The following is a 55,740-nucleotide window of genomic DNA, read 5'->3' on the forward strand; positions in this document are numbered from 1 at the left end:
CCCGGTGGAAAGATAAAACAGTGTGCTCATGACTTACCTCGGGCGTTATAAATACACTGATATAAAATGGTTGGCAATTAACGAGTCCTGAACCTAGGGCGCAGCTGGTAAGAAAGCCTTACAGGCGCATATGAAGAACCCCCGGCTATGCCGGGGGGTTCCTTTTATCCGTGAGCAAAAAATACAAGAACAGCTTGAGCGCCTGCCCAAGGATTGCGGAGAGCCTCGTTCCGGCGTAGAGATAACGTATCTTGCCGGAGGTCCTCTATGGCTGTTGTCCATTGCGACGCGGGGCATTTGCCCGCACCTGAAAAGCTGGAATGCATCCCCGCGCTGATGAGCGCCTATTACACCGAATTTCCCAATCCCAAGATCCCGGCTCAGCGCGTGTCGTTCGGCACTTCCGGGCATCGTGGCTCATCGGTGCTGCATACCTTCAACGAAGAGCATATTTACGCCATCACCCAGGCCGTCTGCGACTACCGCAAAGCCAAGGGCATTGACGGCCCGCTGTTTCTGGGCGGAGATACGCACGCCCTGTCCGAAGCGGCCTTCCGCTCGGCCCTGGAAGTGCTGGTGGCCAACGGCGTGAGTGTGCGCATCGCCGGAAACGGCGAGTTTACCGCAACCCCCGCCGTCTCGCATGCCATCTTGCGCTGGAACGCCGGGCGGAGCAGCGGTCTGGCCGACGGCATTATTATCACCCCGTCCCACAATCCGCCGCGCGACGGCGGCTTCAAGTACAATCCTCCGCACGGCGGCCCGGCCGAAACCGAGGTCACGGCCTGGATTGAAAAAAGCGCCAACGCCTATCTGGACAGCGGCAACCGCAACGTCCAACTCGTGCATTTGCGCGCGGCGCAGAGATCCTCCCTGGTGGAGGAGTACGACTTCACCCGCGCCTATGTGGAAGATCTGCCCAAGGTGCTGGACATGGAGGCCATTGCCGCTTCCGGCCTTAAGCTGGGCGTTGATCCTCTGGGCGGGGCCAGCCTGCCGCTTTGGGAACCTATTGCCGAAACCTATGGCCTGGACCTGACCGTGGTCAACAAGGAGGTGGACCCCACCTTCCGTTTTGTGCCCTGCGACAAAGACGGCCTGATCCGCATGGATTGTTCCTCGCCTTATGCCATGAGTCGTCTGCTGGAGATGCGCGACGACTTTGACCTTGCCTTTGCCTGCGATCCGGATTCCGACCGCCACGGCATTGTGACCCGCCAGGAACTGATGAACCCCAATCACTATTTGACTGTGGCGGCTTGGCATCTTTTCCGTACCCGTACGGGCTGGCCAAAGGATTGCGGCATCGGCAAAACCCTGGTGACCAGCGCCATGCTGGACAGAGTGGGGAAGGAGCTGGGGCGGCCGGTGGTGGAAGTGCCCGTGGGCTTCAAGTGGTTTGTGCCCTATCTGCTCAGCGGGCGGTGCGGCTTGGGCTGCGAGGAGAGCGCCGGAGCTTCCTTCCTCTGTTTTGACGGCTCACCCTGGAGCACGGACAAGGACGGTCCCTTGATGTGTCTGCTGGCCGCTGAGATCATGGCCAAGGAACAGGCATCTCCCAGTGAAATCTACCAAAAGCTGACCGAAAAGCTCGGCGCCCCGGTCTATCAGCGTCTGGACGCGCCCGCCGACGACCGCACCCGTACGCTGCTCAAAGCTTTGACGCCGGAAAGCGTGCATCTGAAAACCTTGGGGGGCTCGCCGGTGACCCGTGTGCTGACCCGCGCGCCCGGCAATGACGCGCCCATCGGCGGTGTCAAAGTCAGCAGCGAAGACGGCTGGTTTGCCGTGCGCCCTTCTGGTACGGAAGCCATCTGCAAGGTTTATACTGAAAGTTTCAAAGGCGAAGCCCAGCTCTGCGCCCTGCAAAAGGACGCCATCGACTTTTTGGAACGCCTGCTGAAAAAGGAAGGGTAGGGCATGGTGAAAAACGGGGGCGGGCGGGTCTGCCACAGCAACTTGCGTATCGGGATGTTTCCGCGCGTTTTGTGGGCCGCTGTCTGCGCCTTTTTCTGCATCATGGGCCTGAATCCGGAATGCATTCCACGATCCGCAATACCAGTGGCTGTTCGGCAGTGAGGCTGTCAGCGGCCTGCCGTGGTATCATTCGCGTGCGGCCTATGTGAGCTGCATGGCCGGAGAGGTTCTCTGGTATCTCGTGGGGATGGGACTGAGCTTCAGTGCCAAGAGGCCGCGCCTTTTCCATATCCATCTGGTCCTCTCGGCGCTTTGGGTCATCGGCATTGCGCAATGCGTCCGACAATAGGGCAATTGACGCATTGCATGCGCGAACTGCCCTGCAAGGATTTACTACAGAAAATCCTTGCCGCGCGAAATGCGGGCAGGCGGCCTTTGCCCGCCGTAAACGAGCATTTCAAGTATTAAATTGCCCTGGAGCAGGGCGTTGGACGTGGGACGGCAAGCCGACGCTTTGCCTGAGACCGGCCACTTCTCCGGGGGTCAATGCCCTGGCAGCGCCCGGTTTAAGGCCGCCCAAAGCCAACGGCCCTTGGGCCACGCGGCGCAGGCGCAGAATAGTCAGGCCCAGATCCCGGCACATGCGCCGTATCTGTCGGTTGACGCCCTGGCGCAATACCATGCGCAACAGGGCATTGCCGTTCTCAGCTGTTTTTGCTTCCACATCCACCGGCAGCAAAGCTTGGCCTTCGTCCAGGCGCATGCCCCGGCGCATGACCGCCAAAGCCGTTTCCGGCACAGATCCGCGAATCAGCACTTCATAGGTCTTGGGCTGGTGATGCCGGGGATGAGTAAGCCGCTGGGCCAGTTCGCCGTCATTGGTCAACAGCAGCAGACCTTCTGAAAAATAATCCAGGCGGCCCACGGGATAGAGCCGCAGATGCCGCGCCTCGGGCGGCAGATATGCCATGACCGTGGGCCGTCCCTCGGGATCATTAACCGTGCAGACGGTCTGTACGGGCTTGTGCAGCAACAGATAGTAATATTCCTGAGCGGCGGAGAGCTCCCGGCCGTTGACCGCGATGCGATCACCGGGCAGCACATGCCGGGCCGGATTTTCCTCCAGAGCCCCGTTGACCTGTACCTGACCCGCAAGAATAAGCTCGTCGGCCTTACGCCGCGAGCACAGACCGGCGGCGGCAATGGCCTTGTTCAGGCGCACGCCGTTTGTCGCGTTGTCCTGGACTGGACTTTCCGGCGGCGTGTTTGCGGCACGGCAAACATCAGCAGCCTTGTCGGCTGCATGCGTGCGCTGCGCCTGTGACGGGCGCCGTGTGGATGCGACGGTGTGAGGCCTTGATTTTCCGGGCATGAAGAGCTCCTGCGGGCTGTGTGCGGGCATCGTGCTGGAAGAGAGGGGCCGCGTCAAGCGGGTTCCCTGATTCGCCGCTTGGGAATCAAAAGTTTACATAATTATCATTATGGGACATTTATCTCCATCCATGCCGCTCCCGGGAAGGGCTCTCTCGTCTCCGCTTCATTTGAAGGTGCAGATCGCTTGCATCCGCACCGCCGGGATATTCGGACCGGGACTTGCCGACAAGGCGGCTCTGACGTACAATACAAACCGGTCTTGCGTTCCAATCCCAAGGAGTTTTCATGGGCTTTGCCAACAGCACCTGCAGTTTTACCCGGTTCCGTATTCTGGACCCCGTGTCCTCCGAGCTCTGGCAACAGATCCCGGACAAGCTCAAGCAATTCGCCTTTCGCGACATTGACGACATCCCCGAAATGCAGGCTCAGGGCTGGGTCAGTTTTGAGGATATGCTGGATTCGGAATGGGCCGCCGCACCGCCCCAGAAAGGAGCCTATATCGTCTTTTCCCTGCGCCTGGACACGCGGCGCATCCCGGCGGGCGTGGTGAAAAAGCATCTGGCCCTGGCCCTGCGCCAGGAGAAAGAGCGTATGCGCGAACAGAACAAGACCTTTATCTCCCGTGAGCGCAAAAAAGAGCTTAAAGAACAGGTCATGCTGCGCCTGCGTCAGCGTTTTCTGCCGGTGCCGGGTGAATTTAACGTGCTCTGGGCCACGGACAAAAATGAAGTCTGGTTCGCCTCAACCCAGAACAAGATGATCGACCTCTTCATGGAGGAATTCCTGAAAACCTTTGAGTTGCATCTGGAACAACTGACGCCGTATAACCTGGCGGCCGCCATGCTGGACGAGGAAAACCTCATCCGTCTGGATCAGCTTGAAGCAACCCAATTCGCGCCGCTTGCCTAGCAGGGAGACCTCTATAATGAATATGCCCATTTCCGGCGAATCCACCGACAGCATTCTGGGGCAGGAATTTCTGACCTGGCTCTGGTACCAGAGCGACACCGCGCCCGGCGCCTTCACGGACAGCGAAGGCGCGCCTTTTGCTGTTTCCATGGAGCAGCGCATCGTAGTCCAGGGTGGTGAAGGCGAAGCCAAGGAAACCGCCTCGGTTTCCGGTTCGCTTTCGCCCCTGCGCGAGGCGCGCTTTGGTTTGGGCACGGGCAAGAAGGTCAGCCGGGCGCTGATCCGTCTGGAAAAAGAAGAACTGGCTTTTCAGCTCACACTCAAGGCCGAGGATTTCGGCCTGGGCAGCCTCAAGACGCCCAAACTGGACAAGGGCGACAGCGATGACGACCCCGACGCGCTGCTGCTGGAAAAATTTTATCTGATGGAGGTCTGCGTCGGCCTGCTGGACTCCCTGTATGCCCGCTTTCTCAAGCTGCGCCTTTCGCCGGAGTAGCACAAGGAAGTGGCGGATATGCGCCAGTGGCTGACGCGGACGGAGTAAGCCCCCTTTCCCTCCCATGAGTCAGTCCCCCTCCCCTGCCCGCAGCCGTCGGGACCGCATCGCGGCCATTGCCCTGAGAGCCGCCAGAAAAACCCTCTGGATGTTGCTGGTGCTCTGGGGCATCACCCTGATCTCCTTCTGGGTCATCCATCTGGCTCCCGGATCGCCGACGGACATGGAAACCACCTTGAACCCCCTGGCGGGCGAAGCGGCGCGCCAACGGCTGGAAGCGCTCTACGGCCTGGATCGCCCCCTCTATGTGCAGTACGGGGACTGGTTGCTGCGTCTGCTGCATTTTGATTTCGGCAATTCCATGTCCGCGGACGCGCGGCCCGTGCTGGACAAAATTCTGGAGCGCTTGCCCCTGACCGTGTCCATGAATGTGATTTCCCTGGTGCTGACCCTGATCATCGCCATTCCCGTGGGCATCCTCTCGGCCTGCAAGCGTAACTCCTTGCTGGACCGCAGCGTGACCGTGCTGGTCTTTCTGGGTTTCGCCATGCCCTCCTTCTGGCTGGCCCTGCTGCTGATGATGTTCTTCGGCATAGATCTTCAGTGGCTGCCCATTTCCGGCCTGACGTCGATGGATTACGCCGGACTGAGCCCATGGGGGAAGCTCTGTGATCTGGCCCGGCATCTGGCGCTGCCCATTCTGGTCTACACCATCGGCGGCCTGGCCGGCATGTCGCGCTATATGCGCGCCTGCATGCTGGAAGTGCTGCGCCAGGATTACATCCTCACGGCCAAGGCCAAAGGTTTGCCGCTGAGCCTGATTATCCGGCGGCACGCCCTGCGCAACGCCCTGCTGCCGGTCATCACCCTGCTGGGCCTTTCCGTGCCGGGGCTCATCGGCGGCAGTGTGATCATTGAATCCATTTTCGCCCTGCCCGGCCTGGGACAGCTCTTTTACTCGGCGGTCATGGCCCGCGACTATACCATGATCATGGGCAATCTGGTGCTGGGCGCAGTGCTCACCCTGGCCGGCAATCTGCTGGCCGACGTCTGTTACAGCCTGGCCGACCCGCGAATCCGCGCCTCCGGGGAGCAGAACTGATGCTGCCCGCCGCCGTAAAGCGCTTGCTCGGGCGCAACCTCATGCTTACCCTGGGCCTGGGCATTGTGCTGTTCATGTCTCTGGCGGCCCTCTGCGCCCCGCTGATCGCGCCCTATCCGCCCACGGCCCAGCATCTGGACAACATTCTGGAACCGCCCTCCTCCCGTTTCTGGCTGGGCACCGACCGTCTGGGGCGGGATGTCTTTTCCCGTTTGCTCTACGGGGGGCGCGTGTCCCTCTGGGTGGGCTTTGTGGCCGTGGGCATCTCCATCAGCATCGGTACGGTACTGGGTCTGATCAGCGGCTATTTCCGGCGTTGGGTGGATGAAGCCATCATGCGCCTGGTGGACATCATGCTCTGCTTCCCCTCCTTTTTCCTGATCCTGGCGGTCATTGCCTTTCTGGAGCCCGACCTTACCAATATCATGGTGGTCATCGGCCTGACCTCCTGGATGGGCGTAACCCGCCTGGTGCGCGCTGAAGCCCTCAGTCTGCGCGAGCGCGAATTCGTGGCCGCCGCCCGCCTTGCGGGCAGCCCCACCCGGCGGATTTTATTCCGCCATATCCTGCCCAACGCCCTCGCGCCGGTGCTGATCACCGCTACTCTGGGCGTGGCCGGGGCCATTCTGGTGGAGTCGAGCCTGAGTTTTCTGGGATTGGGCGTACAGCCGCCCACGGCCAGCTGGGGCAATATGCTCATGGAAGGCAAAACCGTCATTGAAAACGCGCCCTGGCTCTCGGTCTATCCGGGCCTGGCCATTCTGATCACAGTACTCGGTTATAATCTTCTGGGTGAAAGCCTGCGCGACCTGCTGGACCCGCGTCTCAAGCAATAGCTCTTTTGCCTTGGACAGCCTGTTTTGTTAGTATGAATGCGGCGGCATAGGTCTGTGCGGCCTGAAGAGCGGCATATCTTTAATCTATCGCTTGAAGTTGTAAGCAACTATGCTGGAATATCTGCGCATCCGCAATCTGGCCCTGATCGAAGATATGGAGCTGGACTTTTCACCGGGCATGAACGTGCTTACCGGCGAAACCGGCGCGGGTAAAAGTTTTATCCTCAAGGCTCTGGGCTTTCTGCTGGGCGACAGGCTGAGCGCCGAAATGGTGCGCCCCGGCGCGCAACGGGCCCAGGTGGAGGCCCTGTTCACCCTTGGCGATCAGGATCTGGTATTGCGGCGTGAACTGCTGGCCGAGAGCGGCCGCAGCCGCTTATACATCAACGACGCCCTGAGTTCGCAGGAAAGCCTGCGTGATCTGCGCGCGCGTCTGGTGGCGCACACCAGCCAGCACGGCCAGCAGCAACTTTTGCAGCCCGCTTTTCAGGCCAAACTGATGGAGAGCGCCTTTCCCCGGCCTGAACTCCTGGAGGAGCGTGACGCCCTGCTCCGCCAGTTGCAGGAGGTTTCAGCCCGGCGCAATGTCCTGTCGGCAAAACAGGCCAGCCTGGCCGACAGACGTGACTTGCTGGAAATGCAGCAACAGGAGATAGATAAAGTATCGCCTGAAGAAGGCGAGGAAGAACATCTTGAAGAGCTGCGTGCTCAAGTCCGCGCGCAGGAGCATTTGCGGGAGAATTATGAAAACGCCCTGACTCTGCTGCACGGGGAGGACGGGCCGGGCCTGCTGGATATGCTCGGGCGCTTTGAACGCCTCATCCATACCATGAGCCGGGACGACGCGGTTCTGGCGCCGGAGGCCGAGGCTGTTGCCGCTCTGCGTCAGCAATTGGTGCACCTGGGCAATCATTTGCGCCGCCCTCCCCTGCCCGATGAGGAAATGGACATGGACAAGGTGGAGGAACGCCTCTTTGCTTTGGCCCAGCTTAAGCGCAAGCTGCGGCGCAGCCTGCCGGAAATCCTTGCCCTGCGCGGAGAAATCGAAGAGAACCTCTCTTTTCTGGACGTCTGTGCGCTGGACCTCTCGCGCCTTGCCAAGGAAGAAGCCGCGCTGGCGGAAAAACTGGCGGCCGTGGTGGAACGTATCCGGCCTGTACGCCGGGAAGCCGCAAGCTCTTTTGCCCATAACCTGGAAGACCAGTTGCGCGATCTGGGCTTTTCCGAACAGGTGCGGGTGATTCCCGATTTTGTGCCGCAGGAACTCTGGCCGGGCGTCGCGGATGAACGGGTACGCATTCTCTGGGCCCCCAATCCGGGCCAGCCTCCACAGCCCTTGGACCGCATCGCTTCGGGCGGCGAACTGTCACGCTTTTTGCTGGCCCTCACCAGCGTGCGCCGGGACGCGGAAAGCGCCACATATATCTTTGATGAGGTGGACGCCGGTGTGGGCGGCCTGACCTTGAACAAGCTGGCGGAAAAGCTCAATGCCCTGGCCGAACAGCGCCAGATGTTGCTGATCACCCACTGGCCCCAACTGGCCGCGCGGGCGCGCAAACATTTTCAGATCAGTAAAGTGGTCCGCGAGGATGCCACCTTTACGCTTTGCTCGCCGCTTGACGGCCCGGCCCGGCATGAGGAATTGGCCCGGATGGCGGGCGGCGGCCCTCAGGGTGAAGCCCTGGCGCGCAGTTTGGAAGCCTGATTCCGCTGTTCCACTGCTTTTCTTTTTCGCTCCCTTCCCCACACACAGCCACTGGCAAATTTTGCCGCACTGCCGGTCTTCCGTCGCTCTCGGACTGAAATCTCCCGTGGAAAAGTCGTCAAAAACGCGCCGTCGGAACCGGGAACGCATACGGCATAGCCCTGCTTTTCCCATAGGCTGGGCCGCCTCTCTTAAATTTCTCTAGACTTTTAAGGGCGATGGAAAGCTCAAGCCGTGCTGGCACCTATTTTGCTTAAGTGCGGGGTAAGCAGACGCAAGGGAAAAAATAGCCGTGGATGTTCGTGCAAACAGCCGGGGACATCCAAGAGCATTGTATGCCGGAGAAATCACTCCACTGGAGGAGTTCGTGAATACCGACAGTCAGAACCACCTCACCAGCATGGTCCATATGCAGTCCGGCGTTTCCGCCTCGGTTGCGGCGGCTGTGGAGTCCGATTCCGGCGATGTTGCGCCGCTGTCGCTGGGGGGCAGAGCATCCCACGCCCTGCAAAGCCTGAGCCGGGATGGCCGTGAACTTTCGCAAGCCCTGGAGGCGCATTTGGACAGCCTGCAGGAATCATTCATGGCCCTGTTGCACGGGCAACTGGACGCCGGGAAGCTGGAGCTGGAAGAACGCCTGCATCTTTACCTCTCGCCGGAGGGCCGCCTGGTGGTTGAAGGCAGCGACAACGATGCGGAAAAAGTCTGTGAACTCATTTCCCGCAAGCCCGCCTTGCAACGCCGCTTTCAGGAACTGGCCCGGCTGGCCCTGCTCTCGCATGGCGTGGAAGTGGCCTGTCAGGCCCACACCGCCTTGCGGGAACCGGAACAGGAGGCCGACAACCCCTTGTTCAGCCGCTATCATATGTGTCTCAAGGGCCCGCTTTCGCATTTTTATGTCCGCTGAGCTTGCCAAGCGAGCGCAAGCGGCTTATTCTATTTACCTACCCGAATATGGGGGCGCACTGGTTTCGACGTGGATGTGGAAGCCGGAGCGGCAGGCCGAGGCGCCGCTGGCCTCGTAAAAAAGCGGCAACACAGTAATTGCCAACAACGATTACGACTACGCTTACGCTGCCTAGTCAGCGAGGCAACTGACCGCATAGCCGGTCGCGCTGCTCGGGACCACGCCTGATAATCCCGAGCGGCGACATTTATCAGGCTGGCGGAAACCGGCGCTCGCCGGGGTTTTCCGTGAGACTGTCACCGGCGGGCTTGCCGCGTTGCGCTTGGTCAGGGGCCACCAGCGCGGCGAGATTTAATCCTGGCCTAAGCCTGTAGATGCTTCGCGTGGAGTATTCGCGGACGGGGGTTCGATTCCCCCCGCCTCCACCATTATAAACTTTTTTTACTGTCCAAGTCAGTCCAAAGAAGGCCGTAAATCCTAATAACACAAAGGATTTATGGCCTTTTTGGTGTCCTTGGAAGTCCGTGAACATCCGTTGTCATCAAACACGAATGGGGGTAAAAATGGGGGTAAATTGAAAGCGCGAGAAAGTTTTACCCCCAACTTCGGAGGCCATTATGCCCTTGTCAGACGCCAAAATCCGGGCTTTACCCCCAACAGATAAAAATCTGAAACTTTTTGACGGCGGCGGATTGTATCTTGCCGTCTCCCCTGCTGGCGGGAAAACATGGAGGCTCAAGTACCGCTTTGGGGGTAAAGAACAAACACTGACCATAGGACGTTACCCCCAGATTGGCTTGAAAGAGGCGCGGGAGAAAGCGCAGAAGGCGAAAGCATCCCTTGAGCAAGGGATTGACCCCGGCCAGATGAAGAAAGCCGTGGCGGCAGCCCAGACAGGCGGCGGGGATTCTTTCGAGGCCATTGCCCGTGAATGGTTCGAGCGCAATAAAAGCAAGTGGACGCCCAAGCACGGGGAACGAGTGCTGTTACGCCTTGAGCAGAATATGTTCCCATATATCGGTAAAATTCATATCGGCATTCTGACCGCGCCTCAAATCCTGTTGCCGCTCCGCAAAATTGAGGAGCGCGGCGCGATTGAAACGGCGCATCGCGTTCTTCAGGAGTGCGGTTGCGTATGCCGGTACGCCGTGGCCACCGGACGGGCCGAGCGAGACGCCACGGCCGACCTCAAAGGCGCGTTGGCCCCGGCCATATCAAAAAACATGCCCGCCATCGTCACCCCCTCCGAAGTCGGGGGGCTCCTCCGCTCTCTGGAAGGCTATACGGGTTCCGAAGTCGTCAAAGCCGCCCTTCGTCTTGCCCCTCTCGTATTTGTGCGGCCCGGAGAACTCAGGCAAGCGGAATGGACGGAGTTTGACCTTGCCGGGAAGATTTGGATAATCCCCCCCGAAAAAATGAAAATGCGGCGGGAACATCGTGTTCCCCTTGCCAGCCAGAGTATGAGCATTCTTGAAGCCTTGTTTCCTCTCACTGGACGCGGCCGCTTCCTCTTTCCGAGCATGAGAAGCGCGGCCCGTCCCATGTCGGACAACACGGTCAACGCCGCTCTCCGCCGTTTGGGCTATGCTCAGGGCGAAATGTGCGGACACGGTTTTCGGGCTATGGCCTCGACGCTTCTCAATGAACGCGGGTGGGCTCCTGATGTTATAGAAGCCCAATTGGCTCATGTGGATGGAAACAGCGTTCGCCGCGCGTATAATCGCGCACTGTATTGGGAAGAGCGTGTGAAAATGATGCAGGAATGGGCGGATTATCTGGATGAATTGCGGGAAAACACTGGGGCACAGGACAGTAACAGATAAAAATCGTCATATAGACTATAAAAAAATGTTTTTTGCTGAAAACAGGAAGTAATTTCCTCACGTTTCGCAAAAAGACCGTGCTACACCTCCGTAAACACTATTTTACGGAGGTGTTTTTATGTCTACAGTAATCCCTCATACTGGATTTATGCGGCTCTGGCAGGTGCTTGAAGTGGTTCCCATCAGTAAAAGCGCATGGTGGGAAGGCTGCAAGACTGGCCGCTTTCCAAAACCCGTAAAACTTGGCCCCCGCACAACCGCATGGAAGGCCGAGGACATTGCCGCTCTGGTGAAGAAGTTGAGCGATCCCGAATACGCCGCCGAGGATAGATAGGCCCCGCCGTGCGTTGGATTAAACATCCAAGCACTTTTTCGCGCCACGCCGCCATGCTGGAACTGAGGGACATACTCGGTCCGGCAGGGTACGGCGCGGCGTGGCTTTTGCTGGAACGCATAGCGGAAGCGTGGGACGGCAACGGGGAGCCGGAATTATGCCTTTCCTTGCAGGAATGGAAATATGTATGCGGTGTTTCAAGTCAGAAATTTCAAAAACTGATCGAAATTCTACAACAGCACACAATTATTCAGACAGAAAATGTGCGGTTCCGGCTACTGGTAAAAGCATCTATCCTTTTGCAATTACAAGATGAATGGACAAGGAGAGTGCGCCAAAACTCCAAAGTGACTCCTGAGCTGGTCGGGAGTCACTTTGGAGCACAGACAGAGACAGATAACAGAAGAAAAAAAGACAAAAATACACCGCCGGGAGCGAGTCTGTCCTACCAAGTGGCGGGCGTGTTTCGTCGGCATGGGATCATGCCGGGGTCAGACAGGGCGCGGCATATTGTAAGCCACCTGGAGGACAGACAGCCGCAGAATCCGGGCGGTTATCTGGAAAGTATTCTGCAACGGAAACCGGATTTTGATCCCATGCCCCAAGCCTATGAAGACGGCACAATAAACAACAGACAACAAGGGCCGACAGCTACCGGGGATATTTTGCGCCGCATGGGAATGGTCCAGCCGCCGAGGACTGACAGCGGCGACCATGAAGACGGGTGATTTCATTTCCCGGCCGCTTTTTCTGTTTTCACAGAATAATATTCCATGATGATGCAAAGTACATCATTTGAACTCTTACTATAGTTATCATCACTCTCTAATATGCCGAATGAAACTGTCATATCGCATAATAAAAGAAGGGAAATTGCGCCGTTCCATATCTCACGGCATCTTTCCTTGTGCTATGCTGTATCCGCTTTGGAGGGCAGGACAAGGGAAGTAGGCCCACCTTGCGGCGGTTCTCTTCCCGTCCTGCCCTGCGGGGCTGTGCTTATTCGCCTTCGGCTCAACACAAAACAAGGCAGAACTTCAATGAAAAAAGGCATGGCGCTTTGCGCCGGGATTCTCCGTTTGCTTCTGGCGGTTTCTCCGGCCAGCGGCGCGGATGCGGCTTTGCCCCCGGATGAGGGCACCCATATCCCCGCCCGTCTGGTGGAATCCGTGGCCCGTCAGGAATCAAGCCTGAATCCGTGGGCTGTGAACGTGGCGGGACGTGATTTTTATCCGGTCAGTCGGGAGGAGGCAGAGCACATCATAACGGCGGCAGAACGGGCGGGCGCTTCCTATGACGTGGGGCTGATGCAGATCAACCGTTGGTGGATACGCCGCTACGGTATTTCTCCCGCGTCATTGTTGAACCCGGACATAAACAAGAAGTGGGGAACCTGGATACTGGCCCAGGAGATTGCCCGCCACGGCTACAATTGGCGGGCCGTGGGCAAATACCATTCACCGGACGCCGAACGCGGCAGGCGCTATGCGTGGCGCGTGTACCGTTATTATGCGTCCCGGTCGGAACCTGGTTCACCCACGGGCAAGGAGCGTTTTCATGCCGAGCAAAAAACTGGCGCTCAAAACCTATCTGACGCCGGAGGAATACGACGTTGTTCTGGCCAGCGCCCGCAAGGCCGGATTGTCTCTTTCGACGTTCAGCAAACGGGTATGCCTTGGCTTTTCCGTGCCAAGTCTGGAACACCAGGAAGCCCGGCTGGAACTCCGGCGCTTGAAAGGTGAGCTGGCGCGGCTTGGCGGCCTGATTAAACAGGCGTTGGCCAGCGGCGCGGACAGGAGCACGGTTCACCGGCTTTTACATGAACTTGACGCCCGGCAGCGGGAACTGCAAGCGGCTATCGCCAGGATTGAAAGATGATCAGCCGACGCATCCCCATAAACCCGACGCATGATCGCTATCCCCGTCTTGCCGCGTACATTGCCGACGCTGGGCATGGTGGGGAAAAATGTCTTATGGCGTGGTGCGCGGGCTGTCTTGGCGGTGAAGATTACGCGGAAGGCGTCGCGGAAGTGGCGGATGTTCAAGATTGCAACACCCGCGCCCAGGGCGCGAAGACCTATCACTTGCTTGTGAGCTTCCGGCCCGAAGACGAGACTCGACTTGCGCCCGAAGTCTTTCAGGACATAGAGCGGCGTTTTGCCGCCGCCTTGGGGTATGCCGAGCACCAACGGCATTGCGGCGTACATCGGGATACCGCCAATATCCATATGCACGTCGCCTACAATATGATCCATCCGGGCACGTACACCGTACACAAAGAGTTCCGCGATTACTGGATACGGGACAAGCTATGCCGGGAACTGGAACGTGAATACGGCCTGCATATTGACAACGGCCGGGAGCAACTCGGAAAGGACCGGATCAATGACAAAGCCGCCGCGATGGAAGCGCACAGCGGCCAGCAATCTTTCGTGTCCTATGCCAAGAGCCATGCGGAGGACCTGCAAGCGGCCCTTGCCGGAGCCGGAACATGGGAGGAAGTCCATGCCGCTTTTGCCCGTTACGGACTGGAAATCCGGCCCCGCGCCAATGGCCTGATTGTTCGGGACCGTCACAGCAAAAACGCTAACAGAGCGGCCAAGGCCAGCGACGTGGCCAAGGGGTTTTCCCTGAAAAAATTGCAAAGCCGGTTCGGGCCGTTCGTTCCGCCCCTGGCACCGGAACGCTTCACCGGGCAGGACCGCTATGAAGCCGCAACACTCTGCCGGGGACCGCACCGGGGAGAATTGTTCCAAGAGTACAAGCGGGGAATTGAAAACCGCATAGCCTGTCTGCAAACGCTGAAAGAAAAGGAGGATGCGACTCTGGACGCCATCCGTCGCAAATGGGAAGTAAAGCGGAATGAGCTTGACCGGCTGAACATCGCCAAGCGCAACCGGCGCAATCTGATCGCCATTGCCCGCAAACGCGAAGCCGAGGAAAAGGCGAACGCCCGGCTGTCGTTTCAGGAGCCCCGGCAGGAGGTTCGTCGGGAGATTCCCTATGCGTCATGGACCGCTTTTTTACAATGGAAGACGGAACAGGGCAACGAAACGGCTCTGTCCATGTTGCGTTCACACGCAGGAGGGGCCGAGCCGGAAAGAGAACAGCGGCCCCCGGATGTTGCCTCCCTACGGGCGCAGTTTGCAACCAGGGAAAGGAACGCGCAAGAAGCGCCGGGCGTGAGCGGCAAAGGCAAGACGCGCCTGTTGGCCGCGCTGCGTATGGAACGGCTTGTAGCGGAGGAGCGCCAGCGGCATGGAGAAAACACCCCCTGCATGTTCGACGGAATCACATGCCGGGTAGATGGAAAAGGCGTGGTGATTTTCACCATTCCCACCGGGGGCACCGTGCGCGATACGGGTAAGACGGTGCTGTTTTCCGCAGGGGACGCGACGGCGCGGGAAGCGGCAAAACGCTACGCTCAAAGCAAATGGGGGCTACGCATTGTCATGGAGGAAAACGGTTTTTCTCTCGGAAAAGAAAGAGCGCGGGAACGTGGCGGACGGTAAGAAAACATCCGCCGAGTTCCCGCATAGAAAAGTCTCTCAGACTATGAATGGAGAGACGGCGAAATACAGACCGATGCCGATCACCAGCAGTCCGGCCAGCTTTCTCCCCCATTGAGTCGCAAGACGCATTCCTTTGGCTTCCACAAGCCGCTGACTCAGCGCCACGGAACTTCCCGCCAGAACAATGGGCAGGCAATGCCCCAAAGCGAAAAACAGGATCAAGGCTATCCCTTCGACAACTCTCTGTTGTACGGTGATAATGGCCAGAATGGGCGCGATGAAGCCGAATGTGCATGCCCCGGATAAAATGCCGTAGGAACCACCCAGGATAAAGGCCCCCCGATACCCCCGCATGGTGAATCCGCTCAGGGTCTTGCCCGGCAGGCGGCACTTGGCAACGCCCATGAGGTCTAGGCCGAGCCAGACCAGCAAGACCCCCACCGGCACCCCCCATAAGGGGGAAATATCCCCCAACATGCGGCCGAGCAACGAACAGATCACGCCCACCACGGCGATGGAGAGGAATAACCCCAGGCTGAACACGCCAGCATATCCCGCCGCTTCTCTCCCTTGAATCTCGTGCCCCTGGCCAGCCACGTAGCCCACCATGAGCGGGATGGAGGCCAGATGACACGGACTGAACAATACGCTGACCATACCCCATAGAAAGCAACCGAGAACCGCTAGCGCAAAGGTATCAGTCATCCACATATTGATGGTCAGTAAAAACTGGTTAAACACGTATTTGCCCCAGGTAAAGCGTGAGAGAATAAATATGGGAAAAGCAACTTGCGTAGCTTTTCCCTGTGTGCCTGCCTAAACAGTTTATTCTGCAAGCAGAGCATCAATTTTTGTTTTTATACTCGCCTCATCTAAGAAACCTGTATGGCGTTCCCGCTCATTTCCTTTTTTGTCATAGAAAATTTGTGTCGGTATGGCTTGTATCCCGTATTCAGATTTCATGTTTGTATTTTCCCAAACATCAACAAACAATATGGAGGCTTTGCCTTCATAGTATTTGCCGACTTTTTCCAGAACAGGAGCCATCATTTTGCATGGAACACAGCTTTTTGCCCCTAAATCAAGCATTGTCACCGTATTGGGAACAGGAATTTGTTCCGGCGCGGCATAGGCGGCGGAAAAAGACAACATGAGGACAAAAGTGGAAAACAACAGCGAACGCTTGAACATGGTTGCTCCTGATAAAGTGCTAGAGTGTTTTAAAAAGTTAGGGCAGAACAAAACCGGCTAGGCTTGTTCTGAAAATAATTCAGGGTGGGCTTGGGGAAGGTTGCCCACAAAGTCGGCTATCTCATCACGTACTCGTCGGTAGTATGTCAAAGCCTCTTCCTCGGTTTTGGCGTTTTTCGCCAGTCTTGGCGGATCGTCAAATCCGTGATGCTCAATTTTTGCTCCACCGGGAAAATAAGGGCAATTTTCCGCCGCGTCTCCGCAGAGCGTAACGACCAGATCAAAATCGACGGGCGGCAAATCCAGGAGACTTTTGGGGAGGTACGTGGAAATCATTATCCCCTTTTCCGCCATAGCCTGTACGGCCAAGTAGTCCACTTCACGGGCCGGAGCAGACCCCGCCGAGTGAACTTGCAATTGTGGCCACAGCTTCCGCGTCCAGCCTTCGGCCATTTGACTGCGACAGGAATTACCCGTGCAGAGGAAAAGAATTGTCTTCATGATGACTCCGTAGATAAAGTCTATTATTTGTTATTTGGCAATATAGCAATATATATGCCACTATAACATGCTTAAAATATTATATTTATGTTTCACCCTTCTGTATCATTTTTAACCATCTCTGTGTCGGTTGGATGAAAATGATACAGAAGAGCATCGTGCAACTTCAAACAGGCTATGGTTTTTGCGCGGAAACGATGGCGCTGGTCATAACATCGTGGAGCGTCTTTTCCGGGGGAAGCGATTGACGGATTTTCGCGTACAGAGGATCGTCGCCCGATTCCATAGCTTCGATGTAGCCGGACTTCTTATCCAAAGAGATATGAATAAAGCCGCATTCCTTAAGAATGTTTTTCGTTTCTTCCAAGAGAATGGCCCCGGATATGCAACCGACCAGGGCCGCAACGGAATCCATCACGTTTTCCGAGAGTTCTTCCAGCAGCACAATATCAGATACGGAAACCTTGCCGCCGGACCGCAACACACGGAAAATTTCCTTCCAGACTTGCGGCTTGTCGGGGGAAAGGTTGATTACGCAATTTGACAGAACCACATCCACGGAGTTGTCGGCCACCGGCAAATGTTCGATTTCACCCAAGCGAAACTCGACGTTATCAAGACCGGAATGTTCCCGATACCATACGCAGGCGTTCCGCGCCTTGTGAAGCATTTCCGCCGTCATATCCACGCCGATGACCCGGCCGGATTTCCCGACTCGCGGGCCTGCCTGAAACACATCGAAGCCGCCGCCCGATCCCAGGTCCAGAACCACGTCCCCTTCTTTCAGAGAGGCCAGGGCCAAGGGATTGCCGCAGGAAAGGCCCATATTGACGCCTTCCGGCAAGTCGTTAATGTCGTCTTCCGAATATCCCAGACTTGCGGCCAAGGTTCCCGCATTGGCGCTTGAGCAACAGCCTTGCCCACTTCCACAACATGATTGCGTGGAACCCAAAGCGATACCGGCATAACCTTGGCGGACTTTCGCCCGCATTTCTTCTTTTTGGGTACTATCCATCGTCATTGCTTCCTATGACGCATACCAGCGTCTTTTGATCCATAAGGACACATTGACCAGCCCGATCAGCACCGGCACTTCCACCAGCGGGCCGATAACGGCCACAAACGCCTGCCCGGAGTTCAAGCCGAACACCGCGATAGCCACGGCAATGGCAAGCTCGAAATTGTTGGAAGCCGCTGTAAAAGAGAGTGTTGCCGACTGTTCGTAATTGGCTCCGGCCTTCCAGGAAAGATAAAAGGATAACAGAAACATGAAAATGAAATACACGAGCAACGGAATGGCCACCCGGAGCACGTCAAACGGCAGTTGCACAATGTAATCCCCTTTGAGGGAGAACATCACCAGAATGGTGAACAGCAACGCGCGTAACGCCCACGGGCTGACGCGGGGGATAAAAATATTTTCGTACCAGTCCAGTCCCTTGACCTTAAGTCCATAAAGCCGGGAAAGAATCCCGCCCAGGAACGGAATGCCGAGATAAATAAAAACGCTCTCGGCTATCTGCCCCATGCTTATATCCACTACAGCGCCTGACATGCCGAGCCATCCGGGCAACACTGTAATGAATACATAAGCGTACACAGAGAAGAACAGCACCTGAAAAATGGAATTGAACGCCACCAAACCGGCGCAGTATTCACGGTCCCCGCCCGCAAGGTCGTTCCAGATAATCACCATTGCTATGCAACGGGCCAGCCCGATGAGGATAAGCCCTATCATATATTCCTGATGACCGGAAAGAAACGTCACGGCCAGCAGAAACATAAGAGCGGGACCGATGATCCAGTTTTGCGTCAAAGACAGCAGAAGAATTTTTTTATTTCTGAAAACCTTGCCGAGTTCTTCATATTTCACCTTCGCCAAGGGCGGGTACATCATGACGATAAGCCCGATAGCGATAGGAATGTTTGTGGTGCCGACCTGGAAAAAGTTGATCACACTTCTGACGCCCGGCGCGGCCCATCCGAGCATCACACCTATAAACATGGCGAAAAATATCCACAGCGTCAGATAGCGATCCAGAAAAGATAACTTTTGTAAGGTGGATTGGCTCATACTCCCCTCCAATGGCAATAACGGGGCGGGTACACCGCCCCGTTCACGGTTAGCACTTGCCGCCGCAACAGCAGCCGGTGGAAGTCGAATGAGCGGAAGCATGAGCGTCCGGCGTAGCGATCCAACCCATGACTTCGGACTTGGAAGGCACACGGCCAGTACACATGACGTTGTTGTCGATGACCACGGCGGGCGTGGACATAACGCCGAGCGCCATCATTTCTTTCAGGTCCGTGACCTTTTCAACCGTGGCGGCACTTCCCGCATCCTGCACGGCGGCATTGACGACGTTTTCCGCTTCTTTGCACTTGGCGCAACCGGGACCGAGAACTTTGATCAACATGACGACCCTCTTTCGGCTAAAAGATTTGTGTTTGGAGGATATTGAACAGCCAGCCCACTACCGTGAATATAACCAGCAACATGCCCAAGAAGAGGGCCAAAAGCTTCCAGCGCATGACCTGTTTGAGCATGAGCACTTCCGGCAGACTCGCCGCTACCGTGCTCATGCAGAAGGCCAGCGTCGTGCCCAGAGGCAGTCCCTTGAGCAGCAGGCTTTCCATAATCGGAATAATACCCGTGACATTGGTATACAGCGGAATGCCGATAGCCACGGCCACCGGGACGGACCACCATTGACCGGCTCCCAGGTTTTCCGTGAACCATTCCTGCGGCACATAGCCATGAAGTAACGCGCCAAGGCCCACGCCGATGATGACCCACAGCCAGACCTTTTTGAAAATACTGCTCGTTTCAGAGTAGGCGAACGCATGGCGTTCCATGAGGCCCATCTTGGGAGCTTCGCCCGCTTCCACAGCGGCTTCTCTGGTGGACGCATTCTTCATGGCGTCCAGCAAAAAGGGTTGCAGCCAACGTTCCGCACGGAGCGCGTCCATGATGATCCCGCCCACAATGCCCGCAAACATGCCCACCACCACATAAATGATCGTAAACTTCCAACCCAGCAGTCCCCACAGCAGGACCACGGCGATTTCATTGATTAACGGCGAGGTGATGAGAAAGGACATAGTTATGCCCAAGGGAATACGGGCCGTGGTGAACCCCAGGAACAAAGGAATGCTGGAACAGGAACAGAACGGCGTGATAGCCCCGAAGCCCGCGCCTAAAAAGTAGCCGATTCCCCGGCCTTTTCCCGCCAAATAGTCCCGGACCCGTTCAACGTGCATCGCGGCCCGCAGCCAGCCGATGACGTAAACCATAAGAACGAGCAACAAGAGAATCTTTGCCGTGTCATAGAAAAAGAACTCGACGGAATCCCCCAATGGAGTGCCTTTGTCGATGGAAAAAAGATCATAGGTCAGCCATTGCGAAAGCGGCACAATGACGGAATAGACCGCACTCCACAGCACCAGAGCAGCAATGCCGATCCCGAAATATCGCGTCTTGTTCACTTGCGACGGGATGGAAGGGGATTGCGGCGCTTCGGACTTTTGACAAGCGCACTGAACCGAGGGAGGTAAAACCTGTTTTTCTTCTGGTACGCCCGCACAGCATTTTGACATCTTGCTAGCCTCTTAAATTTTCTTTATTGGCAAAATTGCCAATATTACGAGTAAAAAAATTACCCTTTGTTCAGCATGTCCATTTGCGAAAGGACACGCTTTTCCACGATTTCTCCGGTGCAGGACAGAAAGGTGTCCAGACAACAGAGAGCAAGGCGGTAATAGATGTTTGTCCCTCTTTTTTCAGTGAAAACCACCCCCGCTTCCCGGAGTACGGAGAGATGCTTGGAAACAGTGGACATATCGTCCCCTACCAGAGCTTGCAGATCGCAGACGCACTTTTCACCGTCTCGCAGGGCATCCACCATGAGCAGGCGGCTCGGATGACCAAGCGCCTTAAAAATCTTGGCTTGTTCCGAGATATACTTTTTGTACCGGTCCATGTTTTCATCCTTGGCTTTTCAGCAAAATAGCCACTTGAATTTCTCTTGTCAAGATTGAAAACCATCATTGCTCAATTTCGCCATTGTCTTGTACGGCAAACGGAAAACAGGGATTGAGTATAAGAATGTAGTTGCATTAATTAGATATGCTATATCGTATATATGGCAAAAGCTGTCTTACCCGGCTTGACTTATGTTGCATAATTCAGGACAAGAAGACAGTGGAATAGTTCTCTGTTTCACTTTTTTTAGAAAGTATATTTGGTAAAAATGCCAAATAGCCAATAAATTAAGAGGAATTTCTTCATAAATCGGGCGCTCGTTTGTGAAGAGCGCGGGGACTCTTTCCCGGCCGGGCCGGGCTGTTGCCCGCGAATCACGGAACAATGGCAAACTGAGGACGTACATCTTCGACGCACAACCCTGGTTGATGTTCGGAAGATTTACAGCGCTTTCAGCGACGGCTGCAATCTGACAGTCAACCCGGAGTATGCCTACCGGCCGGATCGAGGGTAAGCCAGCGGACTGCCGAAACTCATGGGAGAGAAATTATGAACTCTGCCGAACAGCGGTCGATCCGGGAATTTGAAGAAAAAGCCAAAGAACTTGTCAGCTTGATGTATGCTATGACAGAGGCGGAGCTTGAAAAAGTCCGCGTCCCCGACCTGTCGAATCCGTCAACGCGGAAGCATAAGGCGCTTATTGTGGCCGCACTTACGGTGGACAAGGCCATTATGGCATTCATCGCCACCTTTGAACTGTAGCTTATGAAAGTGGCCCGCATTCCCTGTCGGAAAGCGGGCCACTTTTACCGACAGGGGTGCGCGTGAACGCGCAAGGCCTGCGCCATCGTTAGCTTTCTTTCCCTTCCGTCTTGTGCAGCTTCGCCGGGCGTTCCGCCCGTACTCGCTTCCGCGCCGGACGGTCATTCCCGCTCATTCTGGCACGGGCCTTTCCCCTGTGCTTTCTTGTTTTCGCGTTGCCGTGTTTTGGAGCGGTTACCCGTGGGAGCTTCACTTGCTTGTGAAAGCCCTACGGAGCACCGCCATAAAGGTGGTCAACTCCAAAGGGAAAAACTCCCAGGAGTGGCGCAAAGGAAACTCAGAACATCATCACCGCGAATATGGTAACCGAAGAAGACCGCGTAGATTTTTTCCCCAAGCATTGCGCCCGAGCGTTTCTGATGTTTGAATCTCATGTGTATAACTGGATGCGGCGGCTTTGCCCGAATTATGACGGCGTATTCTGGCAGTTTTACGAACTCAGCAACGGCGGTTTTTATATGGCCCCGGAAACGGCTACGCCGGTTCGCATAGTCTGCGAGGGCAACTATTTTAATGAGGAAATGTCCGCCGACGCGGCGGGAATCGTCGTGACGCTGTTCACTTTGTCCCATATGGCGGAACGTGTGCCGAGTCTGGCGGATCGGTATTATGATTTGATGGAGTATATTGATTGCCACCCCGAAGCCGGGAAGATTTACGCCGCCATTGATTGACGGAAAGGCCCGCGTTCCGTTAGGGAGCGCGGGCCTTTCTGACGGTCAGCGATTTTTATTCGATTGAGAAAGGACTGACCCTGCTAAGGATTGCGTGGTGTCGGCATACTTGTCACTTTGAAGCACCCTAGAGGCCAATGCTTCCATATCTGCGCCTGTTTCTTTTCCACTTGCAGCTTGTGACAGAACAGAACCGGCGAGAGTTTTCTGAACTTTGGACGCTCCTTTGTCTCGCAAAACTTCCGATGCTAAACTGGCCATTTCTTCACTAGAGACTTTCTTGTTCATAGATACCTCCAAATATAGATATTTTTATAGAATAATTTCTAAAGATTGGAGGTCAAGAATAGGAAATCAATTTTTGGTGATATTCCCCAAAAAAATTCTGGAACCACAATTAGGTATTATACAGGTTTGCTGTCTTTCACCTCATACTTGGCTTTACATTTCGGGAAGCCGGAGCAGCCGAAGAAATCATACGGCTTACCATTTTGGGTCGTCCCCATGCGACGGATCAGAGGCTTGCCGCATTCCCCGCATTTGTATTCCGACAGTTCCGGCTTTTTCCGATCCTGTTTCGGGCCAGGCTTGCCGTCCACATTCGGAAACGTGGCTTCACAGTCGGGACAGGCGAAGAAGTCATAGCCGCGCACATTTTTTGTGTCCTCTTTGACTATATGCCGCAGTTTGGGGCTTTGGCACTCTGGGCAGAGCACGGCATGTGCTGAGTCAAAGCGCGTCACCTCATCCATCAGCCGATTGAAAGCCGTAGCGACAACTTGCTGATATTTCGTCTTGCCGCTGGCAATATCATCAAGCGCCTGTTCCATTTCTTTGGTGAACGCATAATCAACGAAGGAAAACGCATTCACCAGGGCATCCACCACCTGTACCCCCAAGGGAGTAGGCACCAGATAGCGTTTTTCTTCTTTGATGTATTCACGGGTTTGGATAGTGTCCAAAATGGCCGCGAACGTAGACGGACGGCCTATTCCTCTATTTTCCAATTCCCGCACCAGACTCGCCAGCGTGTAGCGCGTGGGCGGCTTTGTCTTTTTCGTCAGGACACGGCCGGAAAGCGCCGTGACCTGTGCGCCGGATTGCAGCGCCGGGACGGGATTGTCCGGCTCGTCTTCCGCGTCGTCTTTGGTGGCCTCATCCGCAGCCAGAAGCACTTTCCACCCTTGTTCCTGTAGGGTCCGGCCTTTGGCCTCAAACGTGGCTTGTTTGCCGTCCACATCCGCAGATAGCCGGAGCAGGCGCACGGCGTAGACGGAATCCGCCAACTGTGATGCCAGGGCGCGAACGCGGATCAGCCGGTATAGGGCTTTTTCATCGGCCGTTTCCCCGGCGTCTTCCTCTTCTATATGAGTAGGCCGGATCGCCTCATGCGCCTCTTGTGCCCCGTCTTTGGCCTTCCAGGTACGCGGCTTGTCCGGCAGCGGCCAGCCTTGCCCATCGGCATAGGCGCGGATCACCGCTACGGCCTCTTGCGAGAGATTAGGAGAATCCGTCCGCATATAGGTAATGTGGCCTTGCTCATAGAGGGCTTGCGCCAGAGACATAGTTTGTTTCGGTTTGAATTTTAGGGCATTGCTGGCGGCCTGTTGCAGGCTGGACGTTGTGAACGGAGTCGGAGGCGCGACGCGGGCTTCCGATTCTTCACAGTCCAGGATTTCCAAGGAGCGCAGGCCCGCCATTTTTTCTGCCAGGGCTTGATCCTGAAAATATTCTTGTCCCGGCTCAATCCACGACTTGACCACCCAGGCCGCTTTCCAGCCCTCAAAGCTCAGTTCCGCCCCGTAATGCGTGACACTCACAAAGGAAGTGATTGCCCGTTCCCGTTCGACCACCAACCGTAAGGCCGGACTCTGGACGCGCCCGGCAGAAAGGCGCGTACCCACGGCGCGGGAGAGCGGGCCGGACACCAGATACCCGCAAAAGCGATCCAGAACGCGCCGCCCCTCTTGCGCGGCCACCAAAGCCATATCAATGGCGCGGGGACTCTGGACAGCGGCCTTGACCGCGCTTTCCGTGATTTCTCCATAGGTGACGCGCTTTGCGTCCTTCAGTTTCAGGGCATCGGCCACATGCCACGCGATAGCTTCCCCTTCTCTATCCGGGTCCGTGGCCAGATAAACAACATCGGCCTGTTTTGCCAGCGCCCCTAGCCGTTTCAACACATCCGCCCCGCGCTCCGTGGGCTGATAGTGCGGCTTGAAATCCGGTGCGGCCACGCCCATTTCCTTGACCGGCAGATCGCGGACATGCCCGACAGAAGCAACCACTTTCCAATCCGGGCCAAGGAACGACTGTACTTTTTTCACCTTGCCGGGAGACTCAAGAATCAACAATTTCGCGCACATGACTTTTCCTTAAAAGGCCGTCAGGCGGCGCGAGGTTGGGGCGCGTGTCCCGCAGAAATTGTAGGCTTGGGTTATTAAAGACGACAATAGCACTGGGAAACGGTGCGGGATGTGCCGCGCCCTCGAAGCGTATCCGTCCCCGCAGAAACCGCACAGCGCCATGCGGAATAACAAAGGTATGCCACCATGCGGTATCTGTCCGCGCGGGGAGAAGACAAACAACACGCCTGACCCCGGCTGTGTTCACCTCCACAACCGCTTTGGCGATCCAGTGCGAAATAGCACGTCCATATGGCGGGTTCATCCAGCAAACACCGCTCCAATTTTGAGAGAGTCCGTCGTCTTTCGGGGAAAAGAAATGCCCACATTTGGCATTTTCGGCTGTGGCACACACGTCCAGCGTGAATGGGCCTTGCAGTGTGTCCCATTGCCGGAAAAGCGTCCAAGGTGTTGCCCAATCGGTTTTACGGCTGGAAAAATGCACGTTCATAAAGACAGTTCCCGTGTCTTTCCCTGATCATGGAGAAGGGATAGGCCGACTTGTTTTTGTACTTCCTTAATCCCCCGCGACTTGTGCAGATCGTTGAAATCCGTCAAGCCTTTTGCCTTTTCCTCCTCATTGAACACCGGAGCCGCCACTTTGCCGCCCACGGCTAGGGCGGCGGCTTTGGCTTTTTCCATACCCACGTTGTAAGGTTTGCCGTTCCGTTTGAGCGCGTGATCGTTATCCGCGCAAATGGTGATTTGCGCTTGCGGGAATTTTTCCCGCAGGGCTTTGGCCACGGGTTCCAGGTTGCCGGAATCCAACGCCACGGCCACCGTTTTTTCCGTGGCCATGTGCAAACTTGCACCCGTGGCGTAGCCTTCGCAGATCAGGATTTCCCCTTGCGAGAAGTCTTTGCCTTCCGCCGCTATGGTATGAAAATTTCCCTTTTTTTCCATGCCGACTTTGAAACGCTTTTCCCCTTCCGGCGAAATAGATTGAAAGCCGCGCAGCTCATCCGCAGTATTCCGCAGAGGGACCGCCAGAAAACCATTTTGATCTTGTCGCAGGCCAAAGGACGGCACTCCCTTTTCCTTGAGATAGTGAGCATCCGGCGAAGCCGATTCCAGTTTGTCCCACAAGTCCCGGCATTCTTTCGCTACCGCGTTTCGAGACTCCCGCATACTCTGTTCCCGCTCTTCCCGTTGCTGCTCCATTGCCGCCCGCCGTTCCGCCGATTCTTCCGGCGTCATGACATGGCCTGTTGCTGACCAGTGCAACACTTCCCCGGTAATATGGTTTTGTGCCCATCCGGCCGGGAGATGATCCAGATAGCCGCAATAGGCACCGTCAGCCCGTCCGGGGTTGGCCAGTTTGCCGAGCAGCGGGACGCGGTGAATTTTTCCATCCATGACGGGTTCCCGTCCCTGCATATCAAAGCCCGCCTCGTCCAGCATCCGGGCAAATTCGGCTTCTGGCGACAACCCCGGCACACGCACGGGACTCTTACCCGGTTCCGGCAGCCAACGAGAAAGCGCCCCCTGGTCCGCGCCTTCCGGGGCGAACCAACATTTTTCCGACCGGTCCCACTTTGCGCCCAGACGTTTGGCCTGTTCCTTTTCCCGAAACGGCACAACCAACCAAACTTTTTCCGCAGCCGTTTTCCGCGCCGGTTCCGGTACGCCCATTGCCGCCACGGGTTCCGGGGAAGCAGGTTCCGGCGCTTTACCCCGCGCATGTTCCGGCAGCCATGCGGCCAGTTTGGCTAAATCCGCCCCTTTTGGCGCATACCAACTTTTTTCCGTGGTATCCCATTTCGCGCCCAGGCTTTTGGCCTGTTCCTTTTCGCGGTATGGCACAGACAACCAAGTTTTTTCCGGGGCTGGACGTGACGGCGCGGATTGTTCCTGCGCCCCATCCGGCGTTCCCATAGCCGCTATGGGTTCCGGCGTATCGGGCCGCTCGACTTCCGGCGTTTTGACGCGCTCGTCTCCAAGTTCCTTGTCCCGTTCCAGTCCCAGGACGTATTCCTTGATTTGTTCGGCATCCCGGCAAGCCCGCATGATTTCAGAAGGGTCTTCCTCAAGGGCTTTGATCCAGGAGGCGACATAGGCCACATGCTGATCAGGATCGTGGCGGACGCCTATGTCTTGTCCGAGCATCCATGAAGCGATTTCCGCCCGCAACTCTTCCTTGGCGTAAGGTTCTGAGCCGAACGGTCCACCTTCCCGATTCAGGCGGGATTCATGGCCTGTCCAGTGACCAAGCTCATGTAGCGCTGTGGCGTAATACTTGCCCGGTTCGTCAAAATTCACTTTGGGCGGGAGGTGGATTTCATCCATCAAAGGCCGGTAAAAGGCACGATTGCTTTGATCGTGTTTGATGGTCGAGCCGGAGGCAGCCAGGATGCTTTCCGCCTTTTCCAGCGGTTCCCATTTATGGGGATTTTTCGTCAACGAGAGCGGCGGCAAGTCCCCGTCTATCTGTTCCGCATTGAAAACATGGGCGAAACGCACAATAGGCCGATCCAGATAGACATGGACCTTTTCCGGCTTGCCGTCTTCCCCCAGGACCGGATTGCCGTCCTCATCCATTTTATCTTTTTCCCGCGTCCACTGATAAAACACCACGGGCGTGGATTTACTCCCGGCCTGGACCTGATACCCCGCCTCTTGTGCCTGTTTATATGTCATCCACCGGGGATCGTCATAGCCGGACAAAGCCAACCCAACCCGGTTCACCCCCCTGTAAACCGTGCCGGAAACGGGATTATGCGGCGCAACGATTTGCCCGCCGTCTTCCCAAGGTTTTTGCCAAGGCGCGGTCCCTTCTTTCAGGCGTTCTATGATTTTTTCCGCAAACTCTACATGGAACGGGGGACGTTTGGGCTTGTCATCCTTCATAGACTACATCCCCCTGAGCGTTGACGCTCAAAAGAACATCGTCCGCAAGATCGGCCAGCGTCACGGCGGATTCCGTGAACGCGCCCATCCAGTCGGCCACGTCAGGATCGACGGCCACGCCACCCCAAAGCGGATTGTCCGTCACCTGTTGCGCCACCACATTGACGGCGGCTTTCAAGTAGTCTTTTTCCTTGTCAGTCATGATTCTTCTCCTTTGGAGTCCAGACAAAAACCGGCACCGTGCGCCGGAGCGAGTCCAGCGGCACAAGGCCGAAATAACGGCTATCGAAACTGCCGGGATGTTCGCCCAGGACCAGGGCAGACCCCGCCGGAATGACGCCGGAGGTCAGCGCGGAAACCACCGGCCGCCCGTGCCGGTCCACAGTCTTGATCCGGCTTTCCAGCCACAGGCAGGCCACGGGAGAACCGGCAGGCGTAACGCGGATTCCGTCCCGGTCCACCTGGATCAGATCACCGGGCAGCCCGGCCAAGCGTTTGAGCAAAGGCCGCAGCCCGGAAGGACAGGAACCAGGTTTGAGGTAGCCACGTTCCGCCGCCAGATCGGCAAACGGCCCGGACAGACAGATCGCCACAGGCTCGCCGCGTTGCGGAGTGCCGGCCGCAAGCCGGTACAAGCCCACCGGGAGGGACGGCGTGGGATTGCAACGGTAGCCCGCACCCCAGGCCCACAAACACAGCAGGATCAGCGCCGCCCCGGACAGCGCCAGCGTGGCCAGCCGGTTAGGACGCATCGAGATAACGGGCATAATCAGCCTCTACTTGTTCGGAAGTGTGGGCCGACGCGGGCGAAGCAGCGGCCGCGGACGTGACCACATACCAGGAGGCCGGACGCGGGAAATACAGGGAATCACTAATGCCGGATGGATAGGCCGCAGTCGTGCCGGGCGCGGGAATTTTGGCGCGGGTTGAAAAGGTGGGATCGAGGAAATAGAGGATTTGCCGCCCGTAAATAGCGGAATAGCCCGCCGTGAAAATGAGCATATCCCCCGGCGTGGCGTGGCCCTGTTCGTCTTTGGACAGTCCCGGCAAGCGCATACATTCATCCGGCGTCAGGAGATTACGGGCCGTTTCCGTGACGTTGACCGAGGCATTTTTTAGGTGGCCGGTTCGAGAGCCGGACAACGACACCTTTTCTTCGACAACGGTAGTTTTTCCCGTCATTTTTGACAGGATTTCCGCCGTTTCTACCGTGTTCGGGGCGTAAGCGATCCGTACATGGCAATTGGCCATTAAAGCGTTTTCTTTGCCATAGACCGCATTCAATTGGGTAATATCCTGAACAATGAGATAGACCTTGCCACCATAGCCCGCGATGTAGGCCAAGGCTTTTTCCATAATCGGCAGCTTGCCCAGGGACGTGAACTCGTCCAGCATGAGCAAAAGCCGGTGTTTGTACCCGGCTTTGCTGGAACCATCCGCAAACTCCATTTTCGCGCAGACGCGGCGGATAATCATATCCACCATGAGCCGGATTAACGGTTTCATCCGATCTATGTCAGCCGGGGAAATGACAAGATACAAATTCACCGGATTTTCCGCGTTCATGAGGTCATGAATGCGAAAATCACAGCGAGACGTGTTCAGCGCCACCACCGGATCGCGGTACAGGGCAAGATTTGTCAGGGCCGTGGACACGACGCCGGAGGCTTCATTTTCCGCCTTATTGAGCATTTCCCGCGCACTGGACGCGATGAAGACATGGGCTTTCTGGGCATAGTCCCCGGCATCCCCATCGGGCGCGGTGTCAGGAAAGATTTTATGCAGCATGGCCGCATGGTCGGTTTTGACCATTTCATCAAAAAGTTGCTGAATGGTGCGGGATTCATCGGCCAACATGCAGCCCAGATCGTAGAGCGTGGCGCAACGGTCTTGCTCATGCCGGACCATGATGCAGCAATGGAGCAGCGCCCCGGCCAGCATAGCGAACGCCGCTTTGCTCCAATGGTCTTCAAGACCTTTGCCCGCAGGATCGACCAGCATAGCCGCCATATTCTGAGCGTCGGGAATAGCCAGCATGGAATCAAGACGGATTTCCTCCATAGGATTGAAGAAGGCGGACGCGCCGGACATATCCGAAGGGTCGAACCGGAGCGCCGTTTGCCCTTGCGAACGGCGGAAACCAGACGTAAGCGCCCAGTTTTCGCCCTTTATGTCTAAAACCAATGTGGAACCTTCCCAGGCCAACAGCGTGGGCAGAATGAGGCCCACGCCTTTACCGGAACGGGTAGGCGCGAAGCACAAGACGTGTTCCGGGCCGTTGTGCCGGAGGTACATTTGCCGTTCCCGACGCACGGGCGGACGATATGAGCGCAGGAACCAGACCAGCACGGCCCGACGCGCCACGGCGGACCAGTAGGCAAAGCCCGTAATGTGCTTGACCCATCCGCCGACATACACGCCCTTTCCGTCCATATAGCCCATGCGGCGGATCTCTTTTTCATTCGCCCATCGGGCCGAGCCGTGTAGCCGGGCGTCACCTTTCAACTTCTTCATAAAGGTGAACCACACGGCGAGGAGTAGGAATTGCGGGCAGAGGAACAGGGCTTGGCTTTGGGTTATGGCCTGTTCCATGAAGCCCGGATCATTGGCCCCGAATGCCTCTTGCCAGTGGAAAATCGCCCACGGCGCATACCAGCGGACGCCGAAGGCCGATCCCCAGGACGCGCCCAAGGCCGGATCGTACCCGTAGAACGCCGCTACCCGTTGCGTGGTCAGAATCAGGCAGGCAAGGCCGAGCAGCAGCACGAAAGGCAGATACAGCAAGCGCCAATTGCGGGAGCGTTCCGGGGAACCAAGGCCGAAGGAATTGTGTTGCGTGGAAGACGCACACATAACGACACTCCATAAAAGAGGCCGTCATGCGGCGCTGAGTTGGGACGCGAGGCCCGCAGCGGATAAGGCGAATTACTTTAGATTATAAGGATGCTGAAAAACGAGGTCTTTTGTCACGACGAGATTGAACTGATAGCCCGGCCGTATTTCCAGCGTAGGCGTGATATTCAAATTTTTCTGCAACAATTGGAGCGAGGCTTGCCCCATTTGCGCGGCCAGGGCGGACCCCATTTCATCCTGTAGCGTCGGATTGTTATTGTTCCCGCCATTATCGCCGCCCATTGAATCCATCGTGTAGGCCATGCCGCCCGTGACCAGGGACATAATCGCAGCGGAACCAAAAATACGAAGATAATGATTGTTGATTCCGTCCGTATACCCCGCATAACCGGACATATCCGCGCCGGGCATGGCCCCCAGGGTGACGGCGGACCCGTCAGGAAAGATCAACCGATTCCAGGCCACAAGTACGCGCTCTTGCCCGTAAACGACGCGGGAATCATAGACGCCGTAGAGCTTTGCGCCGCGAGGAATCAACAATTGTTGCCCCGTGCCTGTGTCGAACACATTTTGACTGACTTGCGCGATAATGGTTCCCGGCAGATCGGAATTGATCCCCGTGAGCATGACGCCGGGGATCACCGCCCCGGTTTTGATTTCAAGAGGTTGCCCCGGCGTCCGAGAGTGCGGCAGAATCCAAGCCGAATCCCGCGCCGAAGAGCGATCAAAAAAAGCCTCCTTGTCTTTGTTGGCGGCGGGATCGTAGCCGTTATCCCGCAGCGCCGAGGCGTCAATGCCGTTACCCTGTTCCCGGCCTACGGGTTCCGGGCTGGACGATTGCGCCGGAGCGCCGCCCGCCGTCACACTCGCTTTTTTGACGGCCAGAGGCGAGGACAGCGCCGAAAGGTAGGCTTGCGACCGCATCCGGCGTATGTTGTCTCTTTCCTGCTGATCGGCGGGTTTCTGGCCGTCATCCCGGACCACTATCAACGGTTCCGGCTTGCCTGAAACGACCGCTTGAGGAGTGGCAAGCCCCTGAGAACCGGCAGGAGGCAACGCCAGCCCGTTGCCTTCTCCCGCAATCAACGGGTTTTCCTGTTCCTTAATATCTACTTTTTGGGTTTGCGCGGCCTCCTCTTCCGGGTTATGCGCGAAATTCACACTGTAGACGAGCACACCAACCAGCAGCAACCCGGCGCAGATAACGGCATACAGAGGCCAGCGCCGCATTTTGACCACACCATCGGGCGGCAACGGTTCAAAACTGTTCGGAGAATCGGTGGACATACGGCCCCCTTAGTCGTTCAAGGCGTGGGCGGCTTTGTCATACGCGGCCCCGGCCTTGTTCGCGGCTTTTTCCAGTAAAGGACGAGGCGCCACGGCTTCCGTTTGGGAGCGTCCGGCTTCAGGCAGGCCCGCCGCGTCGTAGACTCTGGCCAGCGCCTTGCCGTCTGAAAGTCTCAGTTGCAGATACCACGCGGCATCGTCCCGCAGCTCGTCCAGCGTGTAGGCCACGGCCAGGGCGTCTTTTCGGTCTTCCATTAAAAGTGTGAACCCCCGTGACCGCAAGCCGTTTTCCAGAGCATGAGCAAAGGCGTTTTCCGCCTTGGCGGGCATAAGGAAAAGCGCGGTATGGCCGGGCGGATACGACGAAGCCAGGAAAGACACGGCATCTTGCGCCACCTGGACCACGGCGGTATCCGAAGGCAAAGGACCGCAGAAGGAGCCGGACAGGCCGCGCCCCGCGCAGCCGGAGAGCAGCAGAGCCAACAAGAGAAAAACAGCGCGTTTCATTTCCGGCCCCCTTCTCTGACGATTTCGATTTTTTGTTGATCGCCCCCCACGCCGACGATCAGCGCCAGCTTGTCAAAAATGCCGTCAACGACAATGGCCGAGTCTTTGACCCGGTAATTGACCAGTACATCTTTATTGCCTTTACGGACCAGGAGCACGGGCATTTCCCCGGACGCGGCGGATTTCGGCAGACGGATGAACATTTGCCGCCCATCGTCATAGACCCGTTCCGGCGTCCAAGGCGCTTTCCCTTTGACTCCATAGGCAAAATTCAAATCGGACAAATCCCGGCGTTCCCCGTCTACCGTTGTACTTTCCCAGGTTGCCCGCCTTGTTTCGGCGGCTTTGCGGGCGGCAGCCGTGCGCCGCAGATCATCCGAGTACACAAAACCGACATAGGGTGTATGGCCGGAGCGTTGAGAAACAAGCCGCAGGTGATAGACCCGGCGATCCGTGGTAACTACGGCTGAACTTTCAAGCCCGGCGTCCACCGGCTTGATGAACAGATGCACGGTAGCGGCGGGACCGGAACCCGCCGTGCCGGAATCCACCATCCACCGGGCCGAATCCCCTACTACAATTTCATTGACCGTTTCGCCTGATTCAAGTTCAACGTCGCAAACTTGCATTGGTACGGCCAAGATCGTGGGAAGACTGGCCCCATGCACAAAAACCACCTTGCCGCCGCTTCCCAGGACCGGCGCGACGTTACGCCGGGACCAGTCCGCCGAGAGATGCAAAGCGTGTTTTTCCTTATCCGTGAGCGGCACGGTGGACGGGCTGATATAGTCTACTTCCGAGACTACCGGCGAACCGGATTCCAGAGCCGGAGGATAGCCAGCCGGAACCACTGAGGGAGGAGACGCCGCCCAGACCGGGCAAGCGTAAAAACACGCGAACAACAAGAGCATTATTTTTTTCATGGTGTTTCCCTTATTCGGTTTGAGCCGGAGCGCCGGAAACGGCACCAGAAGAGGAACGCGACGGAGCGCCCACAACCTTACCCGCCGACAAAGCCGTGATGTAAATCCCGCCCGGATTACGCAGTAAGACCGCATCCGTTTGGGGTGGGTTGATCTGGATCGTGGCCGTGGCTTCATAGGTGTGCTGTTCCAACAGCGCCCCCGCATGACTGCGGACGGTTTCCGTCCATTCGACCCGGTAGGAATCGGCACTGACCGGCAGGGGTAAGCTTTTGATCTCCACATGGACCAGTTTACCCGACTTGGCGATTTCATAGGGGTTATTCGTTTCGTACCATTCCTTCAAAACGCCCTTTGCCGAACCGGCCATGAAGTAGGACAAGCGGGAAATCATCTTTTTCTGTAGTTCCACATCCGCCGTCACCGTGCGCCAATCGGCAACACAAGCCGCGATTTCCGACTGAATAAGCCGTTGCGGCGTGACGCTGGCCACATCGGCGCGGGCGACCACGGCAGACTTGCCGAGCTTGTCCACTTCGATGATGTAGGGGATCGTTTTGACTTGGTTTGCCTGAATCACGTTGCCAGTGATGGAAATTCCCGTGATGATCAGACAGAAAAAAGCCACTGTGCGCCATTGTGCGGCCCGGCTGATATAGCCGCCGTATCGTTCAAGCCATTCCTGCCGGGCGTTCAGATAGGGATTGTGCCCCTTGCCCGCCGTTTCTATGCTTGGGGCTTTCTTTTTGGAGAAAAAAGGCATGTTGCCTCCTATGAATTGTCGCTTTCTGTTGCCATCCGCGCCCGCTCAAGACGTTCTTTCATTTCCGAGCGGGAACGAGTGGCCAGGGCTTTTTCCCCGGCCGTTTTGGCATCCTGCCGAGCGCCCCACATGGAGCGGGCCACGGAAACGCCTTTGCCCATGCCGGACTTGCCTTCCATCCCTGCTATATTCGAGGCGTCTTTGACATTCTGCGTCGTGACAGCGGCGGAACGTCCCGCCGCGATGGAGCCGCCCACAGCCCCGGCCACAGCCCCGCCCACGGCGGCGGTGGCGGCGGTTATGGCCGCGCCCCCGGACACATGGGAGCCGTTGATAATTCCCGCGCAGGTGTCAGGGATGGATTTGACCAGAGCCAGGAGCACAATAGACGCGCCGATCACAATGAAAATATCTTGCAGTTCCGCCGTGGACGTGTCGAAGTCCTGTATAAAAGCAAGACCCACCCCTAACACCAGTTGCATAACGAACAGCTTGAAGGCCACCGCCAGCACATAGCGCAAGGCGTTGACGGCGTAATCCTTCAGAAAGGACGAGCCGCCAAAGCTCACCAGAATCAACGCCGCCATCATGGCGATCATGGCTTCGCATTTAATGAACACTACTTGCGCAGAAATCAGGGCGAAACAGACCATGACCACCAGGGCGGCAAGCAAGAGGGCCACGGAGTTGCCCGGCGACCATGCCGAGAGCTTGGAGAGAATGAGGTTGACGATCTTCATTCCCGCGATAAAGGGCGAATCGGAAGAGTATTGCGGGGAACTCAGTTCAAAGCCTATCTGTTTCAGACCGTCTATCAGATTCCACGACCATTCCTTATAATTGTTGATTACGGCCAGAAAAAAGTCCGCCATGAGCAGAAGCATAACGAAATGCTTGAATATATCCCCCACTTGTTCCCGATTCAGCGCCGCTTTGATTCCCAGGAAGCATACCTCAAGAATCAGCAGCCAACGGAACACAAGCAGAGCGTATTTTTTCAGAATCGGTTCCCAAGCCGAAGTTTTGTCATAAAAGGACGACACCAACTTTGACACAAAATCCGTATCCGCAGCGGCCAGAGCGCCGCCCGGCAGACACAGGACGGCCAGCAGGCAGACCAGGGCGAAGAGAGCGAAACGCGGCTTGTTCATAGCCGCCCCTAAAACGGGTCCGGCTTGGAAGTCAGGCCACCCAACTTGTCCGTTTTGGTCATATCCCGCCACAATTCTTGTTCCATTTGGCCTTCTTTTTCGGCTTTCATTTGCGCGGCAAGGGAAGATTGCGCCGTAGTGGCCATGAGTTCCCGAAGCTGGCGGGCTTCCTGAATTTGGATTGAGGCCAGTTGATTGCCCGCCTGAATCGCCCGCATTTGCCCGTCAGGCGTGGCTAGCAGTTGATCAAGGTACGCCTGCATATCCGAGGCGTTTCCTTGCAAGTCCTCAAGCTGTTTGCCCGAAAGCTGGAATGTGGCCTGTGACGCCTGATCAACGGATTCAGACCATGAATCCCATTTTTCCCGGTAACGGGCATTCGCCGCGTTCACCCCTTGCGGCCCGGTCCCGGCCAAGTCCGCAAACTCGCTCTGATCGGGAAACAGATTCATAAAGACTTGCCCCAGGCCCACCACGTCCCCGCGTTGCGTTTTGAGTTCGCGGGTAAGACTGGCCAGCCGTAAAAGTGAGCCATTCAGTTGATTGACGAGATGCGCGGGCAGTTGCGCCGTGTTTTGCAGCATGTTTTGATACTGCTCAATATTTTGCTGTACCATGCGGATTTGTTGTTGCGTTTGCTGAGCGGCTTCCGCGTATTGATCAATAAGCTTATTGAGTTGTGAAACATTGGTGACGCGCTCCAATGCTTGCGTCATTTGGTTACTGCAATTTGTGCAATATACCGTCATGCCAAATGCCGGAGCACTGAAAAGGCAAAATCCCACAAGAAGAATACAGCATACTTTCATTGTCTTTTTCCTTATGCGGCGTGGCGTTCCGCCAGCCAGTAAGACGGCCATTCCGGGCCGTGCTCGCCGGAGAGTTGCCGAATGCGGGCAAGGCTTTCCTTGTCCGAGGCTCCAACAATGGCCAACGCTTTGCGGCCGAGCGCCAATTGCACCAGCCGCCGCCCGTGCGGCGTAATCACGTAGTAATCGCGTTTCGGCGTGGCCGAGGCGATAATGTCAATCTGGCGGGCATTGAGGCCCATATCCGTATACAAATCCCGTTGCCCTTCCTGTCGTGCTGAAAGGTTCGCAAGCAAGATTTGCGTCGGGCAGGACTCCACAAGCACGTCAAAAATGCCGGAGCGTTTGGCGTCGGAAAGGGATTGCGTGGCCAGGAGTACGGCGCAATTCGCTTTGCGGAGCACTTTCAGCCACTCTCGTATTTTGGCGCGGAAAACCGGATGCCCAAGCATGATCCAAGCCTCATCAAGTATCAGGAGCGAAGGTTGCCCATTGAGCGCGTTTTCAATCCGATGAAAGAGGTAGAGCAAGACGGGGATCAGGTTTTTGTCCCCCAGGTTCATGAGGCCTTCCAGTTCAAAAACCATGAACGGCGACATGCCCAAGGTGTCCGGCTTGGCGTCCAGAAGACGCCCCATAGCCCCTTCCCGTGTGTAGTGGCGGAGGGCTTGCTTTATGTCTTCTCCCTGCACGAAACTGTAAAAACTGGACAGGGACCGCAGATGTTCCGGGTTCGAGCGGACCAGGGACATGGCTTCATGAATGGCGTTTTTATGGAGCGGTAAGACGTTCAAGCCTTGCAACTCCAACAAAGAGGCCACCCACTCTTCCGCCCAGGACTGTTCAGAATCGGAATCAACATATTGCAACGGCGCGAACGACAGGCCGCCCGCGCCCACGTCATAATGAGCGCCGCCCGCCGCGAGGCACAGCGGAAGCAGGCTTCGCCCCTTGTCAAAGGCGAAAATCTGAGCGCCAGCGTAGCGCCGGAATTGCGCCGCGATCAGCCCCAGGAGCGTGGACTTGCCGGAGCCGGTAGGCCCAAATACAAGTGTATGGCCAAGATCGCCGGAATGGAGGTTGAAAAAAAACGGCGTGGCCCCGTCCGTGGTCAACACGGCCAGAGGCGGCGAGTCGGGCGGATAGAACGGACAAGGGCAATGCGCGGCCCCTTCCCATACTGAGGACAGCGGCAGCAAGTCCGCAAGGTTCAACGTGGACAGGAGAGGCCGCCGCAGATTTGAAAAACTGTTGCCCGGAATACTGCCCAACCAGGTTTCCAGGGCATTGATCGTTTCAATCCGGCAGCCGAAACCGAGCGTTTGTACCGTGCGCCGCAGTTCCCGCGCCCAATCCTGCAACGTCTCCCGGTTTTCGTGCATGAGCACGACGCAGGACGTAAGATAGCCCGCGCCCACATACCCCCCCTGTACTTCCGTCATGGCCTGTTCCGCATCTTCGGCCATAAGCAGAGCGTCCCGGTTCGCCCGCGCGTTCGGGTTATTCAGGAATTGATCGAGAAACCTGTAAACCTGTTGCCGCCATCCCTTCCGGTACGAATTGATTTCCGCCACAGCATCAAATTGATCCAGGCAAATAAAACGACTGGACCAGCGATACGAGAGCGGGAGGCCATCCAGTGCCGCCAGCATGGCGGGCCATGATTCTTGCGGCAAACCGTCTATGGACAACATGGCCAAATGCCGGGAACCCAAGCGCGGCACAATTCCGCCCACAAGTTCTTCACTGGCAAGTATGGCGTCCAAGTACATGGGCGTATCCGGCACTCGGACAGGATGCAGATCGCCCGTCAAACAATGTTGCAGATGAGAAAGCACGTCTGATTGCCGGTAGGCGTTTCCGTCTGGATCAAAGGCGTCATACTCGCCCAGGCGTTCCAGATGGAGCACGGCGGACAGGGCATCTTCCAATTCTTCCAGGATATTTTCAAAGTGGGCAAGCCCCTTGTCCAACACTCCGGCAGAGGCCGCGCCGGATTGCGTTCCGCCAGCCAACCGCGTGGCGTTGAAATCCGGCTTGTACGTTACGGAAAGGATCGTGTTTGTGCTATAGCAGGTGCCCCGACCGAAAAACTCCCGGCGCTCATCATCGATCAGTTGCGTGACAGGATCGGGAAAACGGCTTGCCTCACGGGGCGGATAAGCCGCGTGTGGACTGCGGATCGCGTCCATATGCAGCATCCACCCCGTCCCCAGAAGTTTGATCGCGTTATTGAATTGCGCGGACTGATAGGCCAACTCGTCCGGTGTGGCGCTGGCCGTATCCTGTCCTCGAACTTCCCAAGCCCCCAAAAAGGAACCGTCTTTATTCAGGACCACACCCGGCGCGACTAGCGCGGCATAGGGAAGGAGGTCCGGCAGCCCCTTGGCTTTTGTGCGGAAGTCGGCAAGTTTCAGCATGTGAAACCCCCTTCCCGCCAGCGCCCGGACTTGGCCCTGTAAAAATCCTGTTGTTTGATATGCCGCAGCCAGACCCGCGACATGATCGGATCAGCCTTTGCCATGCGCCGCAGCGCGAACACGACCACCATCCAAAAGACCACGGCAGACACGCCGGAAAGGACCGTCAGGCCCCCCACGCCGACCAGCAGTGCCACCAGCCCGGCCGTCATGACCAGTTCCCGTTCCGCGCCGAGTACGTGCGCGTGTCTATGCAACGATTGATGTATGGGCAGCGTCCGCATCACAGCACCGCCCCGGAAAAGGAAAACACCGAATTGACGATGGACGACGCGAAAGCGATAAAGGAAATTCCGAAAACGACGCCGAGCAGCAGCTTGAAGCCCCCGGAAATGTCGTCTTTGTTCATGATGAATATGATCCCGCAGATCGCCATAGCGGTGATCGAAATCCACTTGCCAGCCGGGCCGGTGATGGTGTTCACCACACGTTCCAAGGGGCTGGAAAATTCCGTAATGCCCCCGGAGGCGGCGGCGATTTCAGGGAAGAGACAAAGGCACAAGGCCGGAAGGCAAAAAAGGAGCCAACGGCCTTTAGTGCTGTTCGAGGAGGGCTTCAGATGTACGCGCATGACGATCTCCGTAGAGGCCGTCTTGCGGCGCGAGGTTGGGGCGCGAGGCCCGCAGGATCAGGCGGGTTTTGCAACGAGGGCAAACAAGCTCTATAACTCCGGCTTGCACATCCCCCCGTGCCAGCAACCTATGACAGTTGCCGCAACGTATATCCGTGTTGCTTTTGGTGGTATCCATAGCCCTCTCATGCGGCGGAAACAGTATAGACGTTGCTCGTTTCGTACTGTTCCGTTTTAGGATTGAATCCATGCACTTTGATGATCTGGGAAAGACGGCGGCGATTATCCGGCGTTTTTTCCATAAAGACGATCACGTCAACACCTCTTCCAATAAGTTTTTGCTTGGAACCTAAGCCAGCCTCCTCCACAAGCTCTTCCAAGCGAGGCAGCGCCTCTTCCGCGCTGTCCGCGTGAAACGTGCCCACGCCGCCAGGGTGTCCGGTATTCCACAGTTTGAGCAGTTCCAGGGCGGCAGAGTCGCGCACCTCACCGATAAGAATACGCCGGGGAGCATAACGCATGGCAACCTTGGCCAGAGTCCGCATATCCACCCCGGCCAGTGGCGAGGTACGAAAAAAAACCGTGTTCGGGCTTTGGGATTGCAGTTCCGCCGTGTCTTCCAGAATAAGCAGCCGATGCGAGGGACAGAGCAGGGCTATTCTCTGGATGATTGCGTTGACAAAGGTTGTTTTGCCGCTGGACGTGCCGCCTACGACCATGATGTTTTTGCGAGTCACTACAGCGTGTTCAAGGAACGGCACCACGGCGGGCGTGATAACGCCATCCGCCACGTAGTCTTCAACGCTCATCACCTTGCTGGCCTTTTTGCGGAGAGAAAAAGACGGAGCGCTTACAATGGGCGGAAAGGTCGCCTCGAACCTGGACCCGTCCAACGGAAATTCCCCTTCGATGATCGGGGAGTGATCGTTGACCGTCAGATCCAGAGCACTGGCCACCAGGGAGAGCACGGCCCGACTCCGTACCGGCTCCATTGTGCCGATAGGCTCCTGATCCTGTCCGTACCGCTCGATCCACAGCATCCCGTCAGGGTTCAACATAATTTCAATCACTTCAGGATTTTTCAGGGCATCCATGAACAGCGGGCCGCAGTTGTAGGCCAGCGTTTCCCGAAATCCTGCATCCGTGGCCATCATCACCGCACCCCCCGCAGTACGAACACCGCTACATTGACCAGGGCCGAAACTGCCACAATGGCCGCAGCATACCACATGCCGCTTTTGAGGCTTTGCAGTTGGCCCGCGTGTTCGGCAAACACTTTGCGGATGCCCTCAACCGAGGACGCGGAAAGTTGCGCGGCCAAGGCATCCGTGGCCCCCTGAACTCCTTTGACATAGGCGTCCGTTTTGCCCGCCATGAGCGCCGCCAGAGCCTTGCCATGCCGGGCATGGAGCTTGTCCACTTCGCCCAAGTAGGCATTGAGCAGCGTTACGATCATGAGCATGGGATCGTCTTTCGGTACGATGGTTTCATGCTCTTTGGCCAACAGTGCCCGCACATCGTCAAGAGTCAGGCCGATCCCGTCCGGCAATGCCGGGGAAACGGCACCCGCATTTTGTGTTTCTTCTTGTTCAGACATGTCCCCCCCTACGCAATTCCGGCTTGTTCGACCACGGCGATAAGGCTTTGCCAGTACCGATTCAGACGGGACCGCACCGCAATGGATGAACTGGAATCAATCCCGGCCTTAAAGCTCATCCGTTTAGCAAAAAGCTCCTCCAAATCTTTGCCGATTGTGGCCTTGTTGCCTTGTGGAAGCGTGATGATCGCTTGAAATTGACTGAAAAAATCCTGATAAATCTGGAATTGCTCAAAACCTTTGCCGTCTCTCTGTATCTCTCCAAAGTACGGATTTAACCACACCACAATGGGAGTATCCGGGAAGCCTTCCGCCAGTACCTTCAAACCGGAAAGCGTATCGCCAAGAGCCTGTCCGCCAGTGATCACCGTATGAAAAAAGACTTGGTGCCCTTGTTCCCGGAGAAGGGAGAGCAAGGCGTTTTCTTTGATATAGGCTCCAAGGGCGACAAATGAGGACGCGCCATTGTCCACAATGGCGTGCATCTGTTCCGGCAGATAAAATAGCTCGTCAAGAAGCTGATCGAAGGCTCTAGCGTCTATGTTGTCATTTTTCAGAATATCGAGGCTGGTGACGCCGAACTCTGCATAGCTGGACAGCGTGGCGTTAACCGGATCAGTGTCAAATGCCGCGACATCTTTGCCGAGTGCGGTCAGGGTTTGATACAGGATCACGGCGACGACAGACTTTCCAACGCCGCCTTTACCCTGTTGGATAAAATGGATTGTGCCCATAAGATTTACTCCTTCTTAAAAAACAGAGTTGAGATCAACGGACTTTGGGTCCTTAAATGTCTCTCCGTCCACCTTGGCGACTTTTGGAACGTTTGACCGGGAAAGGCCAGACTGAGGCGTGCTCAAATTGCCGGGCCTAGTGAGCGCTTGCGAGGAAGCCGGATACAGACTGGCTACATGCAGGGCATTACTGGCGGATTTGGCGATCAGCTTGCAGAACGTCACATAGGCCATAGAAATGCGTCCCTCTTCCACAAGTCGCGCATGGACCATTTTTTTGTCGAAACCTTGAGCAAGAAAGCGCTCGATTTCATCCATGCAGGCAATGAACTCAACCCGCGCAGCGTTGCGTCGAAGTCGATCCGTTTCAGTGCTCATACGTGCCCCGTTCGGAATTTTTTGCCATATCTTCTTCAATTTCTTCAGACTTTCGGCGTAGGAAAAGCTCTATGCGCGGATTCAGCGCTTTACCCTCTTCGATTGTTTTTCGGATATTCCTATATTGCCGTTCCGTGTAGCTTAGAGCGTATGCTGCCGCTGTGTGCGTCCCATAATGAGATAACAACTTGGAAATAACGTCTTTCATAGTTCCACCTTGCGGGAATTTTTTGCCGGTAGACACTTGCTCTTTTATCAAGATTTTCCTAATAGACAAGGAAAGATTTTCCGGTATGATGAAATTTCCTGAAAGAATTTCACCCCCCGGAGCAAAATCATGGAAGAAGTAATGGATTTTTCTAGACGTTTTGAACGGGCTTTTGTTGAACTGGTGGGTCGCCGCCTGGAAAAACAAGGCTGGAAGAAAGGCGAGTTTGCCGCCAAAGTTTGGCCGGACGTGGATCAGCGTTCCGCCGCTGTTCTTTGGTCTTCCGTATGCAAGGCGGGAAAAAATGGTAGACCGCGTAACGTCTCGATTGCCGAGGCGTTACGCATTGCCGATGTGTTGGGGGAAGATGTAGGCTATCTTTTCGCTATCGCTAGGGAAAGCGTCAAAGAGGAGCAGGAAACGCCGCAAAAATGAAGCCCCATCGGAATGGGGCGGGAGGATATATGGAACGGGGTGAAGCTGTGGCTGTTTTGGAGCGGGACTTTGAGGGAAAAGCACGGGAACTTGCGAGCATCATGTTCACTATTTGTGAACAACAACGGTCAGATAACGTGCCTACACAGATAGATAAAGCCCTCATGGCGACGGCCTTGACGTTGCAGGAGTCTTTAAGGGCATTTATCGAAGTGAGTCGAATAAATCAGGAAAATCCGAATAATATATCAAGATTACCCGAATGAAAAAGATAGGCATTAGAATCAGGATATTCTTAATATATGTGACGCTGTTCAATAGCGGAATGGGGAATAGAACTGGCGTCCTGAATGCGTCCAAAGTGATAGCGAGTAAAGACAGCAGCAAACAAATTTAGCAAGCTATTACGATGGGGGTAAAATTGGGGGTAAAACTTGGAACAAACATGGAATAAAATAAAAATAAACAGAGTATTATAAATATATTTCTAGTGCCCCCGCCCCACCATTTGATGGTTCCAAGAAGAACCAGAAAAGGCTAAAACCTCTTGATAGACAAAGGTTTTGGCCTTTTCTGTTGTCCGAACTAATTCAACAAAACCCCACTTTGTACTCTACAGATTTGATAGCGATTCAGTTTTCACACGCCGAAGACAACAAAATCAGGAACGCGTATAGCAGGCGTGCCCCTTATGTCAGTAATCAGGAATGGCGGGAAATGTTGCAGGCGTATACAAAACTGCCTGACTTCCTTAATCTTTTTTGCCGAGGAGTCTAAAAACAAGCGATCAATTATGGCAAGTTGAAAATAACTTTACTATTTGTTATTATATATAAAAATTAAATTTAGTTATTTTCATAGGAGCACAAATGAGTCAAGTCCTTGCCAAAGTCGCGTTCTATGACATTATCAAATGCGGTTATTTCAACATTGAAGACAGATCACATGCATTTTGCTTTAAGCACGATATGCTCAAAGGATTATATCAATGGACTAGAAACAAAATGGTAGGGCAAACAGTCACTTTTACTCCACAGGAAGATAGTCAGCAAAGTAATATATATTGTTATGATATGCATTGTGAACGTGACAATAGTGCTGTTTTGATTACTTGGAATGGATATGACACAACTGATGAAAATATAGTTTCAGCAATAAATGGATTTAAACCTGTTGGAAATACGGATATAAAAGTATCACAATTCTCAGATGAATACATACCAGGTTATGAGACATATTTTTGGTTTCCAAGACATGCTAGAGATATATTTGCAACTGTAAGATTTGAGCGTCGTTCTAATGGACGCCAAGATATGTGTAGCTATATAGAATCTTTTTTAGCGAATAAACATCCGAATCATGTATTTTGTTATGAAGACGATGAAGATTCTATTTGCTATGGAAGAGATGCAACAGATGGCGGAAACTATATCCCATCTTTTGTTGCCAAGCCCGCCCGTCTGCCCGGAAAGATTCAACAAATAAAGTCGCAACGCCATAATATCACCAAGATTAGGCAGCAGTCAGAACTTAGGCCCATGGTTAAAGTCGATGATGAGACTCTTTGGCAAAAATGGCTTGGTAAACTTGGGATTTCAGAATCAACAGTAAGAAACCATCCTATTAATTACGATGCAACTATAGGATGGACTCCTACAAGAGATGAATTGGACGAGATAATTGAAGAATGGACATCACATCCTAATGATATTGGACGTGTTGGAGTTATTTTTAAAGGAGATAGTGCAAATACTCATTGGTTTGATACTTGTTTAGCAAAAACTGAACTTAATATCGAGGTTGAGCGCAATTCCTTTGGAATAATTAATGCTAACTCTTTATTAGCCGCACTTAATCACAATAAGGAAAAAATCCTTGCTCAATCTTATGCGGAATAAAAAGCTTAAATGGATGCTTCTAGTTTTTATATTGATTTTACTCATATTGAGTTTTTTTATAGGCAAGAAGATCCCTTGGCAACAGCAAGTTTTTATGTATGACGCCCTGCGTCAGACAAGTATTCTTATATTTGGACTTATTGGAGCGTGGTTTGCCGTTCTATTACCCTTTGTCCTTGAAAAAGGAGATAGGCTGAAACACTTCTTCTCTTTTTCACGAAAACTTTTTCCAGCCCTTTCTTCTGCAATTTACCTTTTAGTAATAACCCTTTTTATTCCTTTTCTAGCTAATATTTCTCAGAATATATTTACATTTAGAGAGTCGACTATAATTGTTTTTAATGGACTTAGCTTGTCTATTGTTACACTTGGACTGCTACTGCTTTGTTGGGGATTAGTAATGATACTTCTCTCATTCGACATACTCAAAAAAGATATTGAGCTTAAAGAGGCAGGCGCAAAACTTGAGATAGAATCAAGGCCTCATCCCAAAATTATTCCTCAGGAAAAATCTGCCAAAAAATCTAAGCCCAAATCCCGCTCTTGACTGTTTCCCCGTTCCATGATTTTATCTTTTAGGTGCTTAAGAACACCTTTATTCACTGGCGGCCTGCCGTCCCGATAGCTATGGTCTTTTTTGCGCCTTCTGTTTGGCGTTCTAATGTCATATCTCCGGGTGTGGGCGAAATACAATACCGGCAACGGGAAATAGCCCGCCGTTCCAGTGACGGTTCTTAGCACCCGGAGCTTGTCATTTTGATAAGTTCCAATAAGAGCAACACTGGAGCGTGTCATGAGCACTTCTACAGACCTGAACAATTCGCCATCAATTCTGTTACCCGGCCTCGGGAATCTAGCAGAAAAACTTCAGGAAGCGGCGCAAGCCCTTATTGAATTCAGTCAAGCCAATCCAGCCACCAATCACAATAGCGAGAACCGAAGCGGTTCGCCCGAGCCTGCCACAAAAAATGCTGTACAATCCTTCGAAGTCCGCTCCTACGAGATACCACATTACATTTTGCGAGATGAGCAGGAACTACTCAAAATCACCAACTCGGACGAGCTGTTTGACGTTTTGAACAAAGTCTATGACCATTTCTATTGCATAGCCACATTGATGAAGCATTATGGCCAAGAACAGGAAGCTTGCGGCGTTGACTTGAACAACATCGCGGGAGTTCTGGCTCTTCCCCTTGAGTGGCTTGAGAGGCTATCCAGTACCTTCAACGGCTTTGAATTAGTGCATCACATGAAAGCGGAATAAGCGGAAGCGGCCTGGCAAGGGCCGCTTTTTGTATGGATATATTGCCGTTACGTTGAGCTTCCGCAGGGAACGAATAAGCTAGCCAGCAGGGCCGGTCAGTTTGTTGAGGACGAAAGTACCCTCAAACTCTGTCCGGCCCTCTTGTTCTGCTCAACGTTATGCAAATGGATAGCTCGGTTTTAACATCTTTGAATAAATTTGCGTACTCATGCGCTTAACGTAGCGAATATATCTTCGGCACGCCATGCTGTTCGGGAAATTGACGGCTGCCATGCATGACACGCAAGATTTGTATCCGGTCAGGCAACACGCGGTAAATGAGCGCATACGGAGTGTCTTTGACAAGCCACTCCCTAGTGTTAGGGACTCTCCCCGGCTTACCGGCTCCCGGAAGCGTAGCTAGGTACTCGGGTACCTTATAAATGCGCTTCACATAGTCTCCAACGGCTTCAAAGGCCAGACTTTCACCGAGTAGGTAGTCGACAATGCCCTCTATGTCTTCCCCTGCGGATTCCGTCCATTCAAAGGGTAAGGGTCTACGGGGCGACATTGAAGCCCTTGGCCTTTAACCGTTCTCCCATTTCCTCATGGCTGATTACTCTGCCCGCTTCCGCATCGTCTATTCCTTTTTTCACCTCGGCCAGATACCATGTCTCACGCTCAAGGTATTGAGCAACAGCTTCCTTGATAATCCAGGCGCGGGGCCTGTCCATCCGCTCGGCCATCTTGTCAAGCTGCTCGCGGATTTCCGGGTCGAACCGGACTGTGGTTACTGGCTGCATATTTGCTCCTTGCGTAGTCGCACATATTCTTATGTATGCTTGGAGCATACACCAAAACTACTCGCTTCGGCAAGCCCCCGGATAAACGCTCTCGACACCATTTTTTGTTCATCTGCCGGGGCCTGCATTATGTATACGTCCCCGAGCAGGCCCGACCATGCAAAGCCGCCTTTTTCCGTGCAGTTGCGTTGCAAAAAAGAAACTGACCTCGCGGTATGTTCAATACAGCTTCGCCCAATTTCTCCTTTGCGCCTTGCTGTCCGAAAAAATTCAGTTTTTTGCGGACGGCGTTTTAATGAGGGCTGAACCTAGAAGTTCCGGCCGATAATGGAGAGCCCCCGGTTCCGGTGGAACCGGGGGCTTGCGCAGATAAGGACGATCCTCCAGCGCTCCGGCTTTCTTGATTATTCCTTCTCATTCTTTGGGAATACGGTGGAAAAAACCTGGCATGCATCGGCTACCGCATCTTTGGGGGACAGCTCCCGGTCCAGCGCCAGCATCAGGCAGGCTGAATGGGCCAAGGCAAGACGAGTTTCACGGTCGAAGCCAGCTACCAAGGTTTCGCATTCCGCTTCCATCAACATAAACACCCTCCTTTGAATAATATCATCAGATGGGTCTGATGGTTTCAATATAGCAAAACATAGACAGATTGCTATAGAAAAATAGTATTCCCCGGTATTTCTTTTTTGCTCTATCCAACCGGGAATCTTCTATTTATAACGGCGATTCTGCCGGATCAGGCGGCGCGGAATGATCCTGTAAAAATGCCCTGATGAAAGCAGATGACAGAACCGTTGAAGTAGTGAGGATCTTATGAAATACTGAAAGGATACGAGAACGACCGTTCGTTTTCGTCCCCTTATGGACCAGGGAGAAAGTAATGCGCATCTTTACACAAGAAATTATAGTCGAAGCTCAGGATATCGACATGCAGAAGCGTGTGAGCAACCTGAGCTATGTGCAGTGGATGCAGGATTTGGCAATACAGCACTCCACTTCCGTGGGCTGGAGCATGGAGCGCTACGAGGCCGTGGGCCAAAGCTGGGTGGTCAGGCAGCACACCATCTCCTACAAGCGCCCGGCGTTTCCGGGCGAAGTCATCACGGCGGCCACCTGGGTTTCTGCATTCGCGCCACGGCAGAGCCTGCGCCGCTATCTGTTCTGGCGCGGCGCGGACAAGACGCTGCTTGCCGAGGCGGAAACCAACTGGGTCTATATCGACCTTAAAAGCGGCAGGCCGATCCGACTGCCCGACGAGCTGCGCGCAGCGTTTGAAACAGTTGAAGACAACAGCGAGGTTTTGAGGCTGTTGCGGAAATAGGGATTGCAAACGCGGTCGCGTCTCTAACGGGCGGCAAGCCCCTCCTTGAGCAACTCCACGCCCCTGTCCAGCTCTTCCTCGCTCAAGTGCGCATAGCCCAGGATAAGTTCGTGCCCGTGCGCGCCGTCCCGGCAGAGGGAATATGCCTCAACCGGCACGACCGAGACGCCGCGCTGATGAAGCCGGGCCAGAAGTTCCTTTGTAAAAACAACACCCGGAAAAGCCGCCACCAGATGCAGGCCCGCAGCCTGTCCCCTGAGCTCGAAGCGATCGCCGAAGTGCCGCGCCAGGCTTTGCAGCAGGCGCGCCCGTTTGCGCTGATACAGCTTTCGCATTTTCCAGATATGCCGTTCCAGACCGCCCCCGCTGATGAAAGCGGCCAGCGCATGTTGCGACAGGGCGTCTGTGTGCACGTCCGTGTATAGCTTTTCCCGCCTCCAAGGCTCTTGCAGAGTTTCCGGCACGATGGCGAAGCCCAGGCGCATGGCAGGTGCGAGTATTTTGCTGAATGAGCCCAGATAGACCACTGTCTCAGGAGCGAGTTCATACAAAGAACTGAGGGGAGCGCCTTCATAGCGGAATTCGCTGTCGTAATCGTCCTCCACAATGCGGCATCCAAACGCTTGGGCAAAACTGATCAGGGCTTGGCGGCGTTGCACTGGCAGCACACCACCCAAGGGATATTGGTGTGATGGCGTCACATAGGCAAAGGCGATGCGTGCCGCTTTTTCCCGATTGAATGTCTCCAGGGCGGAAGTATCCATGCCGCGCTCATCAGCCCGCAGCCCCTCCACGGCGTATCCGGCCCTGGCGACGACCTCCAGCAGTCCCGTGTGGACGGGATCTTCCACCAGCACCGTGTCGCCATCCCCGCGCAGGAGCCCGGCCACAATCCGTAAACCCTGCGTGGAGCCGGAAGTGATCATCACCCGCTCCGGCGGCACGCGGATGCCGCGTACCCTGAAAAGATAGGCCGCAATGGCTTCACGCAACTCCCATACGCCGCCGGGACTGCTGTAGCGAAAGGCGCGGCCGGGCAGACTCTCACAAATACCCCGGTACAGTCTGCCCCACTCCTTTTGAGGAAAGTTCTCCAGGGCCGGAATGCCTGAACGGAAATTGACGCAGCCTGTTTCAATAACGTGGGCTTGCGGCCGTTTTTGCGCCGGGAGGGGGACGGCGGTTCCCGGCTTCAGCATGACGGCGGCTATGCCGTGGGCAACGCGGGTTCCGGAGCCGTGGCGCGCTTCCAGATAGCCCTCGGCAAGCAACTGCTCGTATGCCTCAAGCACGGTGTGCCGCGCTATTCCCAGATCTTTGCCCAGGGTGCGGCTGGAGGGCAGTTTTTCTTCCGCTTCCAGATCGCCGCGCAGAATCAGGGCCTTTACCTGCTCGTAAACCTGCCTGCTCAACGGTACGCCAATGCCTGTTTGCAGCTCCAGCCACATAATCAACCACCTCAAGTGGTATGGTCAAAGTTCTTTGAAAGTGGATCTTTTTTATCCACTTTGTCCACACTACAGTGGCCGCCGGAAAGAGGCAAGGCGGCTCTGGCAAGGATGCCGGAGCCTTCCCTCGGATTTTTTAGCATCACATCCGGGCTGGACAATGAAAAACAAGCGAATAAAGGCGTATCTTTTTCTCGCAACGGCTATGAGCATTGCGGGAAGCGCCGTAGTGGCCGGAAAATGCATGGTCGCGTCTATGCCGGTCTTTCTCGCCGCGGAGCTGGGCATCTTCGTCAGCCTGCTGATCCTGCTGCCTTTGGCCTTCCGGCAGCGGCGCGGTCCATGGAAAACAGACGGCAAAACCCATCTTGCGCTTCTGTTGCAGGCCCTGTTCGGGATCGTTCTGTACCGTGCATTCATCTTCCGGGGGCTGCGCCACACCACAGCGGCGGCGGCCGGGCTCATCAGCAGCGCGGCCCCGGCGCTCATCGCGTTTCTGGCTTTTGTGCTGCTGCGCGAAAAAATATCCGGAAAGCGCGTGATCGGGGCCGTCAGCGTGTCCATCGGCATTCTGGCCGTCAATCTCCATCCTTTTTTGAATGATGCCTCACAGGCGGCCGATGCCATTCTGGGGAACTGTCTGATTCTGGCCGCCGTTCTTTGCGAATCCGGCTTTTCAGTCATGAGCAGGGCAAAATGCGGGCAGCTGACGGCGCTACGCAGAACCGCGCTGATTTCCCTGTACGCCTTCCTCTGCCTGCTGCCCTGCGCCGTGTATGAGGCCAGAGAATATGATTTTGCGGCCATGCCGTTTTCCACGGCTCTTTGCATCGGCTATTACGGAATTTTCGTGTCCTTTCTGTCCTATGTGTTCTGGTTTAAAGGTATTGCCGTTGTTCCGGCGGGGATTGCCGCTTCGTTCACCGGCCTGGTTCCGCTCACCGGCGTGTTGCTTTCGTGGGCGGTGCTGCATGAGAGTATCAGCGGAGCCTACTGGTTCGGTCTGTTGTTTGTGCTGCTGGGGATCGGGCTCGCATGCCTGCCGGACAAGAGGCGCCCCGCAGGCGCTCCGGACGGGAGCGATGCACACGCTTCCGGCGGCGGGTGAGCGCCGCGAAGCGTTCACCCGTCCGGATTGCTTTGTTCAGGCCTCAGCGTGAACCGCAAAAACCTCCCTGGCGGCGAACAGGCCGTTCAGAGCCGCCGGGAATCCGGCGTATACGGCCATCTGCATGATGACTTCCACAATCTCTTCCCGCGTGCAGCCCACATGCAGCGCGGCGGAGATATGCACCTTGAGCTGTGGACTTGCGTTGCCCAAGGCGGTCAGGGCGGCGACCACCGCGATTTCCCTGCTCTTCAGATCGAGTCCGGGACGGGCGTAGATGTCTCCAAACGGAAATTCAATGAGGTAGCGGGCAAAGTCGGGCGCGATATCCCGCAGGCTTTCCAGCACGACTTCGCCGCTCTTGCCGTCCACTTGACGCAGAATGTTCAGACCGGTCGCGTAACGTTCGGAATGCATGTCTTTCTCCTTTTTCCCCGTTATAGGAGCCTGTCCAGGCTTTTCATCGTGCGTTGTTTGCGATACCTTTCAGGTATGACAAATATTCCGCCCAATGCATCAGACATGCACGCACTGCGCTGTTTTGCCGTCGCGGCCGAGGAAAGCAATCTGCACCGGGCGGCGCAACGGCTGCTGATCTCCCAGCCTCCCTTGAGCCGCTTGATCAAAAAGCTGGAAGAGCGCCTGGGGCTGACGCTCTTTGTCCGGCATACCAAGGGGCTGACCCTGACAAAGGACGGCGCGCGGGTGCTGGAGATCATCCGGCCGCTTTTGCGCCTGCAGGAAAAAACCTTCGCGCGGTTGGCGGATCTGGCGCAGCCCGTGGGAAACATTATTGCTCTGGGTCTGACCACCGCTTTTGAACAGGGAGTTTTTTCCGGCATGGAAGCGCATTTGCGCGGCCGGTACGGCGAACGGCTGCGCGTGACGCGGGAAACCTCGCCCCGCCTGGCGCGCGCCGTACGCAGGGGCCGGCTGGACGCAGCCCTGGTGGCTCTGCCTCTGGAAGCACCCGGCCTCGCCCTCCGGCCTTTGCCGTATGCCGAACCGTTGCAGGCGGTTCTGCCCGAAAGCTGGCCCGAAGCCCGGCATGGCAGGCCGCCTCTCAGGAGGTTGAACGGCAAGTCCTTGTTCTGGTTCCGCCGGGAGAGCAATCCGGCCTTTTTTGATCATATGCGGGGCGTGTTCGCCCATGTTGGTTTTGCCCCCACCTATCTTGAGGAACCGGCGGAGTATGACGTTCTGCTGGCGCGCATCGCTTCCGGCGAAGGCATGGGCCTGCTGCCGGTTTCCTTTGCGGCCATCCAACGGAAAGGCCTTGTCTTCACGCCGCTGGCGGAAGCCGCGCTGCTGCGGGTTCAGCTTGGTCTGGCCGTGCTGCCGGGCAGGGAAGAATTTGCGGACGAACTTGACCGGGAGCTGAGCGAGGCAAATTGGCCGCACCAGCGAAGCTGAAGCTGATTCGCAGTGTAAACCTCCACTTTCAAAGCTGTGCCGCTCTTCTCATGGCAAGCCCCTGAACGCATGTCTTTACGGATCAGGACTCGAGGCAGCGCAGATGCCTCAACCCGGAGCGCATGACCAAGCGGCGCAGGAAGGGGCGGTAAAGTATCTGCCGCTTGAGGCATTTACCCCAGAGTTCCAGGCGTAACGGCCGCAAAAGGTGGTCCTGCCAGCGGCAGACATTCCTGAAATACGCGTCGGATGACCTGTCCTCTCCGGCCAGCCGCAGACTGCGGTATAACAGCATGGCCGTGCGAAAGGCGTAACTGAAGCCCTCGGCGGAGCTGGGGCTGATGTAGCCGCCCGCCTCGCCAAGCAGGCAGGCCCTGCCGTCCGGCAGCACGCCGGAGGCGGGCGGACCGTCAGGTCGGAGAATCAGGGTACTTTCACGGCTGAGCGGCTCTCGCAGGTTATATCCGAAGGGCCTGATCTTTTCCTTGAAACGCAGAAATGTCTTCCCCGCGCCAGCTGTTGCCGGAATGGCCGCGCCGAGAAGATATTCCTGTCCCTTGGGCAGGCCCCAGGCGTAATAATCCGTGATTTCCGGATCGAAAAAAGTCGCGAAATGCGGCTTGCGCGATTCAAGGGCAAAGCGTTCCTGAATGGAGATATAGCATGTCGGGCGCAGCTGGGAAAACAGCTTTCGCCGCACCACGGAATTGGCTCCGTCAGCGCCCACAATGAAGCGGCAATACAGATGCGTGCCGTCTTCGCAGAGCACGCCGTATCCGTCCCTTTCCCGGTGCAGCTTTTTTACCATGACAGAGGAAAATTTCCGCACACTGTCGCCTACAGAGGCAAACAACCAGCGGTCAAAGGCTTCGCGATCCAGATTCAGATAAAAGCGTTGGTAGTTTCTTTCCAGGCCGCTGGGCAGATCCAGAGTGCGCACCGCGAAAAGCTGCGGTGTTACCAGAAGGCGCGACGGCAGGGCCATGTCCATGCGGGCCAAGGCCTTTTGGGCATCCGGTGCCATGAGGCCGCCGCAGCTCTTGATTCGTCCGGTTCCGGTGTAAGCGCTGTCCAAAGCCCTGGCGTCCAGCAGAGCGATGCGCAGACCCGGCAGCCCGGCGGCGAGACGGGCCAGGCAAGAGCCAGCCGGTCCCGCACCGACGATAATGATATCGAAATCCTCCACAGTCGGCCCCCTTGGCAGTTGCAGCAAATCGGAATGCGACCTCCTACCCCGAAAGCGGGGCGCAGGTAAATCCCTTGCTGCAATCAACGCGGGGGGCCAGCTGGGACAATCTGCAAAGTCGCCACTAGTCAGTGCCATAATTGATCTTATACCTCTCCTAGGGTTCCTGCATGACTCCCCGCGAGAAAACCTTTTTTCGTTTTTCCTGTTTTTTTGTCACTCCGTGACGGTGAAAATTTTCGAGTAACTTCGGACTTTTTACTTGACGAAAGGGAGGCGGGCCCGGAGAATGATTTACTACATATAGCTTCAAAGGGACGGAAATGGACCATATGCGCAACGATGCCGCGTTGTTCGGTTTTATTGATGCAGTAACCGGGCGATTGGATTATGAAAAATCTCTGACCGTCCTTTTGCCGTCACTGGTCGAAATGCTGCGCGCATATCTGCCCCTCAATGCCCTGATTGTTCTGCGCCGGGACAAAGACGACCTCCATCTCAACCCGGTTGCTTGGAGCGCCTCGCCCGATCTGCCGGAGGAGACGCTCTGCCGGGCATTCAGCGGGCAGGAAATTTTTGAACGCTTGTGCGGCCTGCAAGATCAGCCTGACGCCACGGCGGACGCAATGCGCGACTGCCTGCCCGGTTCCCTTCAAAAAATATTTCAGGGCATGGCGTTGCCTCTGCGAGACCAGAACAGACAGGCGCTGGGCTTTGCGCTTTTCAGCCGAGCACCTGAGGATGCGCCCTGGGATGCCGGACAGCGCCGCTATATGGAATTGTTCGCCATACTGCTGGGGCTTTTCACCGCCGGTCAGGCCTACTGCTCCCACCAGACCTTCCATAACCGTATTTTCAATGCCGCCATGGACCGGGTAAGGGTCTGCATTTACATCACGGATCCCCAGACGGACCGCATCCTCTACATGAACCAGTTCATGAAGGATATCTTCCAGCTTGAGAAGCCTGAGGGTAAAATCTGCTGGCAAGTTTTGCAGAACGACAAATCACGGCGTTGCGAATTCTGCCCTGTGAACCATCTGAGCGCTCATCTTGACGACCACTCCGTATACCGATGGGAAGAACATAATACGCGGACGGGCCGTTTCTTTGAAAATTACGATAGTCTGATGCGCTGGGGCGACGGTTCGCTCGTGCACTTGCAGCAATCCATCGACATCACCGACAGCAAGCGCCTGCGGCGCGAGGCATCCCGCGACGATCTCACGGGCCTGCTGAACCGCCGGGCCGGTCTTGAAAGGCTGACCCAGGCTATCGACGAGGCCAAGGCAGGAGACTCGTCGCTTATCGTGGCCCTTCTTGACGTCAATGACCTTAAAAACATCAACGACACCTTCGGGCACATGGTCGGCGACGCGGCCATCAACCTTGTGGCACGGGAGATTGAAGCCGGTCTGTCCGGGGCGGATTTCTGTTTCCGCCTGAGCGGCGACGAGTTCGTGGTTGTTTTTCATGAACTGGACCGCCACACGGCGGCCCTCAATCTCAAAAATGTGCTTCATAATCTGGAAACGAAAAAAGCCGCACTGCGCCTGGAGCACGAATTGAGTTTCTGCTTCGGCTGCTTTGAGGTGCGCCCGGACATGCAGCTGGCCCTGACGGCCATTCTCTCCAAGGCCGATGAAAGCATGTATGAGCAGAAAAAACAGGCTCATATCAAACTGGCCGCCCGGCGGCTGCGCGAAGAATGCCCCGCCGCCGAGGACAGCCTGAGCCGCGGCGCCGCCCAGCTTTACGACGCCCTCTCCCGCAGTACGGACGCCTATGTTTATGTCTCCAAAGTGCCGTCGGGCGTCTTCCGCTATTCCAAAGCCATGGTCAATGATTTCGGCCTGCCGGGCGAAGTTGTGCCCAATGCCGCCGCCGTCTGGGGAGAACGGGTCCATCCTGACGACAGGGCCGCCTTTCTTGAATCCAACCAGATTATCGCCGATGGACGGTCCGACACGCACTGCGTGGAATACCGGGTGAAAAACCGCGACGGGCAATGGGTCTGGGTACGCTGCCGGGGATATCTGAAACGGGATGAAAACGGTGAGCCGGCGCTTTTTGCCGGATTCATCACCAACCTGGGCCAGAAAAACAAAATCGACCACATTACCGGCCTGCACAACAAGATAAAATTTGAAGAAGACGTCACAGAGGCGATACACAACCGCCCGTCCGCGTCTCTGAGTCTCATGCTGCTGGGCGTGGATAACTTCACGCACATTAATGATCTGCACAACCGGATGTTCGGCGACGAGGTGTTGCGGATCATTGCCCAGAAACTCCAGGTCATGCTGCCTGAAACCGCGTCGCTCTACCGCCTGGACGGAGATGTGTTCGCCGTCGTCCGCTACGAGAATCCGGACGACGCGCAGAATTTCTACAACGCCGTGGCTGAAAGTTTCCGCTATCAGCAGGAATATGACGGCAAAAAATACTTCTGCCCGCTTTCCGCCGGTTACGCCCGCTTTCCTGAAGACGCCTCAAGCCCCGAAGAATTGTTGCAGGCCGCCTTATGCGCTCTTGCCGGCTCCAAACGGAACGGACGCAACCGGATCACTTTTTTCAACAAGCAACTCGGCAAGGACCAGAAGCGCGCTCTGGACCTTACGGAATTGTTGCGTGAAAGCATTGAATGCCAGTTTGAAGGCTTTGAGCTTTTCTATCAGCCGCAGGTTACGGCGACTGGCGGTCGGCTGGTGGGCGCCGAGGCCTTGGCACGCTGGAACTGCAAAAAATACGGAACAGTCTCCCCTGCCGAATTTATTCCGCTCATGGAGCACAGCGGCCTGATTGTGCCTTTCGGCCAGTGGGTCTTCAAGGAGGCTCTGCGCCAGTGCAAGGAATGGACGCAATGGCGGCCGGATTTCGTCATCAGCGTCAATCTTTCCTACTTGCAGGTTATTTCCAGCGATATGCTGCCCTTCATCAAAACTACCTTGGAAAAGACCGGTCTCAACGCCGCCAATGTGGTGGTGGAATTCACCGAAAGCTGCATGATCCGGGAAAATGCGGTCTTGCAGGAGATTTTCAAAAAAATCCGCAGCCTGGGCATCCGCATCGCCATGGATGATTTCGGCACCGGCTACTCCTCGCTGAGCATGCTGAAGACCTCCCCCGCCGATACCGTTAAAATTGACCGCGCCTTTGTGCGTGACATTCTCAACAGCCGCTTTGACGCCACATTCATCCGCTTTGTAGTGGCACTCTGCCACGATCTGGACATCAAGGTCTGCCTGGAAGGCGTGGAGCGGGAAGAAGAACTGCAACTGGTG

Annotated in this window: 60 protein-coding genes, 1 other RNA gene and 1 pseudogene (1 of these 62 only partly in view); 24 read left to right on the forward strand and 38 right to left on the reverse strand. The window is 55.7% G+C overall.

From position 1 onward, the window contains the following. The first annotated feature begins 267 nt into the window (after positions 1–267). The gene (locus KH208_RS00930) at positions 268–1,917 is read left to right on the forward strand and encodes a phosphoglucomutase (protein WP_291433050.1); all 1,650 of its coding nucleotides are present in this window, start codon (positions 268–270) and stop codon (positions 1,915–1,917) included. Positions 1,918–2,374: 457 nt separating this feature from the next. Here KH208_RS00930 and KH208_RS00935 read toward each other — a convergent pair whose 3' ends face one another. After that, complete coding sequence (locus tag KH208_RS00935) at positions 2,375–3,139, reverse strand: pseudouridine synthase (protein ID WP_291433052.1); 765 nt, start codon at positions 3,137–3,139, stop codon at positions 2,375–2,377. A 437-nt stretch (positions 3,140–3,576) separates the two neighbouring features. Here KH208_RS00935 and rdgC point away from each other — a divergent pair, with 437 nt between their 5' ends. From rdgC to traI, 12 genes are all read left to right on the forward strand, one after another. Beyond that, entirely contained in the window at positions 3,577–4,200 is a 624-nt protein-coding gene (rdgC, locus tag KH208_RS00940) for a recombination-associated protein RdgC (protein ID WP_291433054.1), read from the forward strand. Positions 4,201–4,216: 16 nt separating this feature from the next. Next, a complete protein-coding gene (locus KH208_RS00945; protein WP_291433056.1) occupies positions 4,217–4,696 on the forward strand; it encodes a hypothetical protein in 480 nt (159 codons plus the stop codon). A 64-nt stretch (positions 4,697–4,760) separates the two neighbouring features. Then, on the forward strand, positions 4,761–5,798 hold the full coding sequence (locus KH208_RS00950; RefSeq protein ID WP_291433058.1) for an ABC transporter permease: 1,038 nt from the start codon (positions 4,761–4,763) through the stop codon (positions 5,796–5,798). Continuing rightward, on the forward strand, positions 5,798–6,634 hold the full coding sequence (locus KH208_RS00955) for an ABC transporter permease (protein WP_008684010.1): 837 nt from the start codon (positions 5,798–5,800) through the stop codon (positions 6,632–6,634). Before KH208_RS00950 ends, KH208_RS00955 begins: the two co-directional genes overlap by 1 nt. 109 nt (positions 6,635–6,743) lie before the next feature. Beyond that, positions 6,744–8,339: an AAA family ATPase gene (locus KH208_RS00960; protein ID WP_291433065.1), complete on the forward strand. Its 1,596-nt coding sequence runs from the start codon at positions 6,744–6,746 to the stop codon at positions 8,337–8,339. 367 nt (positions 8,340–8,706) lie between these two features. Next, positions 8,707–9,246, forward strand: coding sequence for a hypothetical protein (locus tag KH208_RS00965; RefSeq protein ID WP_020990507.1), 540 nt, complete (start codon positions 8,707–8,709; stop codon positions 9,244–9,246). A gap of 49 nt (positions 9,247–9,295) precedes the next feature. Then, positions 9,296–9,674, forward strand: a transfer-messenger RNA (tmRNA) gene (gene ssrA, locus KH208_RS00970). A gap of 189 nt (positions 9,675–9,863) precedes the next feature. Beyond that, positions 9,864–11,069: an integrase arm-type DNA-binding domain-containing protein gene (locus tag KH208_RS00975; RefSeq protein WP_270571077.1), complete on the forward strand. Its 1,206-nt coding sequence runs from the start codon at positions 9,864–9,866 to the stop codon at positions 11,067–11,069. Between the two features lie 118 nt (positions 11,070–11,187). Continuing rightward, complete coding sequence (locus KH208_RS00980; RefSeq protein ID WP_092155284.1) at positions 11,188–11,403, forward strand: AlpA family transcriptional regulator; 216 nt, start codon at positions 11,188–11,190, stop codon at positions 11,401–11,403. 8 nt (positions 11,404–11,411) lie between these two features. Next, on the forward strand, positions 11,412–12,131 hold the full coding sequence (locus KH208_RS00985; RefSeq protein ID WP_227749068.1) for a hypothetical protein: 720 nt from the start codon (positions 11,412–11,414) through the stop codon (positions 12,129–12,131). Positions 12,132–12,443: 312 nt separating this feature from the next. After that, a complete protein-coding gene (locus KH208_RS00990; protein ID WP_257243237.1) occupies positions 12,444–13,145 on the forward strand; it encodes a lytic transglycosylase domain-containing protein in 702 nt (233 codons plus the stop codon). A gap of 132 nt (positions 13,146–13,277) precedes the next feature. After that, a complete protein-coding gene (gene traI / locus KH208_RS00995; RefSeq protein WP_092155288.1) occupies positions 13,278–14,915 on the forward strand; it encodes a TraI/MobA(P) family conjugative relaxase in 1,638 nt (545 codons plus the stop codon). Between the two features lie 36 nt (positions 14,916–14,951). On the opposite strand, the gene KH208_RS01000 is transcribed toward traI, so the two are convergent. The 8 genes from KH208_RS01000 to KH208_RS01035 all read right to left on the reverse strand — a co-directional run bounded on the left by KH208_RS01000 (position 14,952) and on the right by KH208_RS01035 (position 20,587). Beyond that, positions 14,952–15,656 (reverse strand): cytochrome c biogenesis protein CcdA, encoded by a 705-nt coding sequence (locus KH208_RS01000; protein ID WP_092155290.1) that lies wholly within the window; start codon positions 15,654–15,656, stop codon positions 14,952–14,954. Positions 15,657–15,740: 84 nt separating this feature from the next. After that, positions 15,741–16,106, reverse strand: a complete 366-nt coding sequence (locus KH208_RS01005) for a co-chaperone YbbN (RefSeq protein WP_291433080.1) — start codon at positions 16,104–16,106, stop codon at positions 15,741–15,743. A 57-nt stretch (positions 16,107–16,163) separates the two neighbouring features. After that, positions 16,164–16,607 carry an arsenate reductase ArsC gene (locus KH208_RS01010; RefSeq protein ID WP_092155294.1) on the reverse strand — a complete coding sequence of 148 codons (444 nt, stop codon included), beginning with the start codon at positions 16,605–16,607 and terminating at the stop codon, positions 16,164–16,166. Between the two features lie 175 nt (positions 16,608–16,782). Beyond that, positions 16,783–17,622, reverse strand: coding sequence for an arsenite methyltransferase (arsM, locus tag KH208_RS01015; protein ID WP_291433083.1), 840 nt, complete (start codon positions 17,620–17,622; stop codon positions 16,783–16,785). 12 nt (positions 17,623–17,634) lie between these two features. Then, positions 17,635–18,681, reverse strand: coding sequence for an ACR3 family arsenite efflux transporter (gene arsB / locus KH208_RS01020; RefSeq protein ID WP_092155298.1), 1,047 nt, complete (start codon positions 18,679–18,681; stop codon positions 17,635–17,637). A 49-nt stretch (positions 18,682–18,730) separates the two neighbouring features. Beyond that, positions 18,731–19,024, reverse strand: a complete 294-nt coding sequence (locus tag KH208_RS01025) for a thioredoxin family protein (protein ID WP_092155300.1) — start codon at positions 19,022–19,024, stop codon at positions 18,731–18,733. Between the two features lie 16 nt (positions 19,025–19,040). Continuing rightward, on the reverse strand, positions 19,041–20,093 hold the full coding sequence (locus tag KH208_RS01030) for a permease (protein ID WP_227327197.1): 1,053 nt from the start codon (positions 20,091–20,093) through the stop codon (positions 19,041–19,043). Between the two features lie 170 nt (positions 20,094–20,263). Continuing rightward, a complete protein-coding gene (locus KH208_RS01035; protein ID WP_092155304.1) occupies positions 20,264–20,587 on the reverse strand; it encodes a helix-turn-helix transcriptional regulator in 324 nt (107 codons plus the stop codon). A 551-nt stretch (positions 20,588–21,138) separates the two neighbouring features. Here KH208_RS01035 and KH208_RS01040 point away from each other — a divergent pair. Both KH208_RS01040 and KH208_RS01045 read left to right on the forward strand, forming a co-directional pair. Next, the gene (locus KH208_RS01040) at positions 21,139–21,351 is read left to right on the forward strand and encodes a hypothetical protein (RefSeq protein ID WP_092155306.1); all 213 of its coding nucleotides are present in this window, start codon (positions 21,139–21,141) and stop codon (positions 21,349–21,351) included. A 419-nt stretch (positions 21,352–21,770) separates the two neighbouring features. Then, positions 21,771–22,085: an antirestriction protein gene (locus tag KH208_RS01045; protein WP_092155086.1), complete on the forward strand. Its 315-nt coding sequence runs from the start codon at positions 21,771–21,773 to the stop codon at positions 22,083–22,085. A 45-nt stretch (positions 22,086–22,130) separates the two neighbouring features. On the opposite strand, the gene KH208_RS01050 is transcribed toward KH208_RS01045, so the two are convergent. From KH208_RS01050 to KH208_RS01150, 23 genes and pseudogenes are all read right to left on the reverse strand, one after another. Then, positions 22,131–22,373 carry a hypothetical protein gene (locus tag KH208_RS01050; protein ID WP_092155084.1) on the reverse strand — a complete coding sequence of 81 codons (243 nt, stop codon included), beginning with the start codon at positions 22,371–22,373 and terminating at the stop codon, positions 22,131–22,133. Positions 22,374–22,489: 116 nt separating this feature from the next. After that, positions 22,490–24,451, reverse strand: coding sequence for a type I DNA topoisomerase (topA, locus tag KH208_RS01055; RefSeq protein WP_227327198.1), 1,962 nt, complete (start codon positions 24,449–24,451; stop codon positions 22,490–22,492). Then, positions 24,426–24,941 carry a DNA N-6-adenine-methyltransferase gene (locus tag KH208_RS01060; protein ID WP_092155082.1) on the reverse strand — a complete coding sequence of 172 codons (516 nt, stop codon included), beginning with the start codon at positions 24,939–24,941 and terminating at the stop codon, positions 24,426–24,428. The genes topA and KH208_RS01060 overlap by 26 nt, the downstream gene beginning before the upstream one ends. Next, the gene (locus KH208_RS01065; protein WP_291433093.1) at positions 24,938–26,905 is read right to left on the reverse strand and encodes a zincin-like metallopeptidase domain-containing protein; all 1,968 of its coding nucleotides are present in this window, start codon (positions 26,903–26,905) and stop codon (positions 24,938–24,940) included. The genes KH208_RS01060 and KH208_RS01065 overlap by 4 nt, the downstream gene beginning before the upstream one ends. A 36-nt stretch (positions 26,906–26,941) precedes the next feature. Then, positions 26,942–27,337 (reverse strand): annotated as a pseudogene (locus KH208_RS15480) (ArdC-like ssDNA-binding domain-containing protein); the annotation flags it as partial. Continuing rightward, positions 27,327–27,539 (reverse strand): hypothetical protein, encoded by a 213-nt coding sequence (locus tag KH208_RS01070; protein ID WP_092155078.1) that lies wholly within the window; start codon positions 27,537–27,539, stop codon positions 27,327–27,329. The gene KH208_RS01070 and the pseudogene KH208_RS15480, both read right to left, overlap by 11 nt. Further along, on the reverse strand, positions 27,532–28,104 hold the full coding sequence (gene traF / locus KH208_RS01075; RefSeq protein ID WP_092155076.1) for a conjugative transfer signal peptidase TraF: 573 nt from the start codon (positions 28,102–28,104) through the stop codon (positions 27,532–27,534). Before traF ends, KH208_RS01070 begins: the two co-directional genes overlap by 8 nt. Continuing rightward, positions 28,079–30,190, reverse strand: coding sequence for a type IV secretory system conjugative DNA transfer family protein (locus KH208_RS01080; RefSeq protein WP_291433094.1), 2,112 nt, complete (start codon positions 30,188–30,190; stop codon positions 28,079–28,081). Before KH208_RS01080 ends, traF begins: the two co-directional genes overlap by 26 nt. A 72-nt stretch (positions 30,191–30,262) precedes the next feature. Beyond that, the gene (locus tag KH208_RS01085; RefSeq protein ID WP_227327200.1) at positions 30,263–31,477 is read right to left on the reverse strand and encodes a TrbI/VirB10 family protein; all 1,215 of its coding nucleotides are present in this window, start codon (positions 31,475–31,477) and stop codon (positions 30,263–30,265) included. Positions 31,478–31,486: 9 nt separating this feature from the next. Next, positions 31,487–31,984, reverse strand: a complete 498-nt coding sequence (locus tag KH208_RS01090; protein ID WP_092155072.1) for a hypothetical protein — start codon at positions 31,982–31,984, stop codon at positions 31,487–31,489. Next, positions 31,981–32,724 carry a P-type conjugative transfer protein TrbG gene (gene trbG / locus KH208_RS01095; protein WP_291433095.1) on the reverse strand — a complete coding sequence of 248 codons (744 nt, stop codon included), beginning with the start codon at positions 32,722–32,724 and terminating at the stop codon, positions 31,981–31,983. The genes KH208_RS01090 and trbG overlap by 4 nt, the downstream gene beginning before the upstream one ends. Positions 32,725–32,917: 193 nt before the next feature. Continuing rightward, a complete protein-coding gene (locus tag KH208_RS01100) occupies positions 32,918–33,670 on the reverse strand; it encodes a type IV secretion system protein (RefSeq protein ID WP_092155068.1) in 753 nt (250 codons plus the stop codon). A gap of 8 nt (positions 33,671–33,678) precedes the next feature. Further along, positions 33,679–34,821: a P-type conjugative transfer protein TrbL gene (gene trbL, locus KH208_RS01105; RefSeq protein ID WP_291433097.1), complete on the reverse strand. Its 1,143-nt coding sequence runs from the start codon at positions 34,819–34,821 to the stop codon at positions 33,679–33,681. A gap of 8 nt (positions 34,822–34,829) precedes the next feature. Next, positions 34,830–35,630 carry a P-type conjugative transfer protein TrbJ gene (gene trbJ / locus KH208_RS01110; protein ID WP_092155064.1) on the reverse strand — a complete coding sequence of 267 codons (801 nt, stop codon included), beginning with the start codon at positions 35,628–35,630 and terminating at the stop codon, positions 34,830–34,832. 11 nt (positions 35,631–35,641) lie between these two features. After that, positions 35,642–38,050 (reverse strand): conjugal transfer protein TrbE, encoded by a 2,409-nt coding sequence (locus KH208_RS01115; protein ID WP_291433099.1) that lies wholly within the window; start codon positions 38,048–38,050, stop codon positions 35,642–35,644. After that, complete coding sequence (gene trbD, locus KH208_RS01120; RefSeq protein WP_180365458.1) at positions 38,044–38,334, reverse strand: conjugal transfer protein TrbD; 291 nt, start codon at positions 38,332–38,334, stop codon at positions 38,044–38,046. Before trbD ends, KH208_RS01115 begins: the two co-directional genes overlap by 7 nt. After that, positions 38,334–38,681, reverse strand: a complete 348-nt coding sequence (locus KH208_RS01125) for a TrbC/VirB2 family protein (RefSeq protein ID WP_092155058.1) — start codon at positions 38,679–38,681, stop codon at positions 38,334–38,336. Before KH208_RS01125 ends, trbD begins: the two co-directional genes overlap by 1 nt. Beyond that, positions 38,644–38,931 (reverse strand): Com family DNA-binding transcriptional regulator, encoded by a 288-nt coding sequence (locus tag KH208_RS15485; RefSeq protein WP_092155089.1) that lies wholly within the window; start codon positions 38,929–38,931, stop codon positions 38,644–38,646. Before KH208_RS15485 ends, KH208_RS01125 begins: the two co-directional genes overlap by 38 nt. Then, positions 38,867–39,835 carry a P-type conjugative transfer ATPase TrbB gene (trbB, locus tag KH208_RS01130; RefSeq protein WP_092155056.1) on the reverse strand — a complete coding sequence of 323 codons (969 nt, stop codon included), beginning with the start codon at positions 39,833–39,835 and terminating at the stop codon, positions 38,867–38,869. The genes KH208_RS15485 and trbB overlap by 65 nt, the downstream gene beginning before the upstream one ends. Next, the gene (locus KH208_RS01135; RefSeq protein ID WP_143339554.1) at positions 39,835–40,278 is read right to left on the reverse strand and encodes a hypothetical protein; all 444 of its coding nucleotides are present in this window, start codon (positions 40,276–40,278) and stop codon (positions 39,835–39,837) included. The genes trbB and KH208_RS01135 overlap by 1 nt, the downstream gene beginning before the upstream one ends. Positions 40,279–40,286: 8 nt before the next feature. Further along, complete coding sequence (locus tag KH208_RS01140; RefSeq protein ID WP_092155052.1) at positions 40,287–41,012, reverse strand: conjugal transfer protein TraL; 726 nt, start codon at positions 41,010–41,012, stop codon at positions 40,287–40,289. A 15-nt stretch (positions 41,013–41,027) separates the two neighbouring features. Then, positions 41,028–41,390 (reverse strand): TraK family protein, encoded by a 363-nt coding sequence (locus KH208_RS01145; RefSeq protein ID WP_227327202.1) that lies wholly within the window; start codon positions 41,388–41,390, stop codon positions 41,028–41,030. Next, positions 41,380–41,598 (reverse strand): hypothetical protein, encoded by a 219-nt coding sequence (locus tag KH208_RS01150; protein ID WP_227327203.1) that lies wholly within the window; start codon positions 41,596–41,598, stop codon positions 41,380–41,382. Before KH208_RS01150 ends, KH208_RS01145 begins: the two co-directional genes overlap by 11 nt. Positions 41,599–41,727: 129 nt before the next feature. On the opposite strand from KH208_RS01150, the gene KH208_RS01155 reads away from it, so the two are divergent. The 5 genes from KH208_RS01155 (at position 41,728) to KH208_RS01175 (ending at position 45,195) form a co-directional block, all read left to right on the forward strand. Next, entirely contained in the window at positions 41,728–42,033 is a 306-nt protein-coding gene (locus KH208_RS01155; protein WP_227327204.1) for an immunity protein, read from the forward strand. Between the two features lie 29 nt (positions 42,034–42,062). After that, positions 42,063–42,299, forward strand: a complete 237-nt coding sequence (locus KH208_RS01160) for a hypothetical protein (protein ID WP_227327205.1) — start codon at positions 42,063–42,065, stop codon at positions 42,297–42,299. Between the two features lie 603 nt (positions 42,300–42,902). Beyond that, the gene (locus KH208_RS01165; protein WP_291433100.1) at positions 42,903–43,931 is read left to right on the forward strand and encodes a hypothetical protein; all 1,029 of its coding nucleotides are present in this window, start codon (positions 42,903–42,905) and stop codon (positions 43,929–43,931) included. After that, positions 43,909–44,478 carry a hypothetical protein gene (locus KH208_RS01170; protein ID WP_291433101.1) on the forward strand — a complete coding sequence of 190 codons (570 nt, stop codon included), beginning with the start codon at positions 43,909–43,911 and terminating at the stop codon, positions 44,476–44,478. Before KH208_RS01165 ends, KH208_RS01170 begins: the two co-directional genes overlap by 23 nt. Before the next feature lie 246 nt (positions 44,479–44,724). Beyond that, the gene (locus tag KH208_RS01175) at positions 44,725–45,195 is read left to right on the forward strand and encodes a hypothetical protein (protein ID WP_291433102.1); all 471 of its coding nucleotides are present in this window, start codon (positions 44,725–44,727) and stop codon (positions 45,193–45,195) included. Positions 45,196–45,409: 214 nt separating this feature from the next. On the opposite strand, the gene KH208_RS15490 is transcribed toward KH208_RS01175, so the two are convergent. The 3 genes from KH208_RS15490 to KH208_RS01185 all read right to left on the reverse strand — a co-directional run bounded on the left by KH208_RS15490 (position 45,410) and on the right by KH208_RS01185 (position 46,561). After that, positions 45,410–45,745, reverse strand: coding sequence for a type II toxin-antitoxin system RelE/ParE family toxin (locus KH208_RS15490; RefSeq protein ID WP_367114930.1), 336 nt, complete (start codon positions 45,743–45,745; stop codon positions 45,410–45,412). Further along, entirely contained in the window at positions 45,732–45,977 is a 246-nt protein-coding gene (locus tag KH208_RS01180; protein WP_291433103.1) for a CopG family ribbon-helix-helix protein, read from the reverse strand. Before KH208_RS01180 ends, KH208_RS15490 begins: the two co-directional genes overlap by 14 nt. A 404-nt stretch (positions 45,978–46,381) precedes the next feature. Further along, entirely contained in the window at positions 46,382–46,561 is a 180-nt protein-coding gene (locus KH208_RS01185; RefSeq protein ID WP_291433105.1) for a hypothetical protein, read from the reverse strand. Between the two features lie 299 nt (positions 46,562–46,860). Between KH208_RS01185 and KH208_RS01190 the strand changes: the two genes are divergently transcribed. Continuing rightward, positions 46,861–47,301 (forward strand): thioesterase family protein, encoded by a 441-nt coding sequence (locus tag KH208_RS01190; RefSeq protein WP_291433107.1) that lies wholly within the window; start codon positions 46,861–46,863, stop codon positions 47,299–47,301. 23 nt (positions 47,302–47,324) lie between these two features. On the opposite strand, the gene KH208_RS01195 is transcribed toward KH208_RS01190, so the two are convergent. Next, a complete protein-coding gene (locus KH208_RS01195; protein ID WP_291433109.1) occupies positions 47,325–48,749 on the reverse strand; it encodes a PLP-dependent aminotransferase family protein in 1,425 nt (474 codons plus the stop codon). A 160-nt stretch (positions 48,750–48,909) separates the two neighbouring features. On the opposite strand from KH208_RS01195, the gene KH208_RS01200 reads away from it, so the two are divergent. Beyond that, on the forward strand, positions 48,910–49,857 hold the full coding sequence (locus KH208_RS01200; protein ID WP_291433110.1) for a DMT family transporter: 948 nt from the start codon (positions 48,910–48,912) through the stop codon (positions 49,855–49,857). Between the two features lie 36 nt (positions 49,858–49,893). On the opposite strand, the gene KH208_RS01205 is transcribed toward KH208_RS01200, so the two are convergent. Next, on the reverse strand, positions 49,894–50,274 hold the full coding sequence (locus tag KH208_RS01205; protein WP_062252051.1) for a carboxymuconolactone decarboxylase family protein: 381 nt from the start codon (positions 50,272–50,274) through the stop codon (positions 49,894–49,896). A 105-nt stretch (positions 50,275–50,379) separates the two neighbouring features. On the opposite strand from KH208_RS01205, the gene KH208_RS01210 reads away from it, so the two are divergent. Next, positions 50,380–51,270 carry a LysR family transcriptional regulator gene (locus tag KH208_RS01210; protein WP_291433111.1) on the forward strand — a complete coding sequence of 297 codons (891 nt, stop codon included), beginning with the start codon at positions 50,380–50,382 and terminating at the stop codon, positions 51,268–51,270. A gap of 82 nt (positions 51,271–51,352) precedes the next feature. Here the strand turns inward: KH208_RS01210 and KH208_RS01215 are convergent, their stop codons facing one another. Continuing rightward, positions 51,353–52,456: an FAD-binding protein gene (locus tag KH208_RS01215; protein WP_291433112.1), complete on the reverse strand. Its 1,104-nt coding sequence runs from the start codon at positions 52,454–52,456 to the stop codon at positions 51,353–51,355. Between the two features lie 332 nt (positions 52,457–52,788). Between KH208_RS01215 and KH208_RS01220 the strand changes: the two genes are divergently transcribed. Further along, positions 52,789–55,740 carry the 5' portion of an EAL domain-containing protein gene (locus tag KH208_RS01220; RefSeq protein WP_291433113.1) on the forward strand. 99 nt of this gene lie beyond the right edge of the window, so only the first 2,952 of its 3,051 coding nucleotides appear in the window; its start codon is at positions 52,789–52,791; its stop codon lies beyond the right edge, outside the window.

The sequence above is a fragment of the Desulfovibrio sp. genome (assembly GCF_018379785.1).
In the GTDB taxonomy this organism is placed as follows: domain Bacteria; phylum Desulfobacterota; class Desulfovibrionia; order Desulfovibrionales; family Desulfovibrionaceae; genus Desulfovibrio.

Excerpts from the sequence above, each read along its gene's own strand:
- KH208_RS01060 (WP_092155082.1), bottom strand. The coding sequence starts at position 24,941 with ATGAACGTGCATTTTTCCAGCCGTAAAACCGATTGGGCAACACCTTGG.
- KH208_RS01180 (WP_291433103.1), bottom strand. The coding sequence starts at position 45,977 with ATGCAGCCAGTAACCACAGTCCGGTTCGACCCGGAAATCCGCGAGCAG.
- KH208_RS00975 (WP_270571077.1), top strand. The coding sequence starts at position 9,864 with ATGCCCTTGTCAGACGCCAAAATCCGGGCTTTACCCCCAACAGATAAA.
- KH208_RS00980 (WP_092155284.1), top strand. The coding sequence starts at position 11,188 with ATGTCTACAGTAATCCCTCATACTGGATTTATGCGGCTCTGGCAGGTG.
- trbD (WP_180365458.1), bottom strand. The coding sequence starts at position 38,334 with ATGCGGACGCTGCCCATACATCAATCGTTGCATAGACACGCGCACGTA.
- KH208_RS01185 (WP_291433105.1), bottom strand. The coding sequence starts at position 46,561 with ATGTTGATGGAAGCGGAATGCGAAACCTTGGTAGCTGGCTTCGACCGT.
- KH208_RS01155 (WP_227327204.1), top strand. The coding sequence starts at position 41,728 with ATGGAAGAAGTAATGGATTTTTCTAGACGTTTTGAACGGGCTTTTGTT.
- traF (WP_092155076.1), bottom strand. The coding sequence starts at position 28,104 with ATGCCCGTTATCTCGATGCGTCCTAACCGGCTGGCCACGCTGGCGCTG.
- KH208_RS01045 (WP_092155086.1), top strand. The coding sequence starts at position 21,771 with ATGTTTGAATCTCATGTGTATAACTGGATGCGGCGGCTTTGCCCGAAT.
- KH208_RS00950 (WP_291433058.1), top strand. The coding sequence starts at position 4,761 with ATGAGTCAGTCCCCCTCCCCTGCCCGCAGCCGTCGGGACCGCATCGCG.
- KH208_RS01190 (WP_291433107.1), top strand. The coding sequence starts at position 46,861 with ATGCGCATCTTTACACAAGAAATTATAGTCGAAGCTCAGGATATCGAC.
- KH208_RS01035 (WP_092155304.1), bottom strand. The coding sequence starts at position 20,587 with ATGGACCGGTACAAAAAGTATATCTCGGAACAAGCCAAGATTTTTAAG.
- KH208_RS01210 (WP_291433111.1), top strand. The coding sequence starts at position 50,380 with ATGCACGCACTGCGCTGTTTTGCCGTCGCGGCCGAGGAAAGCAATCTG.
- KH208_RS01085 (WP_227327200.1), bottom strand. The coding sequence starts at position 31,477 with ATGTCCACCGATTCTCCGAACAGTTTTGAACCGTTGCCGCCCGATGGT.
- KH208_RS15485 (WP_092155089.1), bottom strand. The coding sequence starts at position 38,931 with ATGGATTCAATCCTAAAACGGAACAGTACGAAACGAGCAACGTCTATA.
- KH208_RS01135 (WP_143339554.1), bottom strand. The coding sequence starts at position 40,278 with ATGTCTGAACAAGAAGAAACACAAAATGCGGGTGCCGTTTCCCCGGCA.
- KH208_RS01040 (WP_092155306.1), top strand. The coding sequence starts at position 21,139 with ATGAACTCTGCCGAACAGCGGTCGATCCGGGAATTTGAAGAAAAAGCC.
- KH208_RS01175 (WP_291433102.1), top strand. The coding sequence starts at position 44,725 with ATGAGCACTTCTACAGACCTGAACAATTCGCCATCAATTCTGTTACCC.
- KH208_RS01070 (WP_092155078.1), bottom strand. The coding sequence starts at position 27,539 with ATGACTGACAAGGAAAAAGACTACTTGAAAGCCGCCGTCAATGTGGTG.
- KH208_RS01165 (WP_291433100.1), top strand. The coding sequence starts at position 42,903 with ATGAGTCAAGTCCTTGCCAAAGTCGCGTTCTATGACATTATCAAATGC.
- KH208_RS00955 (WP_008684010.1), top strand. The coding sequence starts at position 5,798 with ATGCTGCCCGCCGCCGTAAAGCGCTTGCTCGGGCGCAACCTCATGCTT.
- trbB (WP_092155056.1), bottom strand. The coding sequence starts at position 39,835 with ATGATGGCCACGGATGCAGGATTTCGGGAAACGCTGGCCTACAACTGC.
- KH208_RS01090 (WP_092155072.1), bottom strand. The coding sequence starts at position 31,984 with ATGAAACGCGCTGTTTTTCTCTTGTTGGCTCTGCTGCTCTCCGGCTGC.
- KH208_RS00945 (WP_291433056.1), top strand. The coding sequence starts at position 4,217 with ATGAATATGCCCATTTCCGGCGAATCCACCGACAGCATTCTGGGGCAG.
- KH208_RS01100 (WP_092155068.1), bottom strand. The coding sequence starts at position 33,670 with ATGCCTTTTTTCTCCAAAAAGAAAGCCCCAAGCATAGAAACGGCGGGC.
- KH208_RS01050 (WP_092155084.1), bottom strand. The coding sequence starts at position 22,373 with ATGAACAAGAAAGTCTCTAGTGAAGAAATGGCCAGTTTAGCATCGGAA.
- KH208_RS01010 (WP_092155294.1), bottom strand. The coding sequence starts at position 16,607 with ATGAAGACAATTCTTTTCCTCTGCACGGGTAATTCCTGTCGCAGTCAA.
- topA (WP_227327198.1), bottom strand. The coding sequence starts at position 24,451 with ATGTGCGCGAAATTGTTGATTCTTGAGTCTCCCGGCAAGGTGAAAAAA.
- KH208_RS01025 (WP_092155300.1), bottom strand. The coding sequence starts at position 19,024 with ATGTTGATCAAAGTTCTCGGTCCCGGTTGCGCCAAGTGCAAAGAAGCG.
- trbJ (WP_092155064.1), bottom strand. The coding sequence starts at position 35,630 with ATGAAAGTATGCTGTATTCTTCTTGTGGGATTTTGCCTTTTCAGTGCT.
- trbL (WP_291433097.1), bottom strand. The coding sequence starts at position 34,821 with ATGAACAAGCCGCGTTTCGCTCTCTTCGCCCTGGTCTGCCTGCTGGCC.
- KH208_RS01125 (WP_092155058.1), bottom strand. The coding sequence starts at position 38,681 with ATGCGCGTACATCTGAAGCCCTCCTCGAACAGCACTAAAGGCCGTTGG.
- arsM (WP_291433083.1), bottom strand. The coding sequence starts at position 17,622 with ATGGATAGTACCCAAAAAGAAGAAATGCGGGCGAAAGTCCGCCAAGGT.
- KH208_RS01205 (WP_062252051.1), bottom strand. The coding sequence starts at position 50,274 with ATGCATTCCGAACGTTACGCGACCGGTCTGAACATTCTGCGTCAAGTG.
- rdgC (WP_291433054.1), top strand. The coding sequence starts at position 3,577 with ATGGGCTTTGCCAACAGCACCTGCAGTTTTACCCGGTTCCGTATTCTG.
- traI (WP_092155288.1), top strand. The coding sequence starts at position 13,278 with ATGATCAGCCGACGCATCCCCATAAACCCGACGCATGATCGCTATCCC.
- KH208_RS01195 (WP_291433109.1), bottom strand. The coding sequence starts at position 48,749 with ATGTGGCTGGAGCTGCAAACAGGCATTGGCGTACCGTTGAGCAGGCAG.
- KH208_RS01005 (WP_291433080.1), bottom strand. The coding sequence starts at position 16,106 with ATGTTCAAGCGTTCGCTGTTGTTTTCCACTTTTGTCCTCATGTTGTCT.
- KH208_RS01080 (WP_291433094.1), bottom strand. The coding sequence starts at position 30,190 with ATGTGTGCGTCTTCCACGCAACACAATTCCTTCGGCCTTGGTTCCCCG.
- KH208_RS00990 (WP_257243237.1), top strand. The coding sequence starts at position 12,444 with ATGAAAAAAGGCATGGCGCTTTGCGCCGGGATTCTCCGTTTGCTTCTG.
- KH208_RS01150 (WP_227327203.1), bottom strand. The coding sequence starts at position 41,598 with ATGAAAGACGTTATTTCCAAGTTGTTATCTCATTATGGGACGCACACA.
- arsB (WP_092155298.1), bottom strand. The coding sequence starts at position 18,681 with ATGAGCCAATCCACCTTACAAAAGTTATCTTTTCTGGATCGCTATCTG.
- KH208_RS00930 (WP_291433050.1), top strand. The coding sequence starts at position 268 with ATGGCTGTTGTCCATTGCGACGCGGGGCATTTGCCCGCACCTGAAAAG.
- KH208_RS00960 (WP_291433065.1), top strand. The coding sequence starts at position 6,744 with ATGCTGGAATATCTGCGCATCCGCAATCTGGCCCTGATCGAAGATATG.
- KH208_RS01145 (WP_227327202.1), bottom strand. The coding sequence starts at position 41,390 with ATGAGCACTGAAACGGATCGACTTCGACGCAACGCTGCGCGGGTTGAG.
- KH208_RS01200 (WP_291433110.1), top strand. The coding sequence starts at position 48,910 with ATGAAAAACAAGCGAATAAAGGCGTATCTTTTTCTCGCAACGGCTATG.
- KH208_RS01140 (WP_092155052.1), bottom strand. The coding sequence starts at position 41,012 with ATGGGCACAATCCATTTTATCCAACAGGGTAAAGGCGGCGTTGGAAAG.
- KH208_RS01115 (WP_291433099.1), bottom strand. The coding sequence starts at position 38,050 with ATGCTGAAACTTGCCGACTTCCGCACAAAAGCCAAGGGGCTGCCGGAC.
- KH208_RS01160 (WP_227327205.1), top strand. The coding sequence starts at position 42,063 with ATGGAACGGGGTGAAGCTGTGGCTGTTTTGGAGCGGGACTTTGAGGGA.
- KH208_RS15490 (WP_367114930.1), bottom strand. The coding sequence starts at position 45,745 with ATGTCGCCCCGTAGACCCTTACCCTTTGAATGGACGGAATCCGCAGGG.